The sequence below is a fragment of the Vibrio sp. D431a genome (assembly GCF_030248655.1).
Classification (GTDB): Bacteria; Pseudomonadota; Gammaproteobacteria; order Enterobacterales; family Vibrionaceae; genus Vibrio; species Vibrio alginolyticus.
In genome coordinates, this window is the sequence record NZ_JAHGAP010000027.1 from 230,687 (window position 1) to 288,144 (window position 57,458).

Below are 57,458 nucleotides of genomic sequence, written 5' to 3' on the forward strand. Positions count from 1 at the left end.
CCTGAGAAGGCGCTAAAAATGACCGCTCAATTAGCTTTTCAACTTGTGCAATCTTCATCGGATCTTTGCCAATTTCTTCTTGCAACCAGCGCCCTACAATCTCATGTCCCATGCTACATTTTACGTAGTACTCGCCCATCAACGTGTTACGAATGAATTCAAATTCCACCGAGATTGCCTATTTCGTATCAATTTGGTGCGAGTATAGCGAATTGCTCCCATAAAAAAAGCACCTCATGTGAGGTGCTTTTGAATTGTACATTTCTGATTATGCCGGTTCTTGGAAGATCACTTCGTCCGCTTTCTTGGTGTATTGATCCATTTTATGGAAGTTCAAGTAGCGGTACGTATCCGTTGCCGTAGCGTCGATTTGCTTCGCGTATTCTAGGTATTCTTCTTTGGTTGGAATCTTACCTAGGATTGCACCTACTGCAGCTAGCTCAGCTGACGATAGGTAAACATTCGCCCCAGTACCCAGACGGTTCGGGAAGTTACGCGTTGAAGTCGACATTACTGTTGATTTATCTGCAACACGCGCTTGGTTACCCATACAAAGTGAACACCCTGGCGTTTCAATACGAACCCCTGCACGTCCGAAGATACCGTAGTAGCCTTCTTCAATCAGTTGGTCTTTATCCATCTTTGTTGGTGGCGCTACCCAAAGGCGCGTTGCTAACTGGCCATTGAACTTATCAAGCAATTTACCTGCTGCGCGGAAGTGACCGATGTTCGTCATACAAGAACCGATGAACACTTCATCAATCGCTGTGCCTTGTACTTCAGACAACAAACGAGCGTCATCTGGGTCATTCGGTGCACATAGTACTGGCTCATTGATTTCAGCCATATCGATTTCAATCACATGTGCGTATTCAGCGTCTTTATCTGCTTGCATCAACTCAGGGTTTGCTAGCCATTCTTGCATTGCAGTAATGCGGCGCTCGATAGTACGGCGATCACCGTAGCCTTCAGAGATCATCCACTTCAGCATCACGATGTTAGAGTTTAAGTACTCTTCGATCGACTCTTGAGACAATTTCACAGTACAACCTGCCGCCGAACGCTCTGCAGATGCATCAGAAAGCTCAAATGCTTGCTCAACCGTTAGCGTTTCTAAGCCTTCAATCTCAAGGATACGGCCAGAAAATTCGTTGATCTTGCCCGCTTTCTCTACCGTTAGTAGACCTTGCTGAATCGCGTAGTAAGGGATGGCATGAACAAGATCACGCAGTGTAATACCCGGTTGCATTTCACCTTTAAAACGAACCAAGATTGACTCTGGCATGTCTAGCGGCATAACGCCTGTCGCAGCTGCAAAGGCAACCAAGCCCGAGCCTGCTGGGAATGAAATACCCAGAGGGAAACGAGTATGTGAGTCACCACCCGTACCGACAGTATCCGGTAGTAGCATACGGTTCAGCCATGAGTGGATAATACCGTCACCAGGACGAAGAGATACACCACCGCGGTTCATAATAAAGTCCGGAAGTGTATGGTGAGTGTTAACGTCTACTGGTTTTGGATAAGCCGATGTGTGACAGAAAGACTGCATGACAAGATCAGCAGAGAAGCCGAGACACGCCAAGTCTTTAAGTTCATCACGAGTCATAGGGCCTGTAGTATCTTGCGAACCTACTGTCGTCATTTTCGGCTCACAGTAGGTTCCAGGACGGATGCCTTCTACGCCACATGCTTTACCAACCATTTTCTGTGCAAGCGTGTAGCCTTTACCAGAATCTGCGATTTCACCAGGTTTGCGGAATACGTCCGAAGGCTCAAGACCTAGAGACTGGCGCGCTTTGTCTGTCAAACCACGACCGATGATCAATGGGATACGACCACCAGCACGAACTTCATCAATCAGTACTTCTGTTTTTAGCGAGAACTCAGCTAGAACCTCACCAGTTTCGTGGTTGCAAACTTTACCTTCATATGGGTAAACATCGATAACATCGCCCATGTTGAGCTTAGTTACGTCAACTTCGATTGGTAGTGCGCCAGCATCTTCCATTGTGTTAAAGAAGATAGGGGCAATTTTGCCACCAAGCACATACCCACCAGCTCGTTTGTTTGGAACGTAAGGGATATCATCACCCATAAACCAAAGCACTGAGTTGGTTGCAGATTTACGTGAAGAGCCAGTACCAACAACATCACCAACGTAAACCAATTGATGACCTTTGTCTTTTAACTCTTCAATTTGCTTGATCGGGCCAATAGTACCCGGTTGATCAGGGTTTATTCCTTCACGCTCGTTTTTAAGCATCGCCAGTGCGTGTACTGGGATATCAGGACGAGACCAAGCGTCAGGTGCAGGTGAAAGGTCATCCGTGTTCGTTTCACCTGTTACTTTAAATACGGTTAGAGTGACTTTTTCTTCAAGCTTAGGCTTAGAAAGGAACCACTCAGCATCAGCCCATGATTGAAGTACTTTCTGTGCATGCGCATTGCCTGCTTTTGCTTTCTCTTCTACGTCATAGAAAGCATCAAACATTAGCAGCGTATGAGACAGCGCTTTTACTGCGATCTCTGCCAGTGCTTCATCATCCAATAGCTCAACTAGCGGTTCGATGTTGTAACCACCTTGCATAGTGCCTAGCAGTTCAGCCGCTTTTTCACGACTCACTAATGGTGATTTAACTTCACCTTTTGCTACTGCTGTTAGGAAACCCGCTTTTACATAAGCAGCTTCATCAACACCTGGAGGGATACGGTTTTCAAGTAGGTCAAGAATGACTTCTTCTTCACCTTGTGGGGGATTTTTCAGAAGTTCTACAAGTCCAGCAACTTGTTCTGCGTCTAGCGGTTTAGGAACAACTCCTTCAGCAGCACGCTCTTCGACGTGTTTACGGTAGGCTTCAAGCACGACTTTTTCCTCTCATTGCGGTTCCTCCTCTATTATTACTATTGTTAAAGTAAAGGAGTGAACATCCTTGGAAACTTGGCTCTCCATTGCCCTTGTTTTCATTCAATTATGATTGAGAAACAGCACCGTAGAGGCCAAACTGTGGGCAAAATAATAGCAAATTTAACCTTAAATTAAAATCTTATCATTTTGACCAACATAGCAACTTACGACTAAAGTTCTGCTAATTTTGACCAAATATGCCAAGTTTTTGCTTTCTCATACCCGATTAATTAAACGATGTTCCTACGATCAAATACACAGCATCCAAATCTTGCTCGGTACGACCGTATGCCAACATTATTGGTCCTATTGGTGAGTCAACACCAAAGAAGATGGAGCCAGCATTGTAAAGCGGCGCTTCGTTTAGTTTCAGATCATTATCAGACCAAACACCGCCATATTCGACCGATGCGCCCAGGTAGACTGGAGCTTCAAACAATCCGAAATCATTATCAAACCACTTATATCGGTACACCAAACTGCTGAAAAATAAGTTCTGTCCGATCAGGCTATTTCTTGGGATTCCAGATAGGCTTAAAAAGCCGCCCAACTCTCTGGGATCAAGCGGTAAAGATGAGTTTTTACTCTCTACAAAACTATATTCAGCATGTCCGACTAAAGTATGACGCTGATGACTCACTGCACCTTTAAATCGTGCAGAGATTTCATAAACGGTATCTTCAATAATTTTGTCAGTTTCTAAAAGGCTAACGCCTTGAGGACTTTGATCATGAGACACTAAATATTCGAGATCGACTAAAAGCCCACGAGTCGGAAATGCGAAATCATCAAGTGTATCTAGGCGATAATTGGCAAACAGGCCACGACGTTCAAAATCCAATTTACCAGCAGAAGCCAAAGTAGAAAGCTCAATATCTCCGGTTGAGTAGCGAGCGCCAAATCGAAGTTCTTGCCACAATGTGGGTTGGATACCTATCGCTAACTCTGTTGTAAAATCATCGTAAGTGACCGGAAAAAAGTCATTTACTGACTCTAAATCTGGTGCTTGAGGCTCTGTTAAAGGTAAGTTTCGGCTCTCACTACCATAGGAAATTCGCCCCGATACAAAAAGTTCTTGGCTAGATAAAACAGGGGAATACAACTCAGCTTCAATCAGCTTATCCGTGCCCATTTCTACGTTGAACGCCAACTCCGCGCCATGAGAGTTTAAATTGGTAAAGTTGGTCGATATTCCTATGCCGTACTGGCTATCTGTATCGAAGTCATCTTCAAGAAAAAATCGGAAGTTGAGATAATTAGGCCCCCACGACTTCTCGTTAACATCAAAAACCAACAATGTCTCACCATCAACCTCTTCAAAGTGATAAGTGATGAGCTCGAACCGATCTAACGCGTAGAGGTTTTCAACGGCTTTCTCAATTTCGGCCGTTGAAATACGACGTCCGGTTTCTAGTTCAATACGATTCGTCAACAACACATCGCTGTAGTGCGTATTATTAACAATCACTATGTCATCAACCACACGCTGATCGCCATAAATCAAAGTTTTACGAACTTCTTGTTTGCGATCGATGTATTTTTGATAGTCCGCATTGGACAAGCGCAACCCTTTCAGCTTGTCTTTTAACTGCTTGGTAATATCGTACCCAGCTTGAAAAGCCCAAGGCATTTTGTCGAACTCGACAGTTTCCATGGTGCCCACATTGGGACGAATATAGATATCTTGAGGTTCAAGCTCGTCCACTTGCTGTTGTGTACTACGACGAACGAGATAGTTAGAGAGTTGGTCCGCGACAGTAAACAGCCCCGTAAATTCATCTTCGGTTTTGTAATCGGTGCTAATATCGACGGCAATAACGACATCAGCCCCCATGGCGCGAGCCACATCGACAGGCATGTTATTGACGACACCGCCATCAACAAGCATATGGCCATTGAGCTTATAAGGAGGAAGCGCTCCTGGTACAGACATGCTAGCCATCATGGCGTCCACAAGGTAACCATTGCCCAGTACGACTTCTTCTAGGGCAAGAATATCAGTCGCAACAGAACGATAAGGAATGGCAAGATCATCAAAAGAATCGAATCGCCCTAAGTTCCCTGTAGTCTCACGCAATACTCGCAACATGTTCTGGCCTTGCACCACACCCGTTGGTGCTCGTACCTCACCGAACCTTAAGCCGAGATCGGTATTAATTTGATAGCGGTCTTCATACTCTTTGTCACGAACTCGACGTTGGCTACGGTCAACACGATCTCGATAACCGCTGCCCCAATCGACGGTGTAGATAAAACTCTCGATTTCATCAGCACTCATACCCGTGGCATAAAGCCCACCCACATAGGCGCCCATACTGGTACCGGTCACAATATCCACAGGGATCTGCATTTCTTCCAATGCTTTTAAAACTCCAATGTGTGCCGCCCCTTTCGCTCCGCCACCAGCGAGCACAACCGCCACCTTTGGTCGAGGTTCCAAGTCATCCGTTTTTGTTAGAGAGTTTGCGAGGGAAACAGAAGGAGTGATCATCAAAAAGGTACTACCCCAAAGCGCAAAGTTGCGAACCGATGGGCTTGATAACAGCTTTTTGAACATTCACTTCTTCCTTTATTGAATATCTGATCAAGTAGGGCGTGCTAGCAGTACTGTACTAACACGCCCTAATATGTACTAAGAATTAATCAGATAAACAAGCTAATGTTGTTGATTTGGCGATGCTACCAATCAAATATGCTATTTAACCAGTTTGATTTCTTCTCACACTGTTGCTTTATCTGACCGGTTTTATCCCAAATCGGCAGTTTGTAATCACTACGGCAGTTCATTTCTAAACCTCCATCAGATGTAGGCTTGAACCCTAATGTGGTGATTTCTCTTGGCCATGGGAGCTCTAAACGCTCAGGAATACGCTGCTTCAAGTACTCTGCGTACACTCGTAATGCACCACTCGACCCCGTTAGATTCACGGGTTTATTATCGTCGCGGCCTAGCCAAATTGTCGTCACCTCACGACCATCAACACCGACAAACCAACTATCGCGGTTGTCATTACTGGTACCCGTTTTTCCTGCCAATGCAGCCCAACCAAACTGGCTTTGTAAGAAGCGGCCAGTGCCTTGAGCAACCCCTTGTTTCATCGCGTAGGTCGTTAGCCATGCTGCTTGTTCATCCACGGCTCTTGATGAACGAGGCAAGGATTGATACAGCACATTACCTTCCATATCCATGACTGAGCGCAGAGCGGTCAGTTTTGCACGCTTACCTGAATTCGTCAGAGTCTGATACATCTGTGCGACTTCGAATGGCGTCAAAGAAAACGAACCCAAAAACATCGAAGGCACTGGGCGAATTTCGTCTTTGTTCACGCCCAAACGCTCTAAAGTATTGGAGACTTCAGGAATGCCAAGTGCCATACCTAAGCGCACGGTTGGTACGTTAAGTGATTTCGCTAAAGCAATGTAAAGTGGCACATCACCACGATATTTTCTATCGTAGTTGCGCGGCGTCCACACGTTACCTTTACTGCTCTTCAGACTTAACGGCGTGTCGTGTAGCGTCGTGCCTAGGTTGTATTTATCCGGTTGTTCTAGAGCCGTTAAGTAAATCGCTGGTTTCACTAAAGAACCAATTGGACGACTGGCATTGAGCGCGCGGTTAAAGCCTTCATAACCGACACGTTTACCACCAACCATCGCACGGATTTCACCACTATGGCGATCAACGGCCACAGCAGCGGCTTCTAACTCTTTACCACCCCGTTTAGCTAGTTCTGGGATCTTTTTCGCGATAGCTTGTTCCATTTTGCTTTGCGATACTGGGTCCAGAGACGTAAATACGCGCAGTCCGGTCTCTGCTTTAAATCGCTCCCCAACTTTTTCTTTTAATTCAATGCTCAATTGTTGGAAATAAGCTGGCTGACGGCTCGCAATACGTGGCTTGCTTTGCGTATCGAGTGGACGACTTACAGCTTGTTCATACTGCTCTGAAGTCAACATGTTTTGCTGCATTAACAGGCGCAGAACGAGATCACGACGCTCTTTCGTTCTCTCAGGGTAACGAATTGGGTTGTAGTAAGACGGTCCTTTTACCATCCCAACTAACATCGCCAGTTGATCGATTCGCAACTCCTGAATTGGCTGCCCAAAATAGTAACGCGACGCCAAGCCAAACCCGTGGATCGCTTCACCTCCACTTTGACCTAGGTACACTTCGTTTAGGTAGGCTTCTAAAATACGATCTTTGCTGTAACGGTAATCCAAAATTAGCGCGATATACGCTTCTCGAACTTTACGCCACAGTGTTTTATCACGAGTCAAAAACAGGTTTTTTGCCAATTGCTGAGTCAGCGTACTACCACCTTGAACAGTACGACCCGCCTTAATGTTCGCAACCAATGCACGTGCAATCGCGAGCGGTGACACCCCGTCATGTTGATAAAAATCCCGGTCTTCGGTCGCAAGCAGTGCATCCACCAAAATTTCAGGGAACTGATCACGACGTAAGAAAAGGCGCTGTTCATCACGGTCTTTCTCCAGCATGCCCAACATCTTCGGTTCTAGGCGCAAGTAACCAAGGTCTCCTCGAGATTCTAAAGACTGAATACGTTGCAAACCGGAATCAGAGAAATGCAGCATAATGTGACGATCTGGCTCAGGACCATCGGCAAACTCGAATGGACGACGAATCAATTCAATCCGAGTGGAAGAAGAGGAATATTCGCCTGGGTAACGAGGTTGACTCACTTTACGGTAATTCAACACATCTAGCTCGTTGCGCAGTTCTTGGATGGTGATATTCTCACCAGGGCTTAGATTCAAGATACGGGCATAAACCACCGTTGGCAGCTCAAACAGCTGGCCTTCAAAGCGTTCTTTCACCACACTATCTAAGTAAATCCCAACAAACAGCAAAACAGCGGCAAGTGCAACGCCAGCTTTCCAGCTAAACGACCACAGAACTTTCAACCACGAACGTTTCTCGTTAGTCGGCTTTTTACTCGGCGTACGTCGAGTCTGTTTTGCGGCTCCTTTATTGGTTGTACTTTTCTTCGCTGGCGCTTTTTTCGCGCTAGGCTTCTTGCTGTCAGTCATTATTCAATTGTCTTTTTGTTTTCGTTGTTGCTACATGATTGGCAGGATCATCTGGCCAAACGTGTTTTGGGTAGCGCCCTTTCATCTCTTTTTGAACGTCTTTGTAGCTTCCGTTCCAGAAAGCCGCCAAGTCCGACGTTACTTGCAATGGACGTTGTGCCGGTGAAAGCAGTTCAAGCACCAAACGCTTGCGGCCAAGAGCCACCGTTGGGGAACCACTCTCCCCAAATACTTCTTGCATACGCACCGATAATATCGGCTCATGGCCATATTGGTAACGGATACGCTTCTTTGAACCTGTGGGCAGTTGGTAATGCTCAGGTAACCATTCATCCAGTTGTTGATTGAGTGGCCAACCTAATCGAGCATTAAGCGCTTCGACCAAGTTTATCTTGCTCAGGTCTTTAACCGAACTGACAGACGTCATGTATGGTTCTAACCACTCCTCTAATGAATCCAGCAAACTGACTTCATCAAACATTGGCCATGACTGCTCAGGTAACCATTCCACCGCACAACGAATCCGAGCTAACAAGCTCTCCGCTGCCGGTGTCCAGTTTAGACTCTGTAAGCCCTGGCGGCGGACATACGTGAGTAAAGCTTGTGTCATTTTTTCTTTGCCCGGGCTTGGCAACGGCTCGCGTTCAACGACCAGCAGACCGAGTTTTGTTTGTCGCTCAGCTATTAGGCGGCCTCTTTTTTCATCCCAGTCCACTACTTCTTCAGACGAAAATAGCGTATCAAAGGTCGTTCGCAATATATTGACATCCAATTCACATGCCGAATGAATTTGACTTGAATTAGAATGAGAACGCATTAAGTCAACGGCAACCAAATACTCACAGCCACCTAGCATGTCTTCCTGACGACATTCTGCACCATGACCATTAGCCAAAGTAAATCGCCCAAATTGATTTGTGCGCTGCTGTGCAATGCGATCTGGAAATGCCAAACTTAACACCAGCGGTAATGCATCTTCATCCACGCCTTTCAGGTCAAATACCGTATCCAATTTGTACGCCAGAGATTGAGCACGCTTGAACAACATCGACTTTTTTGGATGAGTACCAACAAGCCAACGATGCAAGCTATAAGCGATATTGGTAACATTTCTCTCTGGCTCTTCAATCAGTGCGACCGCCGCCAAAGCAGCATTTAACATCTTATCACTGTAAGATTGCGCTTTAATTAGCATCGCAGCCGCACGAGGCTCAACGCCTAGTTCATGCGCCTGTTTTCCTTCGGACGTTAATTGCCCTTTTTCCGTCAGTAGTCCCAATGACACCAATAGCTGCTTCGCTTGTTCCAATGACGCATTAGCGGGAACATCAAGCCACTTTAGATCGTGGATATCACTCGCTCCCCAAAAGGCAAGCTCCATAACTAAACTAGCTAAATCGGAATGCAAAATTTCGGGTTGGGGAACCAGCGGTTGCTGCTTGAACTGGTTTTCAGAATAAAGACGAACACAAATGCCCTCTTCTATTCGTCCCGCTCGTCCTGCACGCTGAATCGCTGAAGACTGTGCAATGCGTGTTTGCTCTAAGCGTGTTAAACCGTTTTTCAAATCAAAGCGGGCAACACGCTCTAACCCAGAATCAACGACGAGGCGAATGCCTTCAATCGTTAGTGAAGTTTCTGCAATGTTGGTCGCTAGAACGACTTTACGCTTACCTTGTTCTGCTGGCGTAATCGCTTTTTGTTGTTCTGCAAAACTCAGTTGACCATAAAGTGGGCATACGTCGATATCATCCGCTAAATGAGACAACCGCTCTTCAACTTGTTTTATGGCACCAACACCCGGTAGGAAAGCTAACAAAGATCCAGACTCTTTGTTCATAAGACTTTCTATTGTTTTTGCCATACTCGTAGGTAAATGCTCGTTCACACCTAACGGCTGGTAGCGCATTGCCACATCAAAGCTCCGCCCTTCAGATTCAATGTAACTGGCTTCCGGCAACAACGATTGTAATGCTTGTTGGTCAAGCGTTGCCGACATTACCACCAGCTTGAGATCGTCTCGCAATGCCTCTTGAACTTCTAAACTGAATGCCAAAGCGGTATCAGCATGAATGCTGCGTTCATGAAACTCATCAAAGATCAGTAGATCAACCCCATCCAGTTCAGGGTCAGTTTGAATCATCCGAGTCATGATCCCTTCGGTTACGATCTCCAGCTGCGTTGCTGAGCTTACCTTTGCCTCACCACGGACTCGATAACCCACGCGTTGACCAACTTGTTCTCCCAATTGCTCAGCAAGATAACGGGCAATGTTACGCGCCGCGAGTCGTCTTGGCTCAAGCATGATGATTTTTCCAGCAACCGAATGATTTAAGAGTAACTGCAAAGGGAAGTAAGTCGACTTACCGGCACCAGGCGCCGCTTTTACGATCACTTGATGTTGATTTTTGACCGCCGTCAGCAACTCAGGCATCACGGCTTCAATCGGCAATTGTGACAAAGGAAATACCTTATGGTGTAATGATGGCAACATTGTACATAAAAAATTTTTTGTCTAAATAAGCAAATGCATTTCACACCCGCTTTAGAGTCCGCCACTCTACTCAAACGCTATAAACGCTTTCTTGCCGATATCGAGCTCGATACTGGTGAAATCCGTACAATCCACTGCGCAAATACAGGTGCAATGACGGGTTGTGCAACACCCGGAAACAAAGTTTGGTTTTCTACTTCCGACAACCCGAAACGAAAATACCCCAATAGTTGGGAGTTGAGTGAGACCGAACAAGGCCACCGTATTTGCATCAACACCGCGCGTGCCAATCAATTAGCCGTAGAGGCTATTGAAAATAATGTCATTTCAGAGCTTTATGGTTATGACACACTTCAAACTGAGGTGAAATACGGTAATGAAAATAGCCGAATTGATATCTTGCTCAGCGCAGACGACAAGCCAAAGTGCTATATAGAAGTGAAAAGCGTCACTCTTCTTGATGAGACCGACTCTACTGGACAAGGATACTTCCCAGATGCGGTCACGACTCGGGGACAAAAACACCTGAGAGAGCTCACAGAAATGGCACAAAATGGAAGTAGGGCCATACTTTTATTCACTGTTTTACATTCAGGTATTGAAAAAGTATCCGCGGCGCACCATATAGACGCGAAATATTCACTATTACTCAAACAAGCACAAGACGCTGGAGTGGAAGTTCTCTGCTACAAAGCTGAACTGAGCGATACTGGAATGAAGCTGATTTCCGCTATTGATTTTATCAATTAAGAGAAAAAATGATGTCGTCTTCACATTGACGATAACTTTGCGATTCAGTATTTGCTTGCACCGCCTCTTTTTGCTATAGATACCCGCCTTAAATTGACTGCGTAGCAGTTGACTAGGTGTAAGTAGGAGATGCTGTATGCCAGAATCAAAGAAGAAAACGATAGGCATCCTAGCCATTGCCGGCGTGGAGCCATATCAGGAAAAACCTGGTGAAGAGTACATGTCACCAGAGCAGGTTGAACACTTTACGAAAATCTTAACAGCTTGGCGCGACCAGCTAAGAGCTGAAGTGGATCGTACTGTTCACCACATGCAGGACGAAGCAGCAAACTTCCCAGATCCAGTTGACCGCGCCTCTCAAGAGGAGGAGTTCAGCCTAGAACTGCGTAACCGTGACCGCGAACGCCGTTTGATCAAGAAGATTGAAAAGACTTTGGATAAAATCAAAGAAGACGATTTTGGCTTCTGTGAGTCTTGTGGCGTAGAGATTGGCGTTCGCCGTCTTGAAGCACGTCCAACCGCTGACCTTTGTATTGACTGTAAAACACTTGCAGAAATCAAAGAGAAGCAAATGCAAGGTTAATCACCCAGCATTATGATTGTTGAAGGGAGCTCAGGCTCCCTTTTTGTTTTGGCTATCTTCGCACCCTATTTGTTTACTAAATTCGAGATACACGCATGACACGCTATGTAGGTCGATTCGCCCCATCTCCTTCTGGTCCACTGCATTTTGGTTCACTGATTGCCGCTCTTGGCAGTTATTTTCAAGCGAAAGCACAAAACGGAGCTTGGTTAGTACGTATTGAGGACTTAGACCCACCAAGAGAAATGCCAGGTGCAGCGCAACTTATCCTAGAGGCACTCAAGGCCTATCAGCTGCATTGGGATGGAGAAGTGGTATACCAGAGCGAACGTCACGACCTTTACCAAGCTCAAATAAACAAATGGCTCGAAAATGGAGAAGCCTATTATTGCCAATGTACTCGTAAGCAAATTAAAGAGCATGGCGGTTTTTATCCTGGCACTTGCCGCGATAAAAACTTGAAAGAAGGCGCGATTCGCCTAAAAATGACCAAGTCTGTCGCTCATTTCCTCGACCAAAAGCGGGGAACCATTACTATTCCAGAGCAACTCGTTAATGAAGATTTCATTATTAAACGTCGAGATGGATTATTTGCTTATAATCTTGCGGTAGTATTGGACGACATCGACCAAGGCGTCACAGAAGTCGTGCGAGGTGCAGACTTAATCGAGCCGACAGGGCGTCAAATTAGCCTGTACCAAATACTTGGTCAGCCTGAAGTTAGCTACTTGCATTTACCATTGGCGATGGACAACAACGGCAATAAATTGTCGAAACAAAATCACGCGACGGCTATTGATATAGATACACCAAAACCTACTCTATTGCGCGCCATGACATTTTTAGGTTTCGAGATACCTGAAACCGTAAGGGCGGCCAACATAGAAGATATTCTTCGTTGGGGCTGCGAAAACTGGCGGTTGGAACAGCTTCCAGCAGAGATCGAGATCACACCGTGATTCTCAAATGGCATTGTGTAGGCTATCATTAGCCGCAAATTAGGCCCTAGAGGCGTATAAAACTAACCAAAGCAAGATTGGATTAAACCCAGTTATTGCCAGATGCACATGAATACAAACGACTATACACCAAGCGAACCTGCCACAATTCCAGAGCTCGCTCTCAATGTAATAACTCGTGAAGAGCACAACATTTCGCGTAAGCAGATCAGTGATAATGCGCTGAAGGTACTGTACCGCCTAAATGGTGCTGGTTTCGATGCTTTTCTTGTGGGTGGCGGGGTTCGAGACTTACTGCTTGGACAAAAACCAAAAGATTTTGACATTGCGACCAACGCAACGCCGGAACAGATCAAACAGCTATTTCGTAACTGCCGTTTGATTGGTCGCCGCTTCCGCTTGGCTCATATTATGTTTGGCCGAGACATCATTGAGGTTGCGACATTCCGTGGTCACCACCAAGAGCAAAAGAATAAGAGCATTTCTCAGCAATCAAAAGAGGGTATGCTGCTGCGTGACAACGTCTACGGCACCATCGATGAAGATGCTGAGCGCCGTGATTTCACGATTAACTCGATGTACTACAACATCGCAGATTACTCGATTCACGACTACGCACGTGGTATTGAAGATTTAGAAGATCGCCTAATTCGACTTATTGGTGATCCAGAAACACGCTACCGTGAAGACCCTGTGCGCATGCTGCGTGCGGTTCGTTTCGCGGTAAAACTAGACTTTGATATTGAAGAAGACACCGCAGCGCCAATCGAACACATGGCACCGTTGCTCGGTGACATTCCGTCAGCGCGTCTTTTTGAAGAGTCACTCAAATTATTGCAATCCGGTCATGGCTTAGAAACCTACCACCTACTGCGTGAGTACAACCTATTCCAGCAACTATTCCCGACGATTGCAGCGCACTTTACAGAAGATTACTCCTCTCACACTGAGCAGATGTTGGATCTTGTCCTAGATTCTACCGACATGCGCATCGAAGATGGGAAACGCATCAATCCAGCATTTATGTTTGCTGCAATGCTGTGGTACCCACTGTGTGCGAAAGCCGATGAACTGATGGAAGAGCGCAACTTAGGCCATTACGACGCCATTATGGAAGCGAGCAACATCATTCTTGACGAGCAAGTTCGCACAATTGCCATTCCAAGACGCCACACCGCAACCATTCGCGAGATTTGGCAGTTACAGCTTCGTCTTCCACGACGTAACGGTAAACGCGCATTCCGTCTTATGGAGCTCAATAAATTTAGAGCTGGCTTTGATTTTCTTGAAATGCGCGGTGAAATTGAAGGTGGTGACACTCAGAAGCTTGCCAAGTGGTGGGAAACTTTTCAAAATGCAGGCCGAGAAATGCGTCAAGCAATGGCTGCCGACTTAGACGGTCAATCACCGAAAACAGGCCAGCGCCGCCGTAAAACTTATCGCAAGAAAAAGAGTAAGCCCAAATCATGATTACAGCGTACATTGCGGTAGGCAGTAACTTGGCTGATCCTGTCAGCCAAGCGAAGCAAGCGATTGAAGCATTAAAAACGCTGCCTAAATCAGAGTTTGTTCAAGCTTCTTCGCTATACAGCAGCACGCCAATGGGGCCACAAAACCAACCGGATTACATCAATGCGGTTGTGTCTATTAACACCAGTTTGACGCCTATTGAATTGCTCAATTGCACACAAGCTATAGAGCAAGAACAAGGGCGTGTCCGTAAAGACGAACGCTGGGGACCAAGAACCTTGGACCTCGACATTGTGCTTTATGGCAATGAGGTGATTAATTCCGAGAGGCTGATCGTTCCTCATTATGGAATGAAAGAGCGTGAATTCGTACTCTACCCTCTTGCGGAAATTGCACCAAGTTTACAACTCCCTGATGGGACCGAGGTCTCTAAACTACTGGAACAAGTAGATAGAAACGGCCTCAGTATCTGGCAGTCATAGCCAACTCCTAGTAAGGATAAAACCATGAAAAAAATGACCATCAACGACCTAATCAAGTGGAAGCAAGAAGGTCGTAAATTTGCTACTTCAACCGCTTATGATGCGAGCTTTGCCCAACTGTTTGAAAGCCAAGAAATGCCAGTACTTCTTGTCGGTGATTCTCTAGGTATGGTTTTGCAAGGTCACAACGATACTCTACCAGTAACGGTCGATGATATCGCTTACCATACTCGTTGCGTACGCGCTGGTAGCCCAAATTGTTTGTTGATGGCAGACATGCCATTCATGAGCTACACCACCCCAGAGCAAGCTTGCGAAAATGCGGCTAAACTGATGCGTGCTGGTGCCAATATGGTAAAAATTGAAGGTGGTGACTGGCTTGTCGACACGGTGAAAATGCTCACTGAACGATCAGTTCCAGTTTGTGCTCATCTTGGTTTAACTCCTCAAGCTGTTAATATTTTTGGTGGTTACAAAATCCAAGGTCGCGATCAAGAAAAAGCAGACCGCATGGTAAAAGACGCATTAGCACTGCAAGAAGCAGGCGCTCAAATCGTCTTACTAGAATGCGTACCAGCTGAGCTTGCTGAACGTATTACGCAAGTGCTTGACGTTCCTGTTATCGGTATTGGTGCAGGTAACGTAACAGATGGTCAAATTCTCGTAATGCATGATATGTTTGGTATTTCTGCCAACTACATGCCGAAATTCTCCAAAAACTTTCTTGCTGAAACAGGTGATATGCGCAAAGCCGTTACTAAATACATTGAAGATGTAGCCAACGGTGTATTCCCAGACGACGCTCATACCATTGCCTAGAGGATAAATGCATGCAAACTTTTGCGGAAATCTCAGCAGTTCGTGAACACCTTAAAACCTTTAAACGTGAAGGTCGTAAAGTGGCGTTTGTCCCTACCATGGGCAACCTTCACGAAGGCCACTTAACTTTAGTGCGTAAAGCACGCGAATACGCTGATATCGTTGTCGTAAGCATCTTTGTTAATCCGATGCAGTTTGATCGTGCAGACGATTTAAATAATTACCCACGCACGCTAGAGGAAGACTTAAGCAAGTTAACCTCTGAAGGGGTCGATGTGGTATTTACGCCAACACCAGAAGTTATCTACCCTGAAGGTCTGGATAAGCAAACCTTCGTCGATGTCCCTGGCCTATCAACAATTCTCGAAGGCGCGTCTCGACCAGGTCATTTCCGTGGCGTGACGACGATTGTGAATAAGCTGTTTAACATCGTACAACCGGATGTCGCGTGCTTCGGCGAGAAGGACTTCCAACAACTTGCTGTTATCCGCAAGATGGTTGATGACCTAGCAATGGACATTGAAATCATCGGTGTACCAACCGTACGTGAAATGGACGGTTTAGCAATGAGTTCACGCAATGGCTTGCTTACGCTGGACGAGCGTCAACGTGCGCCTGTACTTGCTCGTACAATGCGTTGGATCAGCAGTGCCATTCGCGGTGGCCGCGATGACTACGCATCGATCATCGAAGATGCAAGCGACCAACTTCGAGCTGCAGGTCTGCACCCTGATGAGATCTTCATTCGTGATGCTCGTACATTACAAGTGATCACACCAGAAACGACACAAGCTGTCATTCTGATGTCTGCGTTCCTAGGCAAGGCTCGTCTTATCGATAACCAAACGGTAGATATGGTTGTCGAAGCGAAGGAAGAAGCTGAATCTAACAATACAAACTCAGAGAGCGCAGAGTAAGCTCTGAGTCATAAAAGTAAAAAGGTCGACTCTTAGTCGACCTTTTTTATACTCTACGTATAGACGCAATCTAACCCTTCAGGGCGAGTTTTAAACCGCTTGTGCAGCCACATCCACGCTGGAATATCACGTTTTATCATTTTCTCAAGCTCTTGGTTCAAGATGCTTGCCGCTTTAACCGCATTACGTCTCTCGAAACGCTCGCTAATGTCTTTTCCAATGTACAGCGTGTAATGGTGATTTTTACTCACTGTAACGCCAGATATAACCGCGCACTTTGTTGCATCAATGAGAACACTAGACCCGACTGTACTCGCCGCTTGTTCAACAGCAAAAAACGGCGCAAAAACAGAATGGCTAACGCCATAATCATGGTCGGGCAAATACCAAAGTCGATGACCACTCTTCAGAACTTTGAGCATTGATTTCACGTCTTTTCGATCAATCATTTGATGTCCAAAACGAGTTCGACCTCGATGTTGAATAAACTCATAAGCAGGATTCGAATTTGGGCGATAAACGCCATAGCCTTGGGCAAACTGGCTAAAAATACGAGCGGTTATCTCCAAGTTTAAATGGTGACTGCACACCACCAACACACCACGTCCATTCTTTTCCTCAGCGAGTAAACGATCTTTTCCAACAATAGAGGTTATCCGACGTATCCGCCAATCTGGCCAAAACCAAGCGATACCGGTTTCGATGATCGCCATACCAGTATATTGAAAGTTTTTTCGTACTACGTCCTTACATTGCCAATCCGTAAAATCAGGGAAACACAGCTGGAGATTACGCAGAGCGATCTTGTATCGGCGCTTCATTACATGCATCGCAATACAGCCGATGCTTCTACCTAAGATTCGCAATACTACGTATGGCAGTACATTAACAAGAATCGCTAAAGATCCAAATGCCAACCATACAGACCAATATTTGGGCTTAAGTAACTGATAGGAGAAAGGCGGCGGCGGGACAATATTCATAGGATCACTCATTTATTACAAATGATTGAAACCTACCATGATAAAAACCGAAAAATTGTAAGGGTATGTATTGTTATGCACGCGAAAGAGCAGCGTGAATCGCCGCTCTTTGCTTTATGAGAATGGCTTAGCTTCTTAGCCCAATCCCTTTGGTTACTAGATAATGCGCAATGGCATACAGTGCAACAACAAATACTGCAAGTACACTAAATGAAGTGACAATGCCCACATCCGAGACACCTAAAAAGCCGTAGCGGAACGCATTCACCATGTAGACGATTGGGTTGATCTTAGAAACGCCTTGCCAAAATTCAGGCAGCAGACTAATCGAATAAAAGACTCCTCCCAAGTAAGTTAAAGGAGTCAATACAAACGTAGGGATGATCGAAATATCGTCAAACGTTTTTGCGTAAACCGCATTGATCAAGCCACCGAGAGCAAATACCACCGACGTCATGAAGACAGTCGCGACAATAATGCCCCAGTGCTCCACTTGCAAATCAACGAACAAAAGTGACACACAAGTAACAATTGCACCGACCAACAAACCTCGAGTCACGCCGCCCATCACGTAGCCAGCAATAATCACATAGTTTGGTACCGGTGCCACCAGCAGTTCTTCAATGTTCTTCTGTAGCTTTGCACTAAAGAATGACGACGCCACGTTCGAGTATGAGTTGGTGATCACCGACATCATGATCAAACCTGGAACAATGTACTCCATGTAACTAAAGCCGCTCATCTCACCAATTCGAGAGCCAATAAGATTGCCGAAAATGATGAAGTACAACGTCATCGTAATGGCTGGCGGCACTAAGGTTTGCACCCAAATACGTGTAAAGCGAGTGACTTCTTTGCTCAGCAAGCTGCGAAATGCCGTCCAATATAAACCGTACATTTAATTACTCCCCTCTCTTACAATGCTGACAAACAACTCTTCAAGTCGGTTGGCTTTGTTACGCATTGAGAGAACTTTAATGCCATGCTCTGTTAACTGACTGAATACCGAATTCAATCCTTGGCTTTTATCTAGTTCTATCTCTAAAGAGCCATCAACAATACTTTGTCGATTAACACCTTCAAGCTCAGGCACCTCGACTTCTGACTCAATATCCAAGATAAATGTCTCGACGCTTAGCTTACCTAGTAACGCCTTCATGGTGGTATTTTCAATCAGCTCACCACGATTAATAATGCCGATATTTCGACACAGCATCTCCGCTTCTTCTAGGTAGTGTGTCGTTAAAATAATCGTAATTCCTTGCTCTTGGTTGATCTCTTTCAGAAACCCCCACATTGAGCGGCGTAGTTCAATATCCACTCCAGCCGTTGGTTCATCTAAAATGAGTAATTGCGGCTCGTGCATCAAAGCTCTTGCGATCATTAAACGACGCTTCATCCCACCGGATAGGTTACGAGCACGCTCTTGGCGTTTTTCCCATAAATCCAATTTTTTCAGGTATTTTTCTGCTCTTTCTTTGGCTAATACTTTAGACACACCGTAATAGCCAGCTTGCTGCATCACAATTTGCTCAACGGTTTCAAACTGGTTGAAGTTGAACTCCTGTGGCACCAAGCCTAAATTCTGCTTGGCCAATTCGAGGTCGGTATCAATGTCATAACCGAAAACTTTCGTCGTTCCGGAGGTTTTATTCACTAAGGAGGAAATGATGCCAATCGTGGTCGATTTTCCTGCACCATTGGGACCCAGAAGCGCGTAGAAGTCACCCTTTTTCACTTGGAGACTTATACCTTTTAACGCCTCAAAGCCACCTGCATACGTCTTGCGCAATTGTTCAATTTCTAATGCGTACATAAGGTCTTGATTGCCGTTTGTTTGTGATTACTAATACCGACTCATATTTAGCAGCGGTTTACTACAAAATCGCCTTGGGTATCGTACTGGAGGTCCATCAGTTTATCGTTGAATAACGATGATTACAAATAAACCTTTCGATAATATTGGAAATATAACCCTTACCTCGTAAAGGTTATCTCTAAGTAAGACAAAATAGAGCATAAAAAAACGCAACAGGAAACTGTTGCGTTTTTAACTGTCAGAATGATTACGCCGTTATGCGCTGATACTGGTCTGCCTCAACATGTGCCACCGCCGCATTCAATGCTTCGTAACGGAATTGGTACATATTTTCATCCGGGACAAGGTCAATCACATGGAATTTCTCTAGCTGTTCTCGTGTTCGCTCATTCGGGCATAATAAATACACGGCACAATTGGCATCGAGAGCATCCTTAATCGCATTCTCTAACGCCAAACCGACGGTTACATCAATCATTGGTACATCCGTAAGATCGAGAATCATCACGTCATAGTCCGAAATACTAGAGTGCTGACGTGAAATGGCTTTAGAAACACTAAAGATCATCGGACCGGAAAGATAAAAGAACAGCACTTTACCATTAGCACGATCCAACAAACCACGCTCGCTGTCAGTCAGCGGCACATCATCTTCATCCGCGTCGCTGATCGCTTTTACTTGTCGCGCCTGCTCTCGGCTCAAACGCTCGATGATGATAATGTTCGAGATAAAGACGCCTAAACCCACCGCAACGATAAGATCAACGAATACTGTAAGCAACATAACGCCATACATCACCGCCATTCCGGAAAAGCTTACCTTATGTGCCCTCTGAATAAAGCTCCAGTCTAGGATGTTAAAGCCAACATACACCGCAATGCCTGCTAACACAGCCATCGGGATTGGCTCTGTTAATCCGCCAGCAACCAGTACAACCAACGCCAACATTAGTGCACGAATCACACCAGATAATGGCGAACGAGCCCCAACTTGGATATTCGTTACCGTCCCCATGGTAGCCCCCGCCCCCGGCAGCGCACCAAACAAGCCTGAGATCATGTTAGCTAACCCTTGACCTCGCAGCTCTTTATCTGAGTCGTGTTCTTTACGAGTTAATGAGTCACCGATAACCGCCGTTAACAAAGTATCAATACAACCTAATGTGCCTAGCACTAATGCATCAATGACCATCTCGACAAACATATCTGTGTCAATATAAGGGGCGACGAGAGAAGGTAACCCAGCAGGAATTTCACCGATACGACGAATATCTTCTGTATCAAAGAGAATCACAGACAATAAAGTCACCGCGACCAATGCCACGAGCTGTGCAGGAACGTATTTACGATATTGCTTAGGGAAGAAAAAAAGAATCCCCAAAGTCAGTAGTCCCAAAAACAACTCACTGAACTTAAGGTTAGAAATGGTCTCCGGCAAAGCAGATAACGTTCCGAGTACTCCCCCTGAAGGCGCAGCATGCCCCATCAAAGGAGATAACTGTAGAATGATAAGAATCACACCAATGCCAGACATAAACCCGGAAATAACGCTATAAGGCATCAAGGTAACGTATTTACCCAGTTTTAACGTCCCCAATAGGATTTGGAACGCGCCAGCCATCATGACAACCGTGAAAGTCATAGCCATGCCCGTTTCTGGGTATTTCGCCATCATACTGGTTAATACTGCGGTCATGATTACCGTCATTGGCCCTGTCGGTTCTGATATTAACGTATTAGAACCACCAAATAACGAGGCAAACAAACCGACCATTATTGCCCCCCAAAGGCCGGCCTCAGCACCGGCTCCGGATGCAACACCAAACGCTAACGCCAGAGGGAGAGAGATAATCGCTGTGGTTACCCCGCCAAATACATCCCCTTTGAAATTGATATCTTCAAAACGACTACCGAACACTGCTGATTTTCCCTGCATTCAATTTTAAAAAGTAAAATATCACTACTTTAACGAGCTAGGCGAAAATTTAAACCATAAATAGATTAAGGCTAAATTCGCACCACAAATAGTTTCACCAGATTTTACTTTTTTCTTAATGAAAACTAGTCAGATGAGTCCTATCTGACGAATATTTAACGAGATCGAAATTGTAACATTGTGTATAGTTACAACACTGATCGCTTGCATGTGCACACAAACAGCGGCAGCGATTTTGTCTTTTAAGGGAAGTAGTTTGCAAAATGCCGGAAATAAAACAGTTATTTGAAAACAATTCGAAATGGTCTCAAGAGATCAAATCTGATCGACCTGAATACTTCGCAAAACTCGCTGAGGGGCAAAAGCCTGATTTTCTTTGGATTGGCTGCTCTGATAGCCGCGTTCCTGCCGAGCGACTAACCGGGCTATACTCAGGTGAACTCTTTGTTCATCGGAATGTTGCAAACCAAGTTATCCATACTGATCTCAACTGTCTATCGGTCGTCCAGTACGCTGTAGACGTTCTTAAGGTTAAACACATCATTGTCTGTGGACACTATGGATGTGGTGGCGTAAACGCAGCCATTGATAACCCTAAGCTAGGTCTTATTAATAATTGGCTGTTACATATCAGAGATATCTATTTCAAACACCGCACTTACCTAGATCAAATGCCGCAACAAGATCGAGCGGATAAACTAGGCGAGCTTAATGTTGCAGAGCAAGTGTACAACTTGGGTAACTCAACCATCCTGCAAAACGCTTGGGAGCGTGGGCAAGATGTTGAAATTCATGGTGTGGTATACGGAATTGAAGATGGTCGCTTAGAGTACTTAGGCATTCGTTCTAACTCTAAGGAAACCGTAGAAGCGTCTTACCAGAAAGCTCTTTCGACGATTCTAAATACAGACAACAAGCTGCTTTGTCGCTAAGTCATACCTAAAAACTGGACAAAAAACGCCCATCTTAGATGGGCGTTTTTTTATATTTTTAATGCTGAACTCAATGATTATTCTTGAGGTACAACTTTACCGATGTATGGTAAGTGGCGGTATTTCTGCGCGTAATCAATACCCACCCCAACGACAAATTCATCTGGAATTTCGAAACCAATCCAATCCACAGGAACATTCACTTCACGACGAGATGGCTTATCTAGGAGCGTACAAATCGCGATAGACTTCGGCTCACGTAGCGAAAGAATCTCACGGATTTTATTTAGTGTGTTACCAGTGTCAATGATGTCTTCAACAAGCAGAATATCTTTACCTTTGATGTCATCATCCAAATCTTTCAAGATACGAACGTCACGTGAGCTTTCCATCGTATTGCCGTAGCTTGACGCAGTCATAAAATCAACTTGGTGAGTCAGTTCGATAGCACGTGCCAAGTCTGCCATAAATACAAATGAGCCTCGCAATAAGCCTACCAACACAAGATCTTCACTACCTTGATAACGCTCTGTAATTTGTTTGCCTAATTCACGAACTCGCTCCTGAACTTCTTGCTCAGAAATCATGACTTCTATTGTATGTTTCATACTGTGCTCAATCTAAATTTGTGGGTTGAGGTAAGTCGCACGCAAACGATCACCTAATCTTACGGCGTGTAGTGTATCACCACGTTCATTGGGTTGAAAGTCACATCCTGTTGCCAAAAAATCTTGGAAGAAGGTCTTAGTTTTATAAAGTTCATAGCTAAATTTATCAATAATAATGACATTACTGTATATAAATTGTTCTACAGATGTTGACCTTGTGCATATGCACCATTACACTCATCACTGCTTTAAGCAACTATTAAAATAATCAATTAGGGGGTTACCCCCAATATCAACTCAAATGGCAAGGAAAATGGATATGGACTCAATTGCAAAGAGACCTAGAACTAGGCTTTCTCCAATTAAGCGTAAGCAACAGTTAATGGAAATCGCATTGGAAGTATTTGCGCGCCGCGGCATCGGTCGTGGTGGTCACGCAGATATCGCAGAAATTGCTCAAGTTTCTGTGGCGACTGTTTTTAACTACTTCCCTACACGCGAAGACTTGGTGGATGAAGTTCTCAATCACGTCGTACGTCAGTTCTCAAACTTCCTATCGGATAACATAGACCTAGACTTACATGCACGTGAAAACATCGCCAATATTACTAATGCGATGATCGAGCTTGTCAGCCAAGACTGTCACTGGCTAAAAGTATGGTTCGAGTGGAGTGCTTCAACACGTGATGAAGTATGGCCATTGTTTGTTTCAACTAACCGTACTAACCAGTTGCTGGTACAAAACATGTTCATTAAAGCAATTGAACGCGGTGAGGTGTGTGACCAGCACGATTCAGAACACTTGGCAAACCTGTTCCACGGTATTTGTTACTCACTGTTTGTCCAAGCGAACCGCGCTAAAGGTGAAGCGGAACTGAAACATCTAGTGAATTCATACTTAGATATGCTTTGCATTTACAACCGTGAACACTAAAGCTTAACTAGTAATATATGTCAGCCCACCGTTTGGTGGGCTTTTTATTGTCTGCTGTCAGCTAAGCACACATTTATATTCCTATGTAACAAGCATAAAAAAACCGCTGCAATGCAGCGGCTTCTATCATTCAGTCAGAAAAAGCTTACTTCTTCTTAACTGCTTTTTTGTTTGGCAGGTCAGTGATTGAACCTTCAAATACTTCAGCAGCTAGACCTACAGACTCGTGTAGAGTTGGGTGAGCGTGGATAGTCAGAGCGATATCTTCTGCATCACAGCCCATCTCAATTGCAAGGCCGATTTCACCAAGTAGTTCACCACCGTTAGTACCAACGATAGCACCACCGATTACGCGGTGAGTTTCTTTGTCGAAGATTAGCTTAGTCATACCGTCTGCACAGTCAGATGCGATTGCACGACCTGATGCTGCCCATGGGAATGTTGCTACTTCGTACTTGATGCCTTCTTCTTTCGCTTCTTTTTCAGTCTTACCAACCCAAGCCACTTCTGGCTCAGTGTACGCAATTGAAGGGATAACTTTAGGGTCAAAGTAGTGCTTCTTACCAGAGATAACTTCAGCAGCTACGTGACCTTCATGCACACCTTTGTGAGCAAGCATTGGTTGACCAACGATATCACCGATCGCGAAGATGTGAGGAACGTTAGTACGCATTTGCTTATCAACGTTGATGAAGCCGCGCTCGTCAATTTCTAAACCCGCTTTTTCACCGTCGATTAGCTTACCATTTGGTACACGACCGATAGCAACTAGAACCGCATCGTAACGCTCAGCTTCAGCTGGCGCTTTCTTGCCTTCCATTGAAACGTAGATACCGTCTTCTTTTGCTTCAACTGCTGTTACTTTCGTTTCTAACATTAGCTTGAACTTGTCTTTGATACGCTTAGTAAATACTTTCACGATATCTTTGTCTGCTGCAGGAATTACCTGGTCAAACATTTCAACAACTTCAACTTTAGAACCTAGAGAGTGGTAAACCGTACCCATTTCTAGACCGATGATACCACCGCCCATGATAAGCAGTTTTTCTGGCACTTCTTTTAGTTCAAGAGCGTCAGTAGAGTCCCAAATACGTGGGTCTTCATGCGGGATAAATGGCAGTTTGATTGGACGAGAACCAGCCGCAACGATTGCGTTGTCAAAGTTAACAACTGTTGGCTCACCTTCGCCTTCTACAAGGATAGAGTTAGGGCCAGTGAACTTACCGTAACCGTTAACTACTGTTACGTTACGCATCTTAGCCATACCGCTTAGGCCGCCAGTTAGTTGGTTAACAACTTTTTCTTTCCAGATGCGGATTTTGCTGATGTCTGTTTGAGGCTCACCGAACACAACGCCGTGGTCAGCCATCGCTTTCGCTTCTTCAATTACTTTAGAAACGTGAAGCAGTGCTTTAGATGGGATACAACCCACGTTCAGACATACACCGCCAAGCGTGCTGTAACGTTCAACTAGTACAGTTTCAAGACCTAAGTCCGCACAACGGAATGCAGCGGAGTAACCAGCAGGACCAGAACCAAGTACAACAACTTGGGCTTTAATTTCTTTGCTCATTTTGACCTCTTGTAGTCATTATCCCTAACAGGCTGAGTGGGTATCGATTTTTTATGTTTAAGAGAGATTTGTTTTAAACAGTTATTTTCAGACCGCTAACAGTTTACAGAGATGTTAATGGTGTGAAAAGTAAATCAATTTAGCCTGTGAGCTAGACAACAATTCGATTGTGAAAACCCTGAACGAAGCAAGGCTGATAACCAAATTGTCGGTAATTATGATTAGCAGAGGCGGCTAAGTTGCCGCCTCTCATTCATCTAATTTCTATTACAGAACTAGACGACGAATGTCAGATAGACATGAGTTTAGGTAAGTGATGAAGCGCGCACCTTCAGCACCATCGATCACACGGTGGTCGTATGATAGAGACAGTGGAAGTTGTAGACGCGGTTCGAACTCTTTACCGTTCCATACCGGTTTCATTTCTGACTTAGACACACCTAGGATACCAACTTCTGGTGCGTTTACGATTGGAGTAAACGCCGTACCGCCGATACCGCCTAGGCTAGAGATAGTGAAACAGCCACCTTGCATGTCAGCCGCAGTTAGCTTACCAGCACGTGCTTTCTTAGAAACCGCCATTAGCTCTTCAGATAGCTCGTAGATGCCTTTCTTGTTCACGTCTTTAAATACAGGAACAACTAGACCGTTTGGTGTATCTACCGCGATACCAACATTCACGTATTTCTTCAGAATTAGGCTCTCACCGTCTTCTGATAGAGAAGAGTTGAACGCTGGGAACGCTTCAAGCGCTTTAGCTACCGCTTTCATGATGAACACAAGTGGTGTGATCTTCATGCCAGTGTCTTTCTTCGCTTCAATCGCGTTTTGCTCTTTACGGAATGCTTCAAGAGCCGTGATGTCTGCGTTATCCCACTGTGTAACGTGCGGGATCATTACCCAGTTACGGTGTAGGTTTGCGCCAGAGATCTTCTTAATGCGAGATAGCGGTTGAACTTCTGTCTCACCAAACTTGCTGAAGTCCACTTTTGGCCATGGTAGTAGACCAAGAGCCGCGCCGTCGCCTTTGCCAGATGCTGCTGCACCTGCGCCAGACTCAAGACGCTTAAGTGCATCTTTCACGTAAGCTTGAACGTCTTCTTTTAGGATACGGCTCTTACGACCAGAACCTTTAACCTTAGAAAGATTAACGCCAAATTCACGCGCTAGACGACGAACAACTGGAGACGCGTGAGCGTACTCATCGTTTTCTTTGAAATCGCCAGTCGCTGCTGGAGCTGCTGCCGCTGGAGCTTCTGCTTTAGGAGCTGGAGCTGCAGGTGCTGCCGCTTGAGCTGGAGCTGCTGCAGGAGCAGGTGCTGCGCCCGCCACTTCGAATACCATGATTAGTGAGCCAGTAGACACTTTGTCGCCAGCTGCAATCTTGATTTCTTTAACTGTGCCAGCGAATGGTGCAGGAACTTCCATAGAAGCTTTGTCACCTTCAACAGTGATTAGAGATTGCTCTTCTTCCACTGTGTCGCCAACCGCAACCATGATCTCAGTAACTTCAACTTCGTCGCCGCCGATATCTGGTACGTTAACTTCTTTTGCCGCAGACGCTGCTGGAGCTGCTGCCGCAGGAGCTTCAGCTGCCGCTGGTGCTGCTGGAGCGCCTGAACCTGCTGTTTCGAACACCATGATAAGTGAGCCAGTCGATACTTTATCGCCTGCTGCAACTTTGATCTCTTTTAGAGTACCTGCGAATGGCGCTGGAACTTCCATAGAAGCTTTGTCGCCTTCAACAGTTAGAAGAGATTGCTCTTCTTCGATGCTGTCGCCAACGGCAACCATGATTTCAGTAACTTCTACTTCATCACCACCGATGTCTGGTACGTGAACTTCTTTTAGTTCTGCCGCTGCTGCTGGAGCTGGAGCTGCTGCTGGAGCTGCTTCTGCCGCAGGAGCAGGTGCAGCGTCAGCTGCACCCTCGGCTTCGAAAATCATGATTAGAGAACCAGTAGAAACCTTGTCGCCTTCTGCAACTTTGATTTCTTTAACGATACCCGCTTGAGAAGCAGGAACTTCCATAGAAGCTTTATCGCCTTCAACTGTGATCAGAGACTGCTCTTCTTCAACCTTGTCGCCAACGCTTACAAGAATCTCAGTAACTTCAACCTCATCCGCACCGATGTCTGGTACATTAATTTCGATTGCCATTTCTTATCTACCTTCTTAATTAAGCGTATAGCGGGTTTGTTTTCTCTGTGTCGATGTCGAATTTCTTAATTGCTTCTGCAACTACAGATTTCTCAACTTCGCCACGTTTCGCTAGTTCAGTTAGCGCTGCTACTACTACGTAACCTGCGTTCACTTCGAAGTGACGACGTAGGTTTTCACGGCTGTCTGAACGACCGAAACCATCAGTACCAAGAACTTTGAAAGACTCAGCAGGAATGTATGCACGAACCTGCTCTGCGTAGTTCTTCATGTAGTCAGTTGCTGCGATAGCAGGTTCAGTACCCATTACTGTTTGGATGTAAGGTACTTTCGCTTCCGCTTCTGGGTGAAGCATGTTGAAACGCTCTGCATCTTGGCCATCGCGAGTTAGTTCGTTGAATGACGTTACAGAGTAAACATCAGAAGCAACACCGTAATCTTCGCTTAGGATTTGAGCTGCTTTACGTACTTCATTCATGATAGTACCAGAGCTCATTAGCTGAACTTTCGCTTTGTCGCCCGTGTAAGTTTCTAGCTTGTAGATACCTTTACGGATGCCTTCTTCAGCGCCTTCTGGCATTGCTGGCATTGCGTAGTTTTCGTTCATTAGCGTTAGGTAGTAGAACACGTTTTCTTGTTCTGGACCGTACATGCGACGGATACCGTCTTGCATGATTACTGCTACTTCGTACGCGAATGTTGGGTCGTAAGAAATACAGTTAGGAACCGTACCCGCCAAAATGTGCGAGTGGCCGTCTTCGTGCTGTAGACCTTCACCGTTCAACGTTGTACGACCCGCAGTTGCACCTAGTAGGAAACCACGTGCTTGTTGGTCACCAGCCATCCACGCCATGTCGCCAACACGTTGGAAGCCGAACATTGAGTAGTAGATGTAGAACGGGATCATTGGTAGGTCGTTTGTCGAGTATGAAGTCGCAGCAGCAACCCATGAAGACATAGCACCTAGCTCGTTGATACCTTCTTGTAGAACCTGACCTGAAGTCGCTTCTTTGTAGTAAGAAACAACGCCACGGTCTTCTGGTGTGTAAGTTTGACCGTGCGGGTTGTAGATACCGATTTGACGGAACAGACCTTCCATACCGAATGTACGTGCTTCGTCAGCAATGATAGGAACGATGTTCTTACCAATGTTCTTGTTCTTAAGTAGAACGTTTAGTGCACGTACGAATGCCATAGTAGAAGAGATATCACGCTTCTGTTCTTCTAGTAGTGGCTTGAATTCTTCTAGCTCAGGCACGATGAATTCTTGAGTGAATTTTGGTAGACGCTGTGGCGTGTAGCCGTGTAGCGCTTTACGACGAGCGTGTAGGTATTCGTACTCTTTTGAACCTTCTTCAAGTTTCAGGTACGGAAGTTCTTTCACTGCTTCGTCAGTTAGGATGTCTTGAAGACCTAGACGGTCACGTAGGTGTAGTACGTGAGTCATGTCCATCTTCTTAACTTGGTGCGCGATGTTCTTACCTTCAGCCGCTTCACCCATGCCGTAACCTTTAACAGTCTTAGCTAGGATTACTGTTGGACGACCTTTAGTTTCTGCCGCGTTTTTGTATGCCGCGTATAGCTTAGAAGACTCGTGACCACCACGCTTAAGTGCGAAGATTTCGTCATCAGTCATGTCAGCAACAAGTGCAGCTGTCTCTGGGTACTTACCAAAGAAGTGCTCACGTACGTACGCGCCATCTTTTGATTTGAATGTTTGGTAGTCGCCGTCGATCGTTTCATTCATAAGCTGTAGAAGCTTACCAGTCGTATCTTTAGCTAGTAGTGAATCCCAGTTGTTACCCCAGATTACTTTCACTACGTTCCAACCAGCACCTTTGAACAGACCTTCAAGTTCTTGAATGATCTTACCGTTACCCATTACAGGGCCATCTAGACGCTGTAGGTTACAGTTGATTAGGAAACATAGGTTGTCTAGTTTCTCACGCGCAGCGAAAGAGATAGCACCACGTGATTCTGGCTCATCCATCTCACCGTCACCTAGGAACGCGTAAACGCGCTGCTCTGAAGTATCTTTAAGACCACGGCCTTCTAGGTACTTAAGGAAACGAGCTTGGTAGATAGAAGCGATTGGACCTAGGCCCATCGATACTGTCGGGAACTGCCAGAATTCAGGCATCAGTTTAGGGTGCGGGTATGAAGGAATACCTTTGCCGTCTACTTCTTGACGGAAGTTGTCTAGCTGCTCTTCAGTTAGACGACCTTCAACGAATGCACGTGAGTAGATACCTGGTGAAATGTGACCTTGGTAGTAAACTAGGTCGCCACCATCCTTCTCGTTTGGTGCACGGAAGAAGTGGTTGAAACATGTCTCGTAGAACGCAGCAGAAGACTGGAAAGACGCCATGTGGCCGCCTAGCTCTAGGTCTTTCTTAGATGCACGTAGAACGATCATGATAGCGTTCCAACGAATAATTGAGCGAATACGACGCTCAAGTGTTGTGTCACCTGGGTATGCTGGTTCTTGGTCTGCAGGAATCGTGTTGATGTAGTTAGTTGTGATACCTGTTGGCATATCAACACCGTCTAGACGTGCTTTATCTAGAACTTGCTCTAATAGGAATTGAGCACGCTCTAGACCTTCTTCACGTACAACTGACTCAAGCGCTTGTAGCCATTCTTGAGTTTCCAGTGCATCTACGTCATGCTTCATATCAGACATGGCGATCTATCCTTCTGTTGGTTGGATCTACTTATTTAAGTAACGCTCTTACGAGTCATTACCCTGCTGAATTCGACGTAGAGAACGCTCTCGTCGAGACTCTTCTCGAGTCAAATCCAACAATGTTTCTTCGATGTAAGCCAAGTGCGAGTGGGACATTTCTCGCGCCTTTTCAGGCTGACCAGAAACAATCGCATCCACGATATTGGCTCGGTGTTTACTGACTTTCTCGACCGCTTCTGGGCGGCGACGTAGTAATTTAAAATTTTGTAGAATATTTTGCTCAAGCAAAGGTGCTAAGCTTCGAACAATGTGCAACAAAACCACGTTGTGCGCGGCTTCTGTCAAAGCGATCAAAAATTGCATTACTTCCGCAGATTCAGCTTCGATATCGTTGTTTGCTTGCTCTTGGCTAATGCGCTCAAGGCAACCTTGAATACGCGCAAAATCTTCTTCGGTACCACGTAAAGCTGCAAAGTAGGCTGAAATTCCTTCCATCGCATGACGAGACTCAAGCACATCAAGCTGGGTTTCAGAATGACTAGACAACAAATTCAACAAGGGATCTGAAAAGCTCTTCCAGATATTTTCACTTACGAATGTTCCGCCACCTTGGCGACGAGTCAACAAACGCTTCGCTTCCAAGCGTTGAATGGCTTCTCGGACTGAAGGACGAGACACATCGAACTGTTTTGCCAGTTCACGCTCTGGAGGCAGTTGTTGCCCCGGAGACAATGTTCCTTCCACTATCAACCTTTCTAACTCTTGTTCTATAACATCAGAGAGTTTTGGCTGACGAATCCTTTGATAAGCCATAATTTATTGTTCTTCTACTCTTGCAGGTAATTGGTAATACCAATTTTAAGTTGGTGCAGAAATTAACATAATTAAAACGCCACTGTCCAGCCGAAAATTGACCTAAATCATAGAACGAGCTTACTTCCAACACTCTGATAACAATCGACTGTTAAAACAGCAATAGAATTGGTATGACCAATTACATAAAGCATACAAATGGGAAGTCGACGTGCTAGCAGTTTTGGAAAAGAAATACAGAAAATGACAAAATTATCAGTCTATTTATTCACCAAAACGGCATATGCGAGCGTAAAAATGTAGTTAACTTTTAACAATCATTAATATTTCTGGTATCAAAAAAAGGCATACCTGATCGTATGCCTTATTTATTTCGCTTTTTTGAATTTACACTTTCGCTACAAATCAACGCTGTATAAGCAGTCTATATTTCACCCAATCAAAGCTTAGACCAGGATCGCTTTTTCTCAAGGGCGCAATATATTGATGACCGGTAATTCGTGGCGGGGTGATTTGAGGATAAGACTGCATAATCACCTCAGTGATCTCTGCAAGTGATTGATATTGCGCTTCTGTGTAGGCAGTAAATTCTGTCCCTTCAAGCTCGATACCAATGGAATAGTCATTACAACGCTCCCTGCCCGCGAAACTGGATTGACCGGCATGCCATGCTCTATCAAGAAAAGAAACAAATTGAACAACCTCGCCGTTTCTTTTAATCAAGCAATGTGCAGAAACGCCCATTTTGTGAATAACTTCAAAAAATGGATGTTCATTTGGGTCTAGCTTGCCAGTGAAGAAGTCCTCTATATATGGTCCACCAAACTGCCCAGGAGGCAAACTGATGTTGTGTACCACCAGCAGAGAGATGTCGTTTATATCAGAGCGGGCATCAAAAAATGGTGACGGAACATGCTTTGCCTGTGTCAGCCAGCCATTCTCGATAATTGGGCGCATATCAACCTCTCTACTTTGCAAATTAACTGCTGAAATTATTGACACCGGAGAGTATCATTCGTTGCCATCTCCCTTTCAAGACAAGATTTGCGATGAAGAACACACACAACATTCAAGAACGCCTAGAATACCTTAAACAACAACTCCCTTTAGAGATCACTCGCTCTGTCGCTGATACCTTAAAAGAAGATCTAGGTGGCAGTGTCGACGCAGATAACGACATTACTGCATCTTTGATCCCTGCCGATGCGGTTAATGCCGCAACGATTATTACTCGTGAGCATGGTGTGTTCTGTGGTCAAGCATGGGCTGATGAAGTTTTTAAACAGCTCGGTGGCAAGGTCAGCATTGAATGGCACGTAAAGGACGGAGATAAAGTCGAACCTAACCAAACCCTTTGCACGCTGACAGGCCCTGCTCGTGACTTGTTAACTGGTGAGCGTAACGCAATGAATTTCATCCAAACGTTGTCTGGCTGCGCAACAGTTACCGCAGAGTACGCTGAAAAAATCGCGCATACTGAGTGTCGTCTACTAGACACACGCAAAACCATTCCTGGTCTGCGTAGCGCACTAAAATACGCCGTGACGTGTGGTGGTGGCTTTAACCATCGCATCGGCGTGTTCGACGCTTACCTCATTAAAGAAAACCACATTATTGCTTGTGGTGGCATCACTCAAGCCATCCAAAAAGCGAAAGAGCTTAACCCAGGCAAACCGGTAGAAGTCGAAACGGAAAGCTTAGAAGAGTTGAAACAAGCGATAGAGGCTGGTGCCGACATCATCATGCTCGATAACTTCACAAAAGAAATGATGCGTGAAGCCGTAGCGATTAACGCAGGTCGTGCCGCTTTAGAAAACTCCGGCAATATTACGCTAGAGACCATCGCAGAATACGCAGAAACCGGTGTCGATTACATTTCGGTAGGCGCGTTGACTAAGCATCTAAAAGCGATGGATCTTTCGATGCGCTTCAAATAATAAAAGCAACAAATCTGAAATTACTTCAACTAACTCAGTGAGTTGTGAGCAATTCATCATTTAAAAGGGCCAATTGGCCCTTTCTTTTTATCCACTAAAAAAATAGTACTACTCGCAAAACTCTGCATGCGATATGCAACTTTTCACCAAAGAGTTTTATCTCACTCGAGAGCCCATCCCTTCCCCATTTTCAACCCACCTTAACTCTCCATAATCTTTCGCCAATGCAAGAGCATTATTAATTTTTAGGAAAGGGTTAAAAATGAAAAACAGTAAACAGAAAAAACAGCAAGGTTTTACCTTGATTGAATTAATGATTGTCGTCGCGATTATTGGTATTTTGGCCGCATTTGCCGTGCCTGCATATCAAAATTACACCAACAAAACTCATGCTTCTGAAATGCTCAGTGCTGCATCAGCGATGAAAGCGGGTGTAGGCGTCTGCCTATTAAGTGGTGGCACTGATTGCGGAGCCGGACAGCCTAATGTTCCCGCAAGTCAAGAATTTGATAAAGGTGCCGGAAACCATTTTGCAGTTACCTCTGATGTCAAAGTAACTGCTGCAGCTACCTCGTCAGCAGCAGCTAGCATCACAGGAACCGTTACCGCAACAGTAGATGCAACTGACGGTAAAGCAGGTCTGAAAAAGAACGGGACCATAAATCTAGCGCCAAAATTGACTATGTCAGGGGTGACTTGGGAGGTTACCTGTGATCTTGGCAGCAATGACTACTGTCCTAAGAGCTAATGCTAACCAATCTCTCCACGGTTCTTCGCCAGGCCGGATTACTAACATTTTCCCAAGAAGAATCGTTGCTTGAGCAAGTCAAAGCTTCTGGCATTTCGATGCCAGAAGCTTTACTCAGTTCAGGGTTATTCACGTCAAGCGAACTCGCTGAGCACTTAAGCTCTCTCTTTGGTTTAAATCAGCCCGAGTTATCTCAGTACGAGTACGCTTCGCTTTGTCAACAACTCGGTCTACGTGAATTAATCACTCGGCATAACGCACTCCCACTCCAACGTACGCCTTCAACGTTATTATTAGCGGTTGCCGACCCCACGAACCAACAAGCAGAAGATGACTTCCGCTTTGCGACAGGGTTGCAAGTAGAACTTGTTCTCGCTGATTTTCGCGAGCTGACCGCTGCGATTCGGCGCTTATATGGCCGCGCACTTGGGCAGGAAAAGTCTGGGTTAAAAGAGATCAACCAAGAAGAGTTAGCCAACCTGGTTGATGTGGGCGCAGATGAAATCGACAACATTGAAGACTTGAGCCAAGACGAGTCACCCGTCAGCCGTTACATAAACCAAATTCTGCTGGACGCTGTGCGCAAAGGCGCATCCGATATCCACTTTGAGCCTTATGAAAAGATGTACCGCGTTCGCTTACGCTGTGATGGCATCTTAATTGAAACACAGCAGCCACCAAGCCACTTAAGTCGCCGCTTATCCGCTCGTATCAAAATCCTCTCTAAGCTTGATATTGCAGAGCGACGTTTACCACAAGATGGGCGTATAAAGCTCAAGTTGAATCAAGACACCGCGATTGATATGCGTGTATCCACACTACCGACTCTATTCGGAGAGAAAATTGTATTACGACTGCTCGACAGCAGCTCTGCGTCACTGGATATCGACAAGCTTGGTTATAGCGAACAACAAAAACAATTGTACTTGGATGCGCTCCGTCGCCCACAAGGCATGATTCTGATGACAGGCCCAACTGGGAGCGGGAAAACCGTTTCTCTGTACACTGGGCTGAGTATTCTCAATAAACCAGAAATCAACATTTCCACGGCAGAAGACCCAGTAGAAATTAACTTATCGGGCATTAACCAAGTTCAAGTTCAGCCTAAGATTGGTTTTGGTTTTGCCGAAGCCCTGCGCTCTTTCTTACGTCAAGACCCCGATGTAGTAATGGTCGGTGAGATTCGTGATTTAGATACCGCCGAAATCGCTATAAAAGCATCGCAAACCGGTCACTTAGTACTTTCAACCTTGCATACCAATTCTGCGGCTGAAACGGTGATTCGTTTATCAAACATGGGCGTAGAAAGCTTTAACTTGGCCTCATCTCTTAGTTTGATTATTGCCCAGCGCTTGGCCCGTAAACTGTGCTCGCACTGTAAACAATCACAAGAGCTTACGGTTCAGCTACAACATCTTGGAATTCAAGCAAGCGACAACATTTTTAAAGCCAATCCCGATGGATGCAATGAGTGTACCCATGGTTATTCCGGCCGGACGGGGATTTATGAAGTGATGCGCTTTGATGAATTTCTTTCCGAAGCGCTTATTAAAGGTGCCTCGGTACATGAACTAGAAAAACTCGCCATCGCAAATGGTATGAGCACGTTACAAATGTCGGGCATAGAAAAACTCAAACAAGGGATCACAAGTTTTAGTGAACTACAGCGTGTACTTTATTTTTAATCCTTTAATCAGCAGTCACATCCATGAAAAGCACTACACCACAACTTAAAAACTTCCGCTGGAAAGGCATCAATAGTTCAGGCAAAAAGACGTCTGGACAAACCCTCGCGATGACAGAAATTGAAGTACGCGAACGTCTAAACGCACAGCATATCAAGATCAAGAAGTTAAAGAAAAGCAGTATCTCGTTTCTCACTAAACTCAGCCATCGCGTAAAAGGCAGAGACATCACGGTGTTTACCCGTCAAATTTCGACGATGTTGATAACCGGTGTGCCCTTAGTTCAGGCTTTAAAATTGGTATCAGAAAATCACAAAAAAGCAGAGATGAAATCCATTTTGATGAGCGTAACACGCGCCGTCGAAGCGGGTACGCCTATGTCAAAAGCCATGCGCACTGCAAGTGAACACTTTGACCCACTCTATACCGACCTTATCGCAACAGGTGAGCAATCCGGTAACTTAGCGGAAGTGTTCGAGCGCTTAGCCACCTACCGAGAAAAAAATGAACAACTCCGTGCGAAAGTGATCAAAGCACTGATCTACCCAGCGATGGTAGTACTAGTCGCGTTAGGCGTGTCGTTTATCATGCTCACCAAAGTCATTCCCGAGTTTGAAAAAATGTTTGTTGGTTTTGGTGCTGACTTACCTTGGTTTACCAGGCAAGTATTAGATCTTTCCGCCTGGACACAAAACTGGAGTCCGTTTATCGCACTAGGCTCCATTAGTTTATTCATCTCGGCGAGAATCCTCTCTAAGCGTTCAGATTCTTTTCGCTTAACGCTCAATCGATCTGTGCTTAAATTTCCTGTCCTTGGGCCTGTATTATCAAAAGCAGCGATCGCCAAATTTAGTCGAACACTCGCCACAAGCTTTACAGCGGGCATTCCAATTCTAACCAGTTTAAAAACTACATCAAAAACATCAGGAAACTTGCACTATCAACTCGCCATAGAAGAAGTTTACCGTGATACCGCCGCAGGTATGCCAATGTATGTAGCTATGCGCAACTGTAATGTGTTCCCTGAATTGGTGTTACAAATGGTTATGATCGGTGAAGAGTCTGGTCGACTTGACGATATGCTCAATAAAGTTGCAACAATCTACGAGTTTGAAGTCGACAACACCGTCGACAACCTTAGTAAAATTCTAGAGCCACTAATTATCGTTTTTTTAGGTATCGTTGTTGGCGGATTAGTGACAGCAATGTACTTGCCAATCTTTAACTTAATGAGTGTATTGGGCTAGAATGAGCTGTTAACTCCTTTAAAACAGCATCTTGCTGATTTCACTCATCGCTCAAGAGACAAATATGGAAGTATTCCAGTACTACCCTTGGCTATTCGTTGTGTTTGCCACCATCTTCGGTCTGATCGTGGGTAGCTTCCTCAATGTGGTTATTTATCGACTACCTAAAATCATGGAGCTAGAATGGCGACGCGAATGTGCCGAGTCATTTCCTGAATACAAAATAGAACCTCCTAAAGAAGTGCTGACCTTGAGCGTCCCACGCTCCTCCTGTCAGAAGTGCGCAACGCCGATACGTATTCGAGACAACATCCCTGTGATTAGCTGGCTGCTTTTAAAAGGCAAATGCCACAACTGTCAGACAGCCATTAGCGCACGCTATCCACTGATTGAACTGCTCACTGCGTTCTGCTCAGGCTTTGTCGCTTACCACTTTGGTTTTAGTTACTTTACCGTTGCCCTACTCTTTTTCACTTTTATCTTAATCGCCGCAACATTTATCGATCTAGATACGATGTTGTTACCTGACCAATTAACATTACCATTAACTTGGGCTGGCATTGCCTTAGCATTAGTCGAAATAAGTCCTGTTACTCTACAAGATTCTGTCATTGGTGCTATTGCTGGTTACCTATGTCTCTGGTCCGTTTACTGGGGCTTTAAGTTACTTACCGGTAAAGAAGGAATGGGGTATGGTGATTTTAAACTACTGGCGGCACTAGGAGCTTGGCTAGGTTGGCAGTCACTGCCGATGATCATTCTACTTTCTTCTGTGGTTGGCATCGTATTTGGCATCATTCAACTACGCTTGCAAAAGCAGGGAATTGAAAAAGCTTTCCCTTTCGGTCCTTACTTAGCAATTGCTGGTTGGATAAGCTTAATTTGGGGCGACCAGATTTTAAACTGGTACTTTACTTCAGTTCTAGGAGTGTAAATGGCTTTGGTTATTGGTTTAACAGGTGGTATCGCTAGTGGAAAAACAACCGTCGCGAATCTGTTCAAACAACAATTTAAAATCGATATCGTCGATGCCGACATTGTAGCAAGAGAAGTTGTCGAGCCAGGTACTCCCGGCCTAAACGCGATTATTGAACACTTTGGTCACGATATCGTTCGTGAAGACCAAACTTTAGATCGCGCAAAGCTGAGAGAAAAAATCTTTTCGAATTCAGATGAAAAAGCATGGCTCAACGCACTGTTGCACCCGATAATTCGTGAAAAGATGATCGAAGATTTGCAGCAAGTCACTTCAGAGTATGCGTTACTTGTGGTGCCGTTGCTCGTAGAAAACAAGCTAGATAGTTTGTGTGATCGCGTTCTTGTCGTCGATGTAGAACCGAATACACAGATATCTCGCACGATGAAACGAGACAATGTGAGTGAAGATCAAGTTCGCGCCATCCTTGCCTCTCAAGCATCAAGAGAGCAAAGGCTCGCGCTTGCAGACGATGTGGTTAAGAATAATCCAAGTGACCCTGATCTTTTGCTTCAAATCACAGATTTGCACGAAAAGTACCTAGCCATGTGTAAGAAAAATCTGCGAAAATAGGAACGAAACTCACAAAGGCTTATGTCGATGACCACGCACAAATTTGAACATCCGTTAAATGAGAAAACTCGTATTTATCTAAGAGTGGAGTCTCTGCTGCGTCAGGCTCACTTGGCCTCTGGGTTTAGCGAAAATCACCAGTACCAACTGTTTTTCCGTGCGTTATTCGATATGGTTGAGATCTTCGAACAGATCCAGCTGAAAAGTGAACTGGCTAAAGATCTTGAGAAGCAACGGCTGTCGTACCGCCATTGGCTAAATGTTGATGGCGTCGATCAAGACGCATTAAATACCCTACTACAAGAGATAGATGTCGTTCATAGCCAACTGATGGGTGCAGAACGTTTTGGTCAAGCACTAAAAGAAGATCGCTTCCTAAGCTCTATCCGTCAACGCTTTAATCTACCGGGTGGTTCATGCTGTTTTGATCTGCCAGCATTACACTACTGGCTTCATCTACCTATTGAACGTAAAAAGCGTGATGCACAACAGTGGCAAGCAAGCTTAAAGCCCTTATCTGATGCGCTTTCGTTATGGTTAAAGCTCACTAGAGAGACCGGACATTTCAAAGCTCAAATCGGTCGTGCAGGTTTCTTCCAAAGTGACGCTGATGAAGCCAACATTCTAAGACTTCACATCCCAATGGAATATGGCGTGTATCCTATGATTTCAGGCCATAAAAACCGCTTTGCGATCAAGTTCATGTCGTTTGAAAACGGTCAAGCGTGCACACAAGATATTGAATTTGAACTTGCTGTGTGCAGCTAAGACGACACTTAGCCTCGCCTCCATAATCTAAAATTCAACGCTTTATTGCGCTTATATTTGATAAAATTTCGTAGCAGCAATAGCGCGTTGAATAAGCCATCTTTAATTCGTTTAGGTATACTACCCTTTAACACCAATTAGTAATGGGACGCTCAACTATGTCTAAAGTTACCATCGTTCAATGTCCACAATGTGGCGCCGACGTAGAATGGGGAGAACAAAGTCCTCATCGCCCTTTCTGCAGTAAACAATGCCAAATGATTGATTTTGGTGAATGGGCAGATGAAGAAAACACCATCCCAGGCGCACCCGATATGTCCGATAGTGATGGCTGGTCTGAAGACCAGTATTAAATTGAGACCTAGGGTAAAGGAATACCCTAGGTTCCTTCTTGGGGAATCTGAATCACGCTCCTTCGTCGCTGTCCAGAAAGACGAATTTTAACCACGGTACCCTGTAATCTTTGGTTATCAATTCCCGTCATTCAGAGGAGCCATAGCGAAATCAAGAACCTACTCATAGCAAGAATACTGTTAGACAACTGAAACACTAGCATTCTCAGCGAGTAGATTTTTAACCACGCTCCTTCGTCGCTATCCAGAATGACGACTTTTAACCACGGTACTCTATAATCTTTGACCATCATTTCCTGTCATTCCGAGGAGCCATAACGGCATCAGGAATCTACTCATAGCAAGGATGAAGCTAACAACGTAAACACTTGCATGCTCGACTAGTAGATTCTGAATCACGCTCCTCCGTCGCTATTCAAAATGACGAATTTTAACCGCGGTACCCTGTAATCTTTGGCCATCATTTCCCGTCATTCCGAGGAGCCATAGCGACATCAGGAATCTATTCACAGTAAGGATGAAGCTAACAACTTAAACACTTACATTCTCAACTAGTAGATTCTGAATCACGCTCCTTCGTCGCTATCCAGAATGACGAATTTTAACCGCGGTACCCTGTAATCTTTGGCCATCATTTCCCGTCATTCCGAGGAGCCATAGCGACATAAGGATGAAGCTAACAACTTAAACACTTACATTCTCAACTAGTAGATTCTGAATCACGGTCCTTCGTCGCTATCCAGAATGACGAATTTTAACCACAGTACCCAGTAATATTTGATCATCATTTCCCGTCATTCCGAGGAGCCATAGCGACATCAGGAATCTATTCACAGCAAGGCAGAGGCGTGGAGTGTACATCAGTGCATGAGCATCGACAGTTCAGGTCGGGTGAAAAGAAACGAGCAAGCTAATTACACAAATAAAAAAACGGAGCCCTAAAAGGACTCCGTTTAAGATGAGAACGCTAGTTATAGCATTACTTCTTAGCAAGTTTCTCTTTGATACGAGCAGACTTACCAGAACGCTCACGTAGGTAGTACAACTTGGCACGACGTACTGCACCACGGCGTTTAACTTCGATGCTATCAACGATTGGAGAGTGTGTTTGGAACGTACGCTCAACACCTTCACCGTTAGAGATCTTACGTACAGTGAAAGCAGAGTGTAGACCACGGTTACGGATTGCGATTACAACGCCTTCGAAAGCCTGTAGACGCTCACGGTCACCTTCTTTTACCTTAACTTGAACTACAACAGTGTCACCTGGTGCAAATTTAGGTAGGTCTGATTTCATTTGCTCTTCTTCAAGAGCTTTGATGATGTTACTCATTTTTTAAATTCCTAGAATAAACTGATACTAAATAAATTAGGTTACTTTGCGTTATGTTCTTTAATGGCTTTATGCTCATTAACAAACTCAGCAAGTAATTGTTCCTGTTCGTCAGTCAGAGCTAGGTTTTCCAGGAGCTCTGGTCTTCTTAGCCAAGTACGGCCCAACGACTGCTTGAGTCGCCATTGACGAATGTCCTTGTGATTGCCTGACATCAGTACAGCTGGTACCTCTTTGTCATCCAATACTTCTGGACGCGTATAGTGAGGGCAATCTAACAAGCCATTTGCAAAAGAGTCTTCTTCTGCTGACGCGAAATCCCCTAGTACACCCGGAACAAACCGAGAAACAGAGTCGATTAACGTCATGGCTGGTATCTCACCACCCGTCATCACAAAATCACCAATCGACCATTCTTCGTCGACTTCAGATTGAATGATGCGCTCATCTACCCCTTCATAACGACCACAAATCAGAAGCAAGTTCTCATTCGTTGCCAGTTCTTCCACTCCTTTCTGGTCGAGCTTGCGACCTTGAGGAGAAAGGTAGATGACTTTCGTCTTGCCCGGTGAGGCTGCTTTCGCGGTATGAATGGCATCGCGCAAAGGCTGAACCATCATTAACATACCAGGGCCACCACCGTAAGGTCGGTCATCGACTGTGCGATGTTTGTCGTGAGTGAAATCTCTAGGATTCCAAGTCTCAATCGACAAAAGACCTTTTTTAACCGCTTGACCTGTTACTCCAAAATCAGTAACAGAACGGAACATTTCTGGAAAAAGGCTAATAACGCCAACCCACATGTTTATCTCGCTCTGTAATTTTGGAGATTAGAATCCAGGATCCCAGTCAACTTCGATCCGTTGAGCTTCGCGATCAACATTAATGATCACTTGCTCTTCAAGGAACGGGATTAATCGTTCCTTCTGCCCGAAAGCATCTTTAAGATTTGCTTTAACAACCAGAACATCGTTTGAGCCAGTTTCTAGCATGTCAGTAACGACACCTAGATCGTAACCTTTAGTGGTTACAACTTGCATCCCAAACAATTCGCGCCAGTAGAACTCATCTTCTGACAATTCAGGAAGTACCGCAGGGTCAATAGCAATTTCAAAGTTCGTCATTAGATGCGCGTCTTCACGAACATCCATGCCTTCCAGCTTAGCCACCATACCTTTGTTATGGCGCTTCCAGCTTTCTACTTTGTACTCAACCCACTTGCCCTTTTGGTTAATGTACCAAGGGCTGTAATCGAAAATGCTTTCAGCATTGTCTGTGTAGGAAAAAACCTTAAGCCAACCACGAATGCCGTAAGTAGCACCAAACTTGCCTACAACAATCTTTTCGTTGCTCATTGTTTCTTTACCTTTCATCGACATAAACTAGTTTCTACTTTTCAAGTAAAAAATTAAGCCGCTTTTTGAGCGTCTTTAACTAGCTTAGCAACACGGTCAGATACTGACGCGCCTTGACCAACCCAGTGGTTAACGCGGTCTAGGTCTAGACGTAGACCTTCTTCTTGACCTTTAGCAGTTGGGTTGAAGAAACCAACTTTCTCGATGAAACGGCCAGTTGCAGCGTTGCGGCTGTCCGCTACTACGATTTGATAAAATGGACGCTTTTTAGCGCCGTGACGTGCCAAACGAATGGTTACCATGTCGTCCTCTTTGCTTTCTCAAAAATAAAATTAACCCCAAAAACCATTCAAGAAATTAAACAGTTTGGGGTCTCGTGCCAAAATAAAGCTCCGGAATTTTACTCTTCTCCCGGAGCAATGCAAGGAGTTTAGTTACTTTTTCACCAACATAAATTGAATTTAAAGTTTGTGACGTACCTAACACCCTGAATCTATGCGTGATCGATTAATTAACGACCAAATGGGTTGAAGCCACCGCCACCACCCATGCCGCCCATCATGCCTTGCATGTTGCGCATCATGCCTTTCATGCCACCTTTTTGCATCTTTTTCATCATTTTCTGCATTTGGGTGAACTGTTTTAGTAAGCGGTTTACATCTTGAACCTGCACACCAGAACCAGCCGCGATACGCTTCTTGCGCGAGCCCTTGATAATTTCTGGGCGTTGACGTTCTTTCATTGTCATGGAGCTGATGATCGCTTCCATCTGTTTGAACATCTTGTCATCGACTTTATCTTTCACATTGTCTGGTAGCTGGGACATTCCTGGAAGCTTATCCATCATCCCCATCATGCCGCCCATGTTTTGCATCTGGCCTAGCTGTTCACGGAAATCTTCAAGGTCGAAACCTTTCTTCTCTTTGAACTTCTTCGCTAACTTTTCTGCCTTTTCTTGGTCAACGTTGCGTTGTAGGTCTTCAATCAAAGACAGAACATCACCCATGCCAAGAATACGTGAAGCAACACGATCTGGGTGGAACGGTTCTAGCGCGTCAGTTTTTTCACCGACACCCAAGAATTTGATTGGTTTGCCCGTGACATGGCGTACTGAAAGTGCCGCACCACCACGAGCATCACCATCAACCTTAGTTAGAACTACACCGGTAAGAGGTAGCGCATCGCCAAAGGCTTTTGCTGTATTTGCTGCGTCTTGACCCGTCATGGCGTCAACAACAAATAGCGTTTCTACTGGGTTGATAGCTGCGTGAAGATCTTTGATCTCCCCCATCATCTCTTCATCAATTGCCAAACGACCTGCGGTATCGACAATAAGTACGTCGTAGAATTTTTTCTTCGCATGGTCAATCGCTGCATTGGCGATATCAATAGGCTTTTGGTCTGGTGATGATGGGAAGAAGTCAACACCGATGTCTGATGCCAGTGTTTCAAGCTGCTTGATTGCCGCAGGACGGTAAACGTCGGCAGACACAACCAAAACTTTCTTCTTGTCACGTTCTTTTAGAAGCTTAGATAACTTACCTACCGATGTGGTTTTACCCGCACCTTGTAGACCTGCCATAAGAAGCACAGCAGGTGGTTGAGCAGCAAGGTTTAGCGCCTCATTCGACTCACCCATTACGGCTTCAAGTTCTGTTTGAACGATCTTGATAAATTCCTGACCTGGAGTCAGAGATTTAGAAACTTCTACGCCCACCGCTTTTTCTTTAACGCGGTTCACAAATTCACGAACGACCGGAAGCGCAACGTCAGCTTCAAGTAGAGCCATTCGGACTTCACGTAGGGTTTCTTTAATGTTGTCTTCGGTCAGACGACCTTTACCACTGATATTTTTCAGCGTTTTGGATAATCGATCCGTTAAATTCTCAAACATCTTTGTCTCTTCGCTAAAATGGCGATTAATTAGTGTGAGTATACATTAGCCAAGGTCTGAGTCATACCCGTACCGCTGTCCTATTCTTGTCTCTATTTATATATGGTGCGGTAACTTATTAATTTCAATATCTCATCTCTCACGATTGATGTCGGATATAACGTAGCCCCAAAGTGTAATGCAAGGTATAATTTCTCCATCGTGCACAATAATATTTAGGATTCATGGATAGCTTAATAGCCATCGCGGCCGCCATACTTTATGTCTTGGCGATTGCGACCATCATACCCGGACTCTCACAACAGTCAGGAATCAAAGCAAAAACAGTGTTTGCTAGTGCTGCCTGTGCGCTTGTTTTTCATGCGTGGATTTTGAGTGATCTGATCTTTGATGGTTCAGGTCAAAACCTGAGTATTCTCAACGTGGCTTCTTTGATCAGTTTTATTATTTCTCTGGTCATGAGCCTTGCTATGTTGAAAAACCGACTGTGGTTTTTATTGCCTGTCGTTTATAGCTTTGCTGCCATCAATTTATCTGCTGCCACATTTTTGCCAAGCACGTTTATAAAGCACCTAGAGAATGACCCTAAGCTACTCATTCATATTTCATTTGCGCTCTTCTCATACGCGACTTTAACTATCGGGGCACTCTATGCGCTTCAGTTGGCTTGGCTGGATCACAAACTGAAAGCAAAAAAATCTTTGGCGATTAACCCAAACCTGCCGCCTCTATTAATGGTGGAGCGTCAACTCTTCAAAATTATTTTGATCGGTAACTTATTGTTAACTGCCACGCTCATTACTGGCTTTGTCTTTGTGCAGGATATGTTTGCCCAAGGTAAGGCACATAAGGGCATTCTTTCTTTCATCGCTTGGGTGGTGTACTCAATACTGCTTTGGGGTCACTATCAAAAAGGCTGGCGTGGTAGAAAAGTCACATGGTTCGCTGTTGCAGGAGCAACACTGTTAACTCTGGCATATTTTGGCAGTCGCTTTGTAAAAGAAATCATCTTGAATTAAGGAGCTCTAGGGCTCCTATCCTTTATATTTTAGGCTAGATAAAATACAGTACGCCTTAACTCTTTGACTTAACGGACTTACTCAACCGTTATATAACCCAATACTTACAAGGAACAGCAACGTTTTGGACGACATCTCTACGGGTATCTTGTTTGCGCTACTCGCGTGTCTTATCGTCATATCAGGTTACTTTTCCGGTTCAGAAACAGGGATGATGTCTCTGAATCGTTATCGCTTAAAACACTTAGCCAAAAACGGGCATAAGGGTGCTAAGCGAGTCGAAAGACTATTAGACCGTCCAGATCGTTTGATTGGTCTTATTCTTATCGGCAACAACCTCGTTAATATTCTCGCGTCTGCTATCGCGACCATTATTGGTATGCGTTTGTATGGTGATTTAGGTGTCGCTATCGCAACCGGTGCACTAACTATGGTTGTATTGGTTTTTGCCGAGGTTACCCCTAAAACAATTGCAGCGCTTTACCCTGAACGTGTGTCCTACGCGAGCAGTATATTATTGACCATACTGATGAAGTTACTGTCGCCTTTAGTGATGCTTGTTAACTTTATTACGAATGGCTTTATCCGCTTACTTGGCGTAAGAGCGGATCACTCAGCAGAAGATCATCTTAGCTCCGATGAGCTGCGTACGGTGGTAAATGAAGCTGGCGGTTTGATCCCTCGCCGACACCAAGACATGCTAGTGTCTATTTTGGATCTTGAGCACGTCACCGTGAACGACATTATGGTCCCACGCAATGAAATTACTGGTATCGATATTAACGACGACTGGAAATCCATTGTTCGTCAGCTAACCCACTCACCACATGGGCGCATAGTTTTCTATCGTGACCAAATTGATGAAGTGGTTGGTATGCTGCGCTTGCGCGAGGCTTATCGTCTGATGTTGGAAAAGAACGAATTCAACAAAGAAACGCTATTACGTGCTGCTGATGAGGTCTATTACATCCCAGAAGGCACACCATTGAACGTGCAAATGTTGAAATTCCAACGCAACAAGCAACGTATCGGTCTGATCGTGGATGAGTACGGTGATATCATCGGTCTAATCACTCTTGAAGATATTCTGGAAGAGATCATTGGTGAGTTCACGACGTCAATTTCTCCAAGCCTCTCTGATGAGATCAGTCCTCAAGGTGACGGAAGCTTCCTTATTGAAGGCAGCACCAATATCCGAGATATCAACAAAGGCCTGAAGTGGGATTTACCAACGGATGGTCCGAGAACGCTAAACGGGCTCATTTTAGAACACTTGGAAGATATTCCTGAGAGCCATCTAAGTGTGAGAGTAGCGGGTCACCCAATGGAACTTGTTGAGATTGAAGAGAACCGAATCAAGCTCGTTCGTGTTTATCCGAAGAAGAAAAAATCGACATCCAAATAACCAAAAGAAAAGCCTGACTCATGTCAGGCTTTTTTACTTATTGGGGCAATATGCTTCTTAATGAGCACCTAGTCGATGCGCAACTCTTTTAACATCGACTCAGGCAAAGCAAGTTCATCATTTTTGTTCACCGAAACACCAGCATCCAAAATGTTCTTTGCGATCTGTTGTGCTTCTTTTAAAGAGTGCATTGCTGCCGTGCCGCATTGGTATTCGTTAAGTTCAGGGATCTTATTCTGACTTTCTACCTTCAGCACATCTTCCATTGCTGCAATCCAAGCATCTGCGACTTGCTGCTCTGATGGTGTGCCAATCAGGCTCATGTAAAAACCTGTGCGGCAACCCATAGGCGAAATATCGATGATCTCAACAGAATCATCGTTTAGGTGATTACGCATAAAGCCTGCATAAAGGTGCTCTAGGGTGTGAATACCTTTTTCAGAAAGAATGTCTTTGTTTGGCGCAGTAAAGCGTAAGTCGAAAACAGTAATCGTATCCCCTTTTGGGGTCTGCATGGTTTTCGCCACTCGTACAGCGGGTGCATTCATACGAGTGTGGTCCACGGTAAAACTATCGAGTAAAGGCATTACATCTCTCCTGATTGTAACTCCAGTACCTTTCGGTAATGGATAAATGTCATTCATCCCTACAGCACATGAACTGACTGTGGGCTAAAAGAACCAGCTGCTGTTGTCTTCTAATTCCTGACGACATTGCTTCAGCTGCCAGCCATAAGTTTTCGCTGTTTGTTCAACACGTCGAGCGACTTTGATTAAACTAGGCTTTCGATTATAAGTACCTCGCTTATACCCACCTCGCCCTTCATGATAAGCCAGATACTGGTTATAGGGATCCCATAATGAAATCCCTAGCTGACGCCGTGTTTCATGAGTATACCAACCGACAAACATCATAGAATCATCGAAGTTGGTACGAGAGCCACCCTGACCTGTGGCATCTTGGAAGTCTTCCCAAGCAGGGTCTTGAGCTTGAGCGTAACCATACGCACTGCTGACTCGTCCCCAAGGAATAAACCCTAGCAAATAATCTTTAGGTGGTTTTGCATCGTGCCGAAAGCTGCTTTCTTGTTTAATGATGGCCATAGCGACATGAATAGGGGTCCCCCATTCATCTTCCATATCTTTGGCATCATCGTACCAACCGGATTTCTCTCGGAATATCTCGCATAAGTTATTCTGCTGCTTTGGCGGTGCCGTAGCACAACCTGCAAGTAACACGCTTCCAAGTACCGCTACTACTGACGACTTAATGTTCAACCGCACCAATCCTTAGTTAGTCATTACTGCTTCAGGTAAGCAAAGTAATCTTCCAAAAAATCATCAAAAGAAAGCGTGTCACTCTGCTCTGCTTGCTTTTGTTTTTCCACGGACGACGCTACTTCCGTTTCCATCGTATCTTGTGAGTAGTACTGATAACCGTGAGCTAGGTTTTCATCACGGTACTTCATACCAAGAGTACAACCAACTTTACCTAGCCCACCCAGCTCTTTCGTTAGCTCTAATAGTTGACCAGAGATCGTTAGTTCTGGGTTATCAATCCATGTCTCGAGTTGATTACACACATCTTGGTATGCACTGCCACCAGCGGTCATATCCATTTGCTGTGCTATTTGACGTAACTCGACGAAAACTCGGTGTGCCCAATCTTGTAGAGATAGACGTTCACCTTGACAACCAATTTGCAGCATTAGACCTTTTTCACGGCCAGAAACAATGACTTTATTCCAGTTATCGCGCCAACACTCTAATTCACAGTTATCCATAGGGTCTGAGTCTGACAAGGCCGCCCAGGTAAGGAAGAGATCCAAGAATCGTACTTGCTCTTCATTTAAGCCCACTGCGCTGAATGGGTTAACATCTAGAGAACGAACTTCAATGTATTCGACACCACCGCGTCGTAACGCATCTGAAGGCTTCTCACCACTTTTCGATACACGTTTTGGACGAATCGGAGCGTACAGTTCATTCTCAATTTGTAAGATATTGGAATTAAGCTGGCGGTATTCACCATCCACTTTTACCCCAATTTTCGCAAACTCTTCTGATGGGTGGCGAATCGCATCACTCAAACCATCGAGGTATTGGTCAATGCTGTTAAAACCAATTTTCAGCACACTTTGAGCACTATTGGTATAGCCAAGATCGCTCAAACGCAAAGACGTCGACTTCGGCAAATATAATGTCCCGCCAATCTTCTCGAATGGCAGATCGGTTTCACGACCTTGAATAAAAGAGCTACATAACGCTGGTGATGCACCAAAGAAGTAGGGAATCATCCAGCCAAAGCGGTAGTAATTACGGATCAACGCAAAGTACGCATCAGACTTAGCATCTTGGCGGGCTTGTTCATCTTGCTCGCCATAGAGCGCATCCCAAAATGTTTCAGGAAACGAGAAGTTAAAGTGGACACCTGAAATAATTTGCATCAGGCTGCCATAGCGACGCTTTAGGCCTTCTCGGTACAGCGTTTTCATTTTCGCTGCATTCGAAGAGCCATACTGGGCTAACTGAATATCATCCTCTGAGCCTACGTAGCAAGGCATTGATAGTGGCCACATTTTCTCTTCACCCATTTTGGTTTGAGTGAAATGATGGATATCTTTCAGCTGTGCCATCAGTTCTGGAATTTCATGTGACACAGGCGTAATGAACTCTAACAATGATTCCGAAAAATCCGTTGTGATCCATTGATTTGTGAACGCAGAGCCTAACCCTTCAGGATGAGGAGTTGTAGCTAGATGTCCATCCTGACGATAGCGCAAAGTTTCTCGCTCAACACCGCGTCCAAACTGCTTAAATACTTCGGGGTTTGATGCAACTTTTTTTAGTCGCGCAGCAAAATCAGTCAAAATGAGGTTCGCTTATATTGGGAGCAGGACACTTGTTACATAACACAAGTGTAAGCTAAGTTATTGATAATTAATGCATCTAGATAAATAACCCACGAAAAGTTGCTTATCTAGATGAATAGCGGAGAAACGTTTCTCCGCTATTAAATGTGTACTCTATCGAATGATTTCAAGCTCTTCTACGTCTTTCCCCAACTTTTCTAATTGAGGACGCAACGATTTAGCATCACCAACGACGATAATTTGATAGTCATTTGGATCAAACCATTTCTGAGCCAGCGCATTCAACGTCTGCTTATCGACTTTTTCTACGATAGCGTTTCTTTGCTGCAAGTAATCATGATCGAGGTTGTACTTAAGAATATCACTGATGAGCTCCGCTTTTTGTGTTGGTGTTTCATATTTCAGTGCATCTTTTTGACCGACCGCTTGACGCATAAATTTCATCTCTTCATCAGTAATACCTGACTGCGAGTATTCATTTAGCTCATTTTCCATCTCAATGATCGAAGCAACCGTTGCATCCGCTCGTACTTGCGCGGTGAAAACCACCGAGCCTGTTTCTGGATTCCCAGAGAAATATCCGTAAGCACCGTATGTGTAACCCTTGTCTTCACGTAGATTTTGGTTAATGCGGCTATTGAAGTTCCCAGCTAAGTTGAAGTTTGCCAGTTGGCTTAGGTAAAAATCGCCCGTTGCGTCGTAAGGCATACCTTGACGAACCATCATGACCACACTTTGCGGCGCTCCAGGTTTATCAACAAGATGGAGCTTTTGCTCACCTAATGCAGCAATGCTTTGCGGTGCATACAATGGCGCAGCTTCATCTTGCCAGTTTTTCCAGAACGTCAGTTGCTGCTCAATTTCCTGTTTATTGATGTCACCAACAACGACGATTTGCGCACTTTGTGGCGTGTAATGCTTCGAGTAGAATTCACGGACATCATCCAACGTTAATGCACTGACACCTGCTTGCGTGCCGTCTTTTGGTCGAGCAAAAACCGAATCCCCATAGAGCACCTGGCGACTCGCTTGTGACGCCATCCAACTTGGATTTTGGTGCTCATATACCAGGCCTTCTAGCGCTTGCATTTTTACACGCTCGAAATCATCTTGATTAAATGCAGGAGACAGCAACATCTCTTCGACAATTTTTAACGTCGGCTCTAAGTTCTTTTCTAGAGCAGAAACACTGATGTTTGTTGTATAACCTGTGGCATTAACAGAGATAACACTACCCAGTTTATCAAGCTCAGCTTGAATCTCTTCGACACTGCGTTTCGTTGTACCTTCTTGCAACATCGCAGCGGTCAATTGGGCAAGACCTTCTTTACCCTTTTCAACAAAACGTGTCCCTGCAGGTAGACTAAATTGCATCATCACCGTCGGCGTTTCATCGCTAACTGCACCAAGCAGCTCTGAGCCATTCTTGAAATGTAACTCGTACAGCTCTGGCATCGTCGCTTTCACTGGTTCTCCTACTGGCGGTTGCACTGAGCGATCGAAGTTATCGGTCGCACGACGATACGCCAATTGGTCATCGGAAATCTTCTCATATTCTGGCAGCGTACGCTTTGGCGTCACAAAGGTCGCAGGTTTTACGACAAGGTCTGTTTTTCCTTTTGGGACCACGCTTAGGGTCACTTTGTTCTTACCTTGAATAAAGTCCGTATACGCTTTTTCTACCGAAGTCGGCGTAACTGCACGGATTTGTTCAAGCTGTTGCTCAAGACGATCAGGATCGCCGAAAAATGTCTCGTTGGAAGCCAACTGAGTCACTTTACCTTTAACGCTTTCTAGCGCAAAAATAGCATCCGCTTCCGCTTTACCCTTCAACTGCTCAAGGCGATCTTCTGTCACGCCTTTTTCCGCAAACTGATTCAGTGATTGTAAAAGCTCGTCGTACAGTTTTGATAGGTCGCCTTTGTCTCCAGAATCACCCATTGCGTAAACGTAAAAGTTACACGCCAGTTCAGCACAATCATGGAATGAACCAGCATCGACCGCTTTTTGAGTCTTCACTAGGTCTTGATAGAGCACGCTGTTGGTACCGCCACCCAATACTTCCGATAATGTATCGAGAGACGCTTGGCTTTCTTCGCCGTTGTAGGTTGTTGGCCACGCGATCATCACCATAGGTTGTTGAATACGATCTTCTAGAGTGATGTATTTATCTTCTTGCAGTTTTGCAGGTTGTTTCGGCGCATTTTCAACCTCAGGACCACGAGGAATCGAACCGAAGTACTTATTTACCCACTCTAGAGTTTGTTCAACGTCTAAGTCACCACCGATCGTGATAGTCGCATTGTTTGGGCCATACCAACGCAAGAAAAACGCTTTGAGGTCGTTCACATCAACACGATCAAGATCTTCAACATAACCAATGGTTTGCCACGAATACGGATGACCTTCAGGATATAGCGCTTCGGACATGCGCTCCCAAATTAAGCCATAAGGACGATTATCGTAACGCTGAGCTCGCTCATTTTTTACAGTAGAACGCTGAATTTCAAATTTGCGTTGAGAAACCGCATCCAGCAAAAAGCCCATACGGTCAGACTCTAACCACAGCATTTTCTCGAGCTGGTTAGCAGGGACAGTTTCAAAGTAGTTAGTACGATCGCGGTTTGTTGTACCATTTAACGTGCCGCCAGCCTCTGTGATGATTCTGAAGTGCTCTTGGTCACCAACGTTCTCTGAACCTTGGAACATCATGTGCTCAAAAAAATGCGCAAAACCAGACTTACCCACTTCTTCACGAGCTGAACCAACATGGTAAGTCACATCCACATGGACCAATGGGTCAGAATCTTCAGGAGCTAAGATCACCGTTAAACCATTATCGAGTTTATACTTTTGGTATGGAATCTTAACTTTGCCTTCTTCAGCTTTCGATGACTCAACGAAAGTTACCCCTTTCGGCAGTGATGAAACTGGCGTATTTGATGCACAGCCCGTGATCACCAACAGTGAACACGCGCCAACCCAAAACATCTTCATGTACTTTCCTTAAAATAATCCGAGATAGATGGCCGCAAGTAAGCTATACCTAGCAGCCTTTCCTAAAAATATTAAAATCACGCAAGGCAGAAGCTTCATTCTTAGCCACCCTGCGGCTAAACACAGCGGGTCTCCTATTACAGGTAACCAGCTAAAAAACAACCCCCAATAGCCATACTTAGAGAGCCACTTTAATGCGGTATGACCGTGCTTTTCCTCTTGTGCTTTGTTGGGAATCCACAAGCCAAGCCAATAATTTGTTAAGCCACCAAGCGTATTACCGATAGTAGCGACCATAACAATTGAAGAAACGGAGTATTGATTTAATGAGAGAGTGGCAACTAAGCCCGCCTCAGAACCACCAGGCAACAACGTGGCACTGAGAAAACCGGTCATGAAAAGCACCCATAATGCTGAATCTGAAAACCAAAGCGCTAAACTTTCAAAACTCGTGTTAAATGCTTCTAGCATGTCATATCAAGCAACACCTTGCCTCTGGTTCTTCCTGATTCGACCTGCTGGTGAGCACCAATAACATCACTCATAGGATAAACCTGTTGAATTTCAGTCTTCAGTAAGCCAACGCCCACCATGTACAACAAGGTATCTAACTGCGCAGGGTCTGGTTCAACCAACATGCCACTAGCCTCAAAGCCTAGGAGTTTGGCTTTTTCACAAATCAGCTCAGCAGTTATGGTTGGAACGGTGATGACTCTCGCATTGTCTTTCAGGCATTTAAGCGCATCTAACGCAGCATCTCCGCCTACTAAATCAATCAAAACATCAACATCTTCAACACGTTCTGACACTGGTGCAAATTGATAGTTCACTGCATGAGCACCGAGCGTCGCAAGGTAATCTAAATTTCGTTCACTGCAGGTTGTAAAGACTTCCGCTTTCGTCGCGATCGCAATTTGTACCGCGAGGTGTCCAACACCACCGGCACCAGCGAGGATAAGTACGCGATCGTTTTCATTCACATTAGCCTTACTGAGAGCTTGTGCCGCAGTTTGTCCCGCCAACGGTAATGCAGCAGCTGCCTCCAAAGTGACAGAGCTAGGAACATGACTTAACTCAGTTTCTGGAACACATATGTATTGACTGTAACCACCGCCTCGAACTGGGAAACCAATAAATCCAGCCACCTCATCACCTTCATTAAAACGTGATACCCTCTCTCCACAAGACATCACTTTTCCTGAGATGTCGTAACCTGGCACCCAAGGTAAATTATCCTTATTCTGCGCTGCCGCCCAACCGAGCCCAGCTCGAGTTTTGACATCAATAGGATTTACGCCTGAAAAAGCGACTTTTACTAAGACTTCACCAGGCTGTGGTGATGGTGTAGAAGCATGTTGAATCGCGAGTACGTTGGCATCACCAAACTCAGTGATAACGATCTGTTTGTGTTCCATAAACCATTCCCTGCAAGAAAACAAAAAGGGATGCGAAAGCATCCCTTTGACTATAAACCATTTTGTTAACCTAAGTTAATCGTGATTTTGTAAATTGGTTGATCATTCCATTTTCAATAATGTCTAACCAACAAGTGCTAACAATATACCAGCCGCAACGGCTGAACCCAGCACACCAGCAACGTTTGGTCCCATCGCATGCATTAACAAAAAGTTTTGCGGGTTAGCTTGTAAACCAACTTTGTTTACGACTCGCGCGGCCATTGGTACCGCAGAAACGCCAGCCGCACCAATAAGTGGGTTGATGTCTTCTTTCGAGAACTTGTTAAGCAGTTTCGCCATCAGGACGCCCGCACCAGTACCGATACTAAATGCAACTGCGCCTAACCCCAAGATACCTAACGTTTCTAGGTTCAAGAACTGCTCAGCTTGCAGCTTAGAACCAACACCAAGACCTAAAAAGATAGTCACTATGTTGATCAATTCATTTTGAGCAGTTTTCGATAAACGATCGACCACACCAGCTTCACGCATCAAGTTACCCAAACAGAACATACCAACCAATGGCGTAGCTGAAGGTAAGAACAGAATCGTCATCAGTAATACAGCAAGCGGGAAGATGACTTTCTCCCATTTACCAACATGACGAAGCTGAGCCATCTTGATTTGACGCTCTTCCTTGGTTGTCAGTGCTTTCATGATTGGTGGCTGGATGATCGGCACCAATGCCATATAGCTGTATGCCGCGACTGCAATCGCACCTAGCAGATCTGGAGAGAGCTTACTCGCTAAGAAAATCGCTGTTGGCCCATCAGCACCACCGATGATCGCGATAGACGATGCATCCGCCATGGAAAACTCCATGCCAGGTACATAGTTGAGTAAAATAGCGCCAAACAGTGTTGCAAAAATACCAAACTGCGCAGCCGCACCTAACCACAACGTTTTTGGGTTTGCGATCAAAGCACCAAAGTCGGTCATCGCGCCCACACCCATGAAGATCAATAGCGGGAACACACCCGATTCAATCCCAATGTAGTAAACGTAGTAGAGCAAGCCACCAGGCTCAGTAAAGCCAGCATTTGGAATATTCGCCAAAATAGCACCGAAACCAATCGGCAATAACAGTAAAGGTTCAAATCCTTTTTTAATTGCCAAAAACAGCAAGGTACAACCAACCAGCATCATACAGATTTGGCCGAACTCGAAGTTAGCGATCCCTGTTTCTGCCCAAAGGGTTAACAATCCGTCCATGATACTCCCTTACGCCAGGCTCAACAGAGGCGCACCTACTGTGACAGCATCGCCTTCTTTAACGTTCAGCTCTTGAACCACACCACCACGCGCCGCTCGTACTTCAGTTTCCATTTTCATCGCTTCAAGGATGAGCAATACATCGCCTTCAGCTACCTCAGCACCAGGTTGAACATTCACTTTGAAGATGTTACCTGCAAGAGGAGCAGGTACCGCTTCTGCTGAAGCATTAGAAGGTGCGCTAGGTGTAGCCGATTTTGCCGGTGCATTAGAAGGAGCAACAGATGTCAGTTCACCTTGAGGGCCAACTTCCACCTCATACACCTGCCCGTCAACACGTACACTATAAGTTTCTACACCACCAGTTGCTGGTTGAGCTACAGGTACAGCAGGCTTCGCAGCTTCTAGCGTTGGTGCAGGCTCAAATGCTTCTGGGTTTTCACGATTCTTAAGGAACTTAAGCCCAACTTGAGGGAAAAGTGCATAAGTGAGTACGTCATCAACACGCTCACTTGCTAGCTTAATGCCTTCTGATTTCGCTTTCTCCATCAGATCAACCGTAAGCGTCTCCATTTCAGGCTCAAGTAAATCGGCAGGACGACAGGTAATTGGCTCTTTACCATCAAGCACTTTCGCTTGCAGTTCTGCATTTAACTCGGCTGGCGCTTGACCGTACTCACCTTTCAATAGGCCAGCGGTTTCCTTGGTAATACTCTTGTAGCGCTCGCCAGTAAGAACGTTAATCACCGCTTGCGTACCGACGATCTGTGAAGTTGGAGTCACCAATGGAATGAAACCAAGATCTTCACGTACACGAGGGATCTCTTCTAATACTTCATCAATGCGATCCGCAGCACCCTGCTCTTTCAACTGGCCTTCCATATTGGTCAGCATACCACCAGGCACTTGAGCAATCAGGATGCGTGAATCGACTCCTTTTAACTGGCCTTCCCACTTCGCATACTTCTTACGTACCTCACGGAAATATGCGGCGATAGATTCCAGTTGCTCGAGTTTCAAATTGGTATCTCGCTCGGTGCCTTCTAGCATAGCGACTACCGTTTCAGTCGGTGTATGACCGTAAGTACAACTCATTGAAGAAATCGCAGTATCGAGAATATCAATACCGGCTTCTACTGCTTTTACCGCTGTTGCTGTAGACAGCCCCGTTGTTGCATGACAATGAAGTGCCAATGGCACATCACAAGACGCTTTGATACGCGTGATAAGCTCTTCCGCTTCATAAGGCTTAAGTAAGCCAGACATATCTTTAATACACAGCGAGTGACAACCTAAATCCTCTAGGCGTTTTGCCAAGTCAACCCAAGTGTCTGCGTTATGCACTGGGCTCGTTGTGTAAGACAACGTACCTTGAGCATGCGCACCAACATCAACCGTTGCTTTAACGGCTTTCTGGAAGTTTCGCACGTCATTCATTGCATCAAAAATACGGAATACATCCATGCCGTTAGCATGCGCGCGTTCAACAAACTTCTCTACTACGTCGTCGGCATAATGGCGGTATCCTAAAAGGTTTTGACCACGCAGTAGCATTTGCATTGGTGTATTAGGCATCGCTTTTTTTAGTTCACGTAAACGCTCCCAAGGGTCTTCCCCTAAGAATCGAATACAAGAATCAAATGTTGCACCACCCCAAGTCTCTAGAGACCAGTAACCAACCTTATCCAACTCAGCTGCGATAGGCAGCATATCCTCAATACGCATACGCGTAGCAAATAGTGATTGATGGGCATCACGAAGGACCACATCAGTAATAGCTAGTGGTTTAGACATGCTCTTAAACTCCTTTTTAATCCTAGTTCGGCTACTTCGCGAATGAGGCGCGATGTTTATGAATCGCAGCCGAGATCGCCGCCACTACTTGTGGACTAACAGCTGAAGAGGTTGATTGAATATTAGTGTTTGTTTTTGGTGCTGCGATCGGCTCTGGTACTTCTTCTGGTACCAATTTCGACATTAACCGAACGAGATAAACAAGAATAGTGAGGAAAATAAATACGACCGCCATCCCCGTTAGCATCAGGGTGGCCGCATCTACTAGCAGGCTTCCTATATTAGTCATGTTGCTTCCTTTCTTTGTCATCCTGACAACGTGCAGGACTTTAATAGTGTCAAATCCCGACCCATGGATTATCTCGATTGGTTAAATTTTGTCAATTTTGTTTAAGGAAGGTTTGTAGTAATCCTGATAAATGATTATTTATTCACTACCCAGATCACAGTTCATGACAAAATAATCACTTCAAATCGCTATCACCTTACGATCAGAGTAAAGGAGGACATAAATAAAAACTGCGATTTAGATTTCAAAATCAAATCGGGACTCACGCAGTAAAAACCAACAAAAACAAAAAGATGAACAAAATTAACAATCAATAAACAAATAACAAACAAAGTGACTACATAAGATTAATTGAAATGAAAAATGGAAGTCAGTGTATAGGAGGGATAATCAGGATGATTCACACGATGCGACAGAAGCTTGATAGCAAATTGCTTAGATACGCACATATTCGCTTTTAAAAAGAGGAACATAGGCTCTAGTGATCCTACGCCATATTCCAGATGTCTAGATACAAAAAAGCCTCGCAATTGCGAGGCTTTTTCAATAAGTGGCGCGTCCTGGAGGATTCGAACCTCCGACCGCCTGGTTCGTAGCCAGGTACTCTATCCAGCTGAGCTAAGGACGCGCAGTTTTCGATATCGAATTTCGTCAACATCAGGGCAT

General features: G+C 45.0%; 48 protein-coding genes and 1 tRNA gene (1 of these 49 cut by a window edge). 19 read left to right on the forward strand and 30 right to left on the reverse strand.

Annotated features, from left to right (window positions below):
• The 5 genes from KJB35_RS22415 to hrpB form a co-directional block, all read right to left on the reverse strand.
• Window positions 1-169, reverse strand: partial view of a YacL family protein gene (locus KJB35_RS22415; protein ID WP_149192417.1) — the 5' portion only. The gene continues 200 nt to the left of window position 1, outside the view; 169 of the gene's 369 nt are visible here — the first part of the coding sequence; its start codon is at window positions 167-169; its stop codon lies beyond the left edge, outside the window.
• A gap of 99 nt (window positions 170-268) precedes the next feature.
• Window positions 269-2,866: a bifunctional aconitate hydratase 2/2-methylisocitrate dehydratase gene (gene acnB / locus KJB35_RS22420; RefSeq protein ID WP_005380009.1), complete on the reverse strand. Its 2,598-nt coding sequence runs from the start codon at window positions 2,864-2,866 to the stop codon at window positions 269-271.
• 268 nt (window positions 2,867-3,134) lie between these two features.
• A complete protein-coding gene (locus tag KJB35_RS22425; RefSeq protein ID WP_268207487.1) occupies window positions 3,135-5,465 on the reverse strand; it encodes a patatin-like phospholipase family protein in 2,331 nt (776 codons plus the stop codon).
• 122 nt (window positions 5,466-5,587) lie between these two features.
• On the reverse strand, window positions 5,588-7,960 hold the full coding sequence (mrcB, locus tag KJB35_RS22430) for a penicillin-binding protein 1B (protein ID WP_130545021.1): 2,373 nt from the start codon (window positions 7,958-7,960) through the stop codon (window positions 5,588-5,590).
• Window positions 7,953-10,421 (reverse strand): ATP-dependent helicase HrpB, encoded by a 2,469-nt coding sequence (gene hrpB, locus KJB35_RS22435; protein WP_186584666.1) that lies wholly within the window; start codon window positions 10,419-10,421, stop codon window positions 7,953-7,955. Before hrpB ends, mrcB begins: the two co-directional genes overlap by 8 nt.
• Before the next feature lie 66 nt (window positions 10,422-10,487).
• Between hrpB and sfsA the strand changes: the two genes are divergently transcribed.
• The 7 genes from sfsA to panC all read left to right on the forward strand — a co-directional run bounded on the left by sfsA (window position 10,488) and on the right by panC (window position 16,434).
• Window positions 10,488-11,204 carry a DNA/RNA nuclease SfsA gene (sfsA, locus tag KJB35_RS22440; protein WP_005380023.1) on the forward strand — a complete coding sequence of 239 codons (717 nt, stop codon included), beginning with the start codon at window positions 10,488-10,490 and terminating at the stop codon, window positions 11,202-11,204.
• A 136-nt stretch (window positions 11,205-11,340) separates the two neighbouring features.
• A complete protein-coding gene (gene dksA, locus KJB35_RS22445; RefSeq protein WP_005386584.1) occupies window positions 11,341-11,787 on the forward strand; it encodes an RNA polymerase-binding protein DksA in 447 nt (148 codons plus the stop codon).
• Window positions 11,788-11,882: 95 nt separating this feature from the next.
• Window positions 11,883-12,746, forward strand: a complete 864-nt coding sequence (gene gluQRS, locus KJB35_RS22450) for a tRNA glutamyl-Q(34) synthetase GluQRS (protein ID WP_149192419.1) — start codon at window positions 11,883-11,885, stop codon at window positions 12,744-12,746.
• Window positions 12,747-12,848: 102 nt separating this feature from the next.
• On the forward strand, window positions 12,849-14,216 hold the full coding sequence (gene pcnB, locus KJB35_RS22455; protein ID WP_005386589.1) for a polynucleotide adenylyltransferase PcnB: 1,368 nt from the start codon (window positions 12,849-12,851) through the stop codon (window positions 14,214-14,216).
• Complete coding sequence (gene folK, locus KJB35_RS22460; protein WP_005380007.1) at window positions 14,213-14,698, forward strand: 2-amino-4-hydroxy-6-hydroxymethyldihydropteridine diphosphokinase; 486 nt, start codon at window positions 14,213-14,215, stop codon at window positions 14,696-14,698. The genes pcnB and folK overlap by 4 nt, the downstream gene beginning before the upstream one ends.
• A gap of 24 nt (window positions 14,699-14,722) precedes the next feature.
• The gene (panB, locus tag KJB35_RS22465) at window positions 14,723-15,517 is read left to right on the forward strand and encodes a 3-methyl-2-oxobutanoate hydroxymethyltransferase (RefSeq protein ID WP_005386592.1); all 795 of its coding nucleotides are present in this window, start codon (window positions 14,723-14,725) and stop codon (window positions 15,515-15,517) included.
• An 11-nt stretch (window positions 15,518-15,528) separates the two neighbouring features.
• Window positions 15,529-16,434, forward strand: coding sequence for a pantoate--beta-alanine ligase (panC, locus tag KJB35_RS22470; protein WP_005380005.1), 906 nt, complete (start codon window positions 15,529-15,531; stop codon window positions 16,432-16,434).
• A gap of 53 nt (window positions 16,435-16,487) precedes the next feature.
• Here the strand turns inward: panC and KJB35_RS22475 are convergent, their stop codons facing one another.
• From KJB35_RS22475 to KJB35_RS22490, 4 genes are all read right to left on the reverse strand, one after another.
• Entirely contained in the window at window positions 16,488-17,417 is a 930-nt protein-coding gene (locus KJB35_RS22475) for a Kdo(2)-lipid IV(A) acyltransferase (RefSeq protein ID WP_149192420.1), read from the reverse strand.
• A gap of 127 nt (window positions 17,418-17,544) precedes the next feature.
• Complete coding sequence (locus KJB35_RS22480) at window positions 17,545-18,315, reverse strand: ABC transporter permease (protein WP_005386598.1); 771 nt, start codon at window positions 18,313-18,315, stop codon at window positions 17,545-17,547.
• Complete coding sequence (locus KJB35_RS22485; RefSeq protein ID WP_005380000.1) at window positions 18,316-19,233, reverse strand: ABC transporter ATP-binding protein; 918 nt, start codon at window positions 19,231-19,233, stop codon at window positions 18,316-18,318.
• A 250-nt stretch (window positions 19,234-19,483) separates the two neighbouring features.
• Complete coding sequence (locus KJB35_RS22490; RefSeq protein ID WP_005379997.1) at window positions 19,484-21,154, reverse strand: SulP family inorganic anion transporter; 1,671 nt, start codon at window positions 21,152-21,154, stop codon at window positions 19,484-19,486.
• A gap of 281 nt (window positions 21,155-21,435) precedes the next feature.
• On the opposite strand from KJB35_RS22490, the gene can reads away from it, so the two are divergent.
• A complete protein-coding gene (gene can, locus KJB35_RS22495; RefSeq protein WP_005379996.1) occupies window positions 21,436-22,104 on the forward strand; it encodes a carbonate dehydratase in 669 nt (222 codons plus the stop codon).
• 77 nt (window positions 22,105-22,181) lie between these two features.
• Here the strand turns inward: can and hpt are convergent, their stop codons facing one another.
• Window positions 22,182-22,712 carry a hypoxanthine phosphoribosyltransferase gene (gene hpt, locus KJB35_RS22500; protein ID WP_005379995.1) on the reverse strand — a complete coding sequence of 177 codons (531 nt, stop codon included), beginning with the start codon at window positions 22,710-22,712 and terminating at the stop codon, window positions 22,182-22,184.
• 319 nt (window positions 22,713-23,031) lie between these two features.
• Here hpt and opaR point away from each other — a divergent pair, with 319 nt between their 5' ends.
• Window positions 23,032-23,646 carry a transcriptional regulator OpaR gene (gene opaR, locus KJB35_RS22505; RefSeq protein ID WP_005379994.1) on the forward strand — a complete coding sequence of 205 codons (615 nt, stop codon included), beginning with the start codon at window positions 23,032-23,034 and terminating at the stop codon, window positions 23,644-23,646.
• 145 nt (window positions 23,647-23,791) lie between these two features.
• On the opposite strand, the gene lpdA is transcribed toward opaR, so the two are convergent.
• The 5 genes from lpdA to ampD form a co-directional block, all read right to left on the reverse strand.
• Window positions 23,792-25,219: a dihydrolipoyl dehydrogenase gene (gene lpdA, locus KJB35_RS22510; RefSeq protein WP_005379993.1), complete on the reverse strand. Its 1,428-nt coding sequence runs from the start codon at window positions 25,217-25,219 to the stop codon at window positions 23,792-23,794.
• A gap of 267 nt (window positions 25,220-25,486) precedes the next feature.
• Complete coding sequence (gene aceF / locus KJB35_RS22515; protein ID WP_005396678.1) at window positions 25,487-27,379, reverse strand: pyruvate dehydrogenase complex dihydrolipoyllysine-residue acetyltransferase; 1,893 nt, start codon at window positions 27,377-27,379, stop codon at window positions 25,487-25,489.
• A 19-nt stretch (window positions 27,380-27,398) separates the two neighbouring features.
• Window positions 27,399-30,062, reverse strand: a complete 2,664-nt coding sequence (gene aceE / locus KJB35_RS22520; RefSeq protein ID WP_005386612.1) for a pyruvate dehydrogenase (acetyl-transferring), homodimeric type — start codon at window positions 30,060-30,062, stop codon at window positions 27,399-27,401.
• 48 nt (window positions 30,063-30,110) lie between these two features.
• The gene (pdhR, locus tag KJB35_RS22525) at window positions 30,111-30,878 is read right to left on the reverse strand and encodes a pyruvate dehydrogenase complex transcriptional repressor PdhR (RefSeq protein ID WP_005379989.1); all 768 of its coding nucleotides are present in this window, start codon (window positions 30,876-30,878) and stop codon (window positions 30,111-30,113) included.
• Between the two features lie 405 nt (window positions 30,879-31,283).
• Complete coding sequence (gene ampD, locus KJB35_RS22530; RefSeq protein ID WP_042521337.1) at window positions 31,284-31,835, reverse strand: 1,6-anhydro-N-acetylmuramyl-L-alanine amidase AmpD; 552 nt, start codon at window positions 31,833-31,835, stop codon at window positions 31,284-31,286.
• A 92-nt stretch (window positions 31,836-31,927) separates the two neighbouring features.
• Here ampD and nadC point away from each other — a divergent pair, with 92 nt between their 5' ends.
• The 8 genes from nadC to yacG all read left to right on the forward strand — a co-directional run bounded on the left by nadC (window position 31,928) and on the right by yacG (window position 39,165).
• On the forward strand, window positions 31,928-32,815 hold the full coding sequence (gene nadC / locus KJB35_RS22535) for a carboxylating nicotinate-nucleotide diphosphorylase (protein ID WP_005386616.1): 888 nt from the start codon (window positions 31,928-31,930) through the stop codon (window positions 32,813-32,815).
• Window positions 32,816-33,077: 262 nt separating this feature from the next.
• Complete coding sequence (locus KJB35_RS22540) at window positions 33,078-33,563, forward strand: prepilin-type N-terminal cleavage/methylation domain-containing protein (RefSeq protein WP_005386619.1); 486 nt, start codon at window positions 33,078-33,080, stop codon at window positions 33,561-33,563.
• Entirely contained in the window at window positions 33,563-35,248 is a 1,686-nt protein-coding gene (gene pilB / locus KJB35_RS22545) for a type IV-A pilus assembly ATPase PilB (RefSeq protein ID WP_085569814.1), read from the forward strand. Before KJB35_RS22540 ends, pilB begins: the two co-directional genes overlap by 1 nt.
• Window positions 35,249-35,271: 23 nt before the next feature.
• The gene (locus tag KJB35_RS22550; protein ID WP_149192422.1) at window positions 35,272-36,495 is read left to right on the forward strand and encodes a type II secretion system F family protein; all 1,224 of its coding nucleotides are present in this window, start codon (window positions 35,272-35,274) and stop codon (window positions 36,493-36,495) included.
• A gap of 64 nt (window positions 36,496-36,559) precedes the next feature.
• A complete protein-coding gene (locus KJB35_RS22555) occupies window positions 36,560-37,429 on the forward strand; it encodes an A24 family peptidase (RefSeq protein WP_012841418.1) in 870 nt (289 codons plus the stop codon).
• Window positions 37,430-38,044: a dephospho-CoA kinase gene (gene coaE / locus KJB35_RS22560; RefSeq protein ID WP_017635920.1), complete on the forward strand. Its 615-nt coding sequence runs from the start codon at window positions 37,430-37,432 to the stop codon at window positions 38,042-38,044. It begins immediately after the preceding gene.
• A 27-nt stretch (window positions 38,045-38,071) separates the two neighbouring features.
• The gene (gene zapD, locus KJB35_RS22565) at window positions 38,072-38,812 is read left to right on the forward strand and encodes a cell division protein ZapD (protein ID WP_005373086.1); all 741 of its coding nucleotides are present in this window, start codon (window positions 38,072-38,074) and stop codon (window positions 38,810-38,812) included.
• A 158-nt stretch (window positions 38,813-38,970) separates the two neighbouring features.
• A complete protein-coding gene (yacG, locus tag KJB35_RS22570; RefSeq protein WP_017635922.1) occupies window positions 38,971-39,165 on the forward strand; it encodes a DNA gyrase inhibitor YacG in 195 nt (64 codons plus the stop codon).
• A gap of 979 nt (window positions 39,166-40,144) precedes the next feature.
• Here the strand turns inward: yacG and rplS are convergent.
• The 5 genes from rplS to ffh form a co-directional block, all read right to left on the reverse strand.
• Entirely contained in the window at window positions 40,145-40,498 is a 354-nt protein-coding gene (gene rplS / locus KJB35_RS22575; RefSeq protein ID WP_005379971.1) for a 50S ribosomal protein L19, read from the reverse strand.
• A gap of 41 nt (window positions 40,499-40,539) precedes the next feature.
• Window positions 40,540-41,301 (reverse strand): tRNA (guanosine(37)-N1)-methyltransferase TrmD, encoded by a 762-nt coding sequence (trmD, locus tag KJB35_RS22580; RefSeq protein WP_005385420.1) that lies wholly within the window; start codon window positions 41,299-41,301, stop codon window positions 40,540-40,542.
• Window positions 41,302-41,328: 27 nt separating this feature from the next.
• Window positions 41,329-41,877, reverse strand: coding sequence for a ribosome maturation factor RimM (rimM, locus tag KJB35_RS22585; protein ID WP_005379964.1), 549 nt, complete (start codon window positions 41,875-41,877; stop codon window positions 41,329-41,331).
• Window positions 41,878-41,906: 29 nt separating this feature from the next.
• Entirely contained in the window at window positions 41,907-42,155 is a 249-nt protein-coding gene (rpsP, locus tag KJB35_RS22590; RefSeq protein ID WP_005379962.1) for a 30S ribosomal protein S16, read from the reverse strand.
• A gap of 209 nt (window positions 42,156-42,364) precedes the next feature.
• Complete coding sequence (gene ffh / locus KJB35_RS22595) at window positions 42,365-43,747, reverse strand: signal recognition particle protein (protein WP_005385423.1); 1,383 nt, start codon at window positions 43,745-43,747, stop codon at window positions 42,365-42,367.
• Window positions 43,748-43,971: 224 nt separating this feature from the next.
• Here ffh and KJB35_RS22600 point away from each other — a divergent pair, with 224 nt between their 5' ends.
• Together KJB35_RS22600 and KJB35_RS22605 are read left to right on the forward strand one after the other, a co-directional pair.
• Window positions 43,972-44,766, forward strand: coding sequence for an inner membrane protein YpjD (locus KJB35_RS22600; protein ID WP_005379950.1), 795 nt, complete (start codon window positions 43,972-43,974; stop codon window positions 44,764-44,766).
• Between the two features lie 124 nt (window positions 44,767-44,890).
• The gene (locus tag KJB35_RS22605) at window positions 44,891-46,171 is read left to right on the forward strand and encodes an HlyC/CorC family transporter (protein WP_005379948.1); all 1,281 of its coding nucleotides are present in this window, start codon (window positions 44,891-44,893) and stop codon (window positions 46,169-46,171) included.
• A gap of 68 nt (window positions 46,172-46,239) precedes the next feature.
• Here the strand turns inward: KJB35_RS22605 and luxS are convergent, their stop codons facing one another.
• The 10 genes from luxS to KJB35_RS22655 form a co-directional block, all read right to left on the reverse strand.
• A complete protein-coding gene (gene luxS / locus KJB35_RS22610) occupies window positions 46,240-46,758 on the reverse strand; it encodes an S-ribosylhomocysteine lyase (RefSeq protein WP_005379945.1) in 519 nt (172 codons plus the stop codon).
• A gap of 84 nt (window positions 46,759-46,842) precedes the next feature.
• Window positions 46,843-47,448: a hypothetical protein gene (locus tag KJB35_RS22615; RefSeq protein WP_005379943.1), complete on the reverse strand. Its 606-nt coding sequence runs from the start codon at window positions 47,446-47,448 to the stop codon at window positions 46,843-46,845.
• Between the two features lie 23 nt (window positions 47,449-47,471).
• On the reverse strand, window positions 47,472-49,040 hold the full coding sequence (gshA, locus tag KJB35_RS22620) for a glutamate--cysteine ligase (protein WP_132936926.1): 1,569 nt from the start codon (window positions 49,038-49,040) through the stop codon (window positions 47,472-47,474).
• A gap of 156 nt (window positions 49,041-49,196) precedes the next feature.
• Window positions 49,197-52,040, reverse strand: coding sequence for a pitrilysin family protein (locus KJB35_RS22625; RefSeq protein ID WP_132936927.1), 2,844 nt, complete (start codon window positions 52,038-52,040; stop codon window positions 49,197-49,199).
• A 9-nt stretch (window positions 52,041-52,049) separates the two neighbouring features.
• Window positions 52,050-52,511: a YqaA family protein gene (locus tag KJB35_RS22630; protein ID WP_054865636.1), complete on the reverse strand. Its 462-nt coding sequence runs from the start codon at window positions 52,509-52,511 to the stop codon at window positions 52,050-52,052.
• Complete coding sequence (locus tag KJB35_RS22635) at window positions 52,505-53,455, reverse strand: NADP-dependent oxidoreductase (RefSeq protein WP_132936928.1); 951 nt, start codon at window positions 53,453-53,455, stop codon at window positions 52,505-52,507. The genes KJB35_RS22630 and KJB35_RS22635 overlap by 7 nt, the downstream gene beginning before the upstream one ends.
• A 123-nt stretch (window positions 53,456-53,578) precedes the next feature.
• A complete protein-coding gene (locus tag KJB35_RS22640; protein WP_005379935.1) occupies window positions 53,579-54,709 on the reverse strand; it encodes a sodium ion-translocating decarboxylase subunit beta in 1,131 nt (376 codons plus the stop codon).
• A 9-nt stretch (window positions 54,710-54,718) separates the two neighbouring features.
• Window positions 54,719-56,503 carry a sodium-extruding oxaloacetate decarboxylase subunit alpha gene (gene oadA / locus KJB35_RS22645; protein WP_149192423.1) on the reverse strand — a complete coding sequence of 595 codons (1,785 nt, stop codon included), beginning with the start codon at window positions 56,501-56,503 and terminating at the stop codon, window positions 54,719-54,721.
• A 31-nt stretch (window positions 56,504-56,534) separates the two neighbouring features.
• On the reverse strand, window positions 56,535-56,792 hold the full coding sequence (locus tag KJB35_RS22650; RefSeq protein ID WP_005379932.1) for an oxaloacetate decarboxylase subunit gamma: 258 nt from the start codon (window positions 56,790-56,792) through the stop codon (window positions 56,535-56,537).
• A 551-nt stretch (window positions 56,793-57,343) separates the two neighbouring features.
• A tRNA-Arg gene (locus KJB35_RS22655) sits at window positions 57,344-57,420 on the reverse strand.
• Window positions 57,421-57,458 lie beyond the last annotated feature (38 nt).

Excerpts from the sequence above, each read along its gene's own strand:
- KJB35_RS22425 (WP_268207487.1), bottom strand. The coding sequence starts at position 5,465 with ATGTTCAAAAAGCTGTTATCAAGCCCATCGGTTCGCAACTTTGCGCTT.
- mrcB (WP_130545021.1), bottom strand. The coding sequence starts at position 7,960 with ATGACTGACAGCAAGAAGCCTAGCGCGAAAAAAGCGCCAGCGAAGAAA.
- sfsA (WP_005380023.1), top strand. The coding sequence starts at position 10,488 with ATGCATTTCACACCCGCTTTAGAGTCCGCCACTCTACTCAAACGCTAT.
- dksA (WP_005386584.1), top strand. The coding sequence starts at position 11,341 with ATGCCAGAATCAAAGAAGAAAACGATAGGCATCCTAGCCATTGCCGGC.
- gluQRS (WP_149192419.1), top strand. The coding sequence starts at position 11,883 with ATGACACGCTATGTAGGTCGATTCGCCCCATCTCCTTCTGGTCCACTG.
- pcnB (WP_005386589.1), top strand. The coding sequence starts at position 12,849 with ATGCACATGAATACAAACGACTATACACCAAGCGAACCTGCCACAATT.
- folK (WP_005380007.1), top strand. The coding sequence starts at position 14,213 with ATGATTACAGCGTACATTGCGGTAGGCAGTAACTTGGCTGATCCTGTC.
- panB (WP_005386592.1), top strand. The coding sequence starts at position 14,723 with ATGAAAAAAATGACCATCAACGACCTAATCAAGTGGAAGCAAGAAGGT.
- panC (WP_005380005.1), top strand. The coding sequence starts at position 15,529 with ATGCAAACTTTTGCGGAAATCTCAGCAGTTCGTGAACACCTTAAAACC.
- KJB35_RS22475 (WP_149192420.1), bottom strand. The coding sequence starts at position 17,417 with ATGAATATTGTCCCGCCGCCGCCTTTCTCCTATCAGTTACTTAAGCCC.
- KJB35_RS22480 (WP_005386598.1), bottom strand. The coding sequence starts at position 18,315 with ATGTACGGTTTATATTGGACGGCATTTCGCAGCTTGCTGAGCAAAGAA.
- KJB35_RS22485 (WP_005380000.1), bottom strand. The coding sequence starts at position 19,233 with ATGTACGCATTAGAAATTGAACAATTGCGCAAGACGTATGCAGGTGGC.
- can (WP_005379996.1), top strand. The coding sequence starts at position 21,436 with ATGCCGGAAATAAAACAGTTATTTGAAAACAATTCGAAATGGTCTCAA.
- hpt (WP_005379995.1), bottom strand. The coding sequence starts at position 22,712 with ATGAAACATACAATAGAAGTCATGATTTCTGAGCAAGAAGTTCAGGAG.
- opaR (WP_005379994.1), top strand. The coding sequence starts at position 23,032 with ATGGACTCAATTGCAAAGAGACCTAGAACTAGGCTTTCTCCAATTAAG.
- lpdA (WP_005379993.1), bottom strand. The coding sequence starts at position 25,219 with ATGAGCAAAGAAATTAAAGCCCAAGTTGTTGTACTTGGTTCTGGTCCT.
- aceF (WP_005396678.1), bottom strand. The coding sequence starts at position 27,379 with ATGGCAATCGAAATTAATGTACCAGACATCGGTGCGGATGAGGTTGAA.
- aceE (WP_005386612.1), bottom strand. The coding sequence starts at position 30,062 with ATGTCTGATATGAAGCATGACGTAGATGCACTGGAAACTCAAGAATGG.
- pdhR (WP_005379989.1), bottom strand. The coding sequence starts at position 30,878 with ATGGCTTATCAAAGGATTCGTCAGCCAAAACTCTCTGATGTTATAGAA.
- ampD (WP_042521337.1), bottom strand. The coding sequence starts at position 31,835 with ATGCGCCCAATTATCGAGAATGGCTGGCTGACACAGGCAAAGCATGTT.
- nadC (WP_005386616.1), top strand. The coding sequence starts at position 31,928 with ATGAAGAACACACACAACATTCAAGAACGCCTAGAATACCTTAAACAA.
- KJB35_RS22540 (WP_005386619.1), top strand. The coding sequence starts at position 33,078 with ATGAAAAACAGTAAACAGAAAAAACAGCAAGGTTTTACCTTGATTGAA.
- pilB (WP_085569814.1), top strand. The coding sequence starts at position 33,563 with ATGCTAACCAATCTCTCCACGGTTCTTCGCCAGGCCGGATTACTAACA.
- KJB35_RS22550 (WP_149192422.1), top strand. The coding sequence starts at position 35,272 with ATGAAAAGCACTACACCACAACTTAAAAACTTCCGCTGGAAAGGCATC.
- KJB35_RS22555 (WP_012841418.1), top strand. The coding sequence starts at position 36,560 with ATGGAAGTATTCCAGTACTACCCTTGGCTATTCGTTGTGTTTGCCACC.
- coaE (WP_017635920.1), top strand. The coding sequence starts at position 37,430 with ATGGCTTTGGTTATTGGTTTAACAGGTGGTATCGCTAGTGGAAAAACA.
- zapD (WP_005373086.1), top strand. The coding sequence starts at position 38,072 with ATGACCACGCACAAATTTGAACATCCGTTAAATGAGAAAACTCGTATT.
- yacG (WP_017635922.1), top strand. The coding sequence starts at position 38,971 with ATGTCTAAAGTTACCATCGTTCAATGTCCACAATGTGGCGCCGACGTA.
- rplS (WP_005379971.1), bottom strand. The coding sequence starts at position 40,498 with ATGAGTAACATCATCAAAGCTCTTGAAGAAGAGCAAATGAAATCAGAC.
- trmD (WP_005385420.1), bottom strand. The coding sequence starts at position 41,301 with ATGTGGGTTGGCGTTATTAGCCTTTTTCCAGAAATGTTCCGTTCTGTT.
- rimM (WP_005379964.1), bottom strand. The coding sequence starts at position 41,877 with ATGTCGATGAAAGGTAAAGAAACAATGAGCAACGAAAAGATTGTTGTA.
- rpsP (WP_005379962.1), bottom strand. The coding sequence starts at position 42,155 with ATGGTAACCATTCGTTTGGCACGTCACGGCGCTAAAAAGCGTCCATTT.
- ffh (WP_005385423.1), bottom strand. The coding sequence starts at position 43,747 with ATGTTTGAGAATTTAACGGATCGATTATCCAAAACGCTGAAAAATATC.
- KJB35_RS22600 (WP_005379950.1), top strand. The coding sequence starts at position 43,972 with ATGGATAGCTTAATAGCCATCGCGGCCGCCATACTTTATGTCTTGGCG.
- luxS (WP_005379945.1), bottom strand. The coding sequence starts at position 46,758 with ATGCCTTTACTCGATAGTTTTACCGTGGACCACACTCGTATGAATGCA.
- KJB35_RS22625 (WP_132936927.1), bottom strand. The coding sequence starts at position 52,040 with ATGAAGATGTTTTGGGTTGGCGCGTGTTCACTGTTGGTGATCACGGGC.
- KJB35_RS22630 (WP_054865636.1), bottom strand. The coding sequence starts at position 52,511 with ATGCTAGAAGCATTTAACACGAGTTTTGAAAGTTTAGCGCTTTGGTTT.
- KJB35_RS22635 (WP_132936928.1), bottom strand. The coding sequence starts at position 53,455 with ATGGAACACAAACAGATCGTTATCACTGAGTTTGGTGATGCCAACGTA.
- KJB35_RS22640 (WP_005379935.1), bottom strand. The coding sequence starts at position 54,709 with ATGGACGGATTGTTAACCCTTTGGGCAGAAACAGGGATCGCTAACTTC.
- oadA (WP_149192423.1), bottom strand. The coding sequence starts at position 56,503 with ATGTCTAAACCACTAGCTATTACTGATGTGGTCCTTCGTGATGCCCAT.
- KJB35_RS22650 (WP_005379932.1), bottom strand. The coding sequence starts at position 56,792 with ATGACTAATATAGGAAGCCTGCTAGTAGATGCGGCCACCCTGATGCTA.